Annotated in this window: 57 protein-coding genes, 1 tRNA gene and 1 pseudogene (2 of these 59 running past the window's edge); 32 read left to right on the top strand and 27 right to left on the bottom strand. The window is 66.9% G+C overall.

Going from position 1 to position 55,042, the window contains the following annotated elements; genetic code table 11:
• Window positions 1–709: the 3' portion of a hemolysin family protein gene (locus OU682_RS03965; RefSeq protein WP_268940773.1), read on the top strand. 563 nt of this gene lie to the left of the window's left edge; only the last 709 of its 1,272 coding nucleotides appear in the window; the start codon falls outside the window, past its left edge; the stop codon is at window positions 707–709.
• Window positions 710–713: 4 nt separating this feature from the next.
• On the opposite strand, the gene OU682_RS03960 is transcribed toward OU682_RS03965, so the two are convergent.
• From OU682_RS03960 to OU682_RS03950, 3 genes are all read right to left on the bottom strand, one after another.
• Window positions 714–2,000: a solute carrier family 23 protein gene (locus OU682_RS03960; protein WP_268940772.1), complete on the bottom strand. Its 1,287-nt coding sequence runs from the start codon at window positions 1,998–2,000 to the stop codon at window positions 714–716.
• 219 nt (window positions 2,001–2,219) lie between these two features.
• Window positions 2,220–2,966, bottom strand: a complete 747-nt coding sequence (locus OU682_RS03955) for a Bax inhibitor-1/YccA family protein (protein WP_268940771.1) — start codon at window positions 2,964–2,966, stop codon at window positions 2,220–2,222.
• Between the two features lie 117 nt (window positions 2,967–3,083).
• A complete protein-coding gene (locus tag OU682_RS03950) occupies window positions 3,084–4,085 on the bottom strand; it encodes an NADPH:quinone oxidoreductase family protein (RefSeq protein ID WP_268940770.1) in 1,002 nt (333 codons plus the stop codon).
• Window positions 4,086–4,220: 135 nt separating this feature from the next.
• Here OU682_RS03950 and OU682_RS03945 point away from each other — a divergent pair, with 135 nt between their 5' ends.
• The 5 genes from OU682_RS03945 (at window position 4,221) to OU682_RS03925 (ending at window position 11,478) form a co-directional block, all read left to right on the top strand.
• The gene (locus tag OU682_RS03945) at window positions 4,221–4,580 is read left to right on the top strand and encodes a helix-turn-helix domain-containing protein (protein WP_268940769.1); all 360 of its coding nucleotides are present in this window, start codon (window positions 4,221–4,223) and stop codon (window positions 4,578–4,580) included.
• A gap of 132 nt (window positions 4,581–4,712) precedes the next feature.
• Window positions 4,713–5,495 (top strand): inositol monophosphatase family protein, encoded by a 783-nt coding sequence (locus OU682_RS03940; RefSeq protein WP_268940768.1) that lies wholly within the window; start codon window positions 4,713–4,715, stop codon window positions 5,493–5,495.
• An 11-nt stretch (window positions 5,496–5,506) separates the two neighbouring features.
• Window positions 5,507–6,895 carry a magnesium transporter gene (mgtE, locus tag OU682_RS03935; RefSeq protein WP_268940767.1) on the top strand — a complete coding sequence of 463 codons (1,389 nt, stop codon included), beginning with the start codon at window positions 5,507–5,509 and terminating at the stop codon, window positions 6,893–6,895.
• On the top strand, window positions 6,892–7,437 hold the full coding sequence (locus tag OU682_RS03930) for a 5-formyltetrahydrofolate cyclo-ligase (RefSeq protein ID WP_371832199.1): 546 nt from the start codon (window positions 6,892–6,894) through the stop codon (window positions 7,435–7,437). Before mgtE ends, OU682_RS03930 begins: the two co-directional genes overlap by 4 nt.
• Window positions 7,438–7,890: 453 nt before the next feature.
• Complete coding sequence (locus OU682_RS03925; RefSeq protein WP_268940766.1) at window positions 7,891–11,478, top strand: vitamin B12-dependent ribonucleotide reductase; 3,588 nt, start codon at window positions 7,891–7,893, stop codon at window positions 11,476–11,478.
• A 310-nt stretch (window positions 11,479–11,788) separates the two neighbouring features.
• Here OU682_RS03925 and OU682_RS03920 read toward each other — a convergent pair.
• Window positions 11,789–11,863, bottom strand: a tRNA-Glu gene (locus OU682_RS03920).
• Between the two features lie 198 nt (window positions 11,864–12,061).
• Between OU682_RS03920 and gatC the strand changes: the two genes are divergently transcribed.
• Genes gatC through OU682_RS03900 form a run of 4 tightly spaced genes read left to right on the top strand, consistent with a single transcriptional unit; the run spans window position 12,062 to window position 15,015 of the window.
• Complete coding sequence (gene gatC, locus OU682_RS03915) at window positions 12,062–12,349, top strand: Asp-tRNA(Asn)/Glu-tRNA(Gln) amidotransferase subunit GatC (protein ID WP_268940765.1); 288 nt, start codon at window positions 12,062–12,064, stop codon at window positions 12,347–12,349.
• Window positions 12,346–13,827, top strand: coding sequence for an Asp-tRNA(Asn)/Glu-tRNA(Gln) amidotransferase subunit GatA (gene gatA / locus OU682_RS03910; RefSeq protein ID WP_268940764.1), 1,482 nt, complete (start codon window positions 12,346–12,348; stop codon window positions 13,825–13,827). The genes gatC and gatA overlap by 4 nt, the downstream gene beginning before the upstream one ends.
• A 31-nt stretch (window positions 13,828–13,858) precedes the next feature.
• Complete coding sequence (locus OU682_RS03905; RefSeq protein ID WP_268940763.1) at window positions 13,859–14,347, top strand: hypothetical protein; 489 nt, start codon at window positions 13,859–13,861, stop codon at window positions 14,345–14,347.
• Complete coding sequence (locus OU682_RS03900; protein ID WP_268940762.1) at window positions 14,344–15,015, top strand: N-acetylmuramoyl-L-alanine amidase; 672 nt, start codon at window positions 14,344–14,346, stop codon at window positions 15,013–15,015. Before OU682_RS03905 ends, OU682_RS03900 begins: the two co-directional genes overlap by 4 nt.
• Here OU682_RS03900 and OU682_RS03895 read toward each other — a convergent pair.
• Entirely contained in the window at window positions 14,988–15,407 is a 420-nt protein-coding gene (locus tag OU682_RS03895; protein WP_268940761.1) for an acyl-CoA thioesterase, read from the bottom strand. The genes OU682_RS03900 and OU682_RS03895 overlap by 28 nt on opposite strands.
• 197 nt (window positions 15,408–15,604) lie before the next feature.
• Between OU682_RS03895 and OU682_RS03890 the strand changes: the two genes are divergently transcribed.
• From OU682_RS03890 to OU682_RS03860, 7 genes are read left to right on the top strand one after another with little or no spacing between them, the layout of a single operon-like run.
• The gene (locus OU682_RS03890; protein WP_268940760.1) at window positions 15,605–17,881 is read left to right on the top strand and encodes a bifunctional salicylyl-CoA 5-hydroxylase/oxidoreductase; all 2,277 of its coding nucleotides are present in this window, start codon (window positions 15,605–15,607) and stop codon (window positions 17,879–17,881) included.
• Window positions 17,878–18,603, top strand: a complete 726-nt coding sequence (locus tag OU682_RS03885; protein ID WP_268940759.1) for an SDR family NAD(P)-dependent oxidoreductase — start codon at window positions 17,878–17,880, stop codon at window positions 18,601–18,603. Before OU682_RS03890 ends, OU682_RS03885 begins: the two co-directional genes overlap by 4 nt.
• Window positions 18,600–19,031, top strand: coding sequence for a RidA family protein (locus OU682_RS03880; RefSeq protein ID WP_268940758.1), 432 nt, complete (start codon window positions 18,600–18,602; stop codon window positions 19,029–19,031). The genes OU682_RS03885 and OU682_RS03880 overlap by 4 nt, the downstream gene beginning before the upstream one ends.
• Window positions 19,024–19,398 carry an acyl-CoA thioesterase gene (locus tag OU682_RS03875; protein ID WP_268940757.1) on the top strand — a complete coding sequence of 125 codons (375 nt, stop codon included), beginning with the start codon at window positions 19,024–19,026 and terminating at the stop codon, window positions 19,396–19,398. Before OU682_RS03880 ends, OU682_RS03875 begins: the two co-directional genes overlap by 8 nt.
• 28 nt (window positions 19,399–19,426) lie before the next feature.
• Window positions 19,427–19,849 carry a cupin domain-containing protein gene (locus tag OU682_RS03870; RefSeq protein ID WP_268940756.1) on the top strand — a complete coding sequence of 141 codons (423 nt, stop codon included), beginning with the start codon at window positions 19,427–19,429 and terminating at the stop codon, window positions 19,847–19,849.
• A 10-nt stretch (window positions 19,850–19,859) separates the two neighbouring features.
• Entirely contained in the window at window positions 19,860–20,699 is an 840-nt protein-coding gene (locus OU682_RS03865; RefSeq protein ID WP_268940755.1) for a fumarylacetoacetate hydrolase family protein, read from the top strand.
• Window positions 20,696–21,484: an SDR family NAD(P)-dependent oxidoreductase gene (locus OU682_RS03860; protein WP_268940754.1), complete on the top strand. Its 789-nt coding sequence runs from the start codon at window positions 20,696–20,698 to the stop codon at window positions 21,482–21,484. Before OU682_RS03865 ends, OU682_RS03860 begins: the two co-directional genes overlap by 4 nt.
• 31 nt (window positions 21,485–21,515) lie before the next feature.
• Here OU682_RS03860 and OU682_RS03855 read toward each other — a convergent pair whose 3' ends face one another.
• Window positions 21,516–22,004: a MarR family winged helix-turn-helix transcriptional regulator gene (locus OU682_RS03855; protein WP_329609770.1), complete on the bottom strand. Its 489-nt coding sequence runs from the start codon at window positions 22,002–22,004 to the stop codon at window positions 21,516–21,518.
• Between the two features lie 148 nt (window positions 22,005–22,152).
• Between OU682_RS03855 and OU682_RS03850 the strand changes: the two genes are divergently transcribed.
• Window positions 22,153–22,947 (top strand): ABC transporter substrate-binding protein, encoded by a 795-nt coding sequence (locus OU682_RS03850; protein WP_268940753.1) that lies wholly within the window; start codon window positions 22,153–22,155, stop codon window positions 22,945–22,947.
• A 51-nt stretch (window positions 22,948–22,998) separates the two neighbouring features.
• Window positions 22,999–23,673, top strand: coding sequence for an amino acid ABC transporter permease (locus OU682_RS03845; RefSeq protein WP_268940752.1), 675 nt, complete (start codon window positions 22,999–23,001; stop codon window positions 23,671–23,673).
• Here the strand turns inward: OU682_RS03845 and OU682_RS03840 are convergent.
• From OU682_RS03840 to OU682_RS03805, 8 genes are all read right to left on the bottom strand, one after another.
• On the bottom strand, window positions 23,670–24,356 hold the full coding sequence (locus OU682_RS03840) for a GntR family transcriptional regulator (protein ID WP_268940751.1): 687 nt from the start codon (window positions 24,354–24,356) through the stop codon (window positions 23,670–23,672). The two genes, OU682_RS03845 and OU682_RS03840, sit on opposite strands and share 4 nt — an antisense overlap.
• Entirely contained in the window at window positions 24,356–25,462 is a 1,107-nt protein-coding gene (locus OU682_RS03835; RefSeq protein WP_268940750.1) for an aminotransferase class V-fold PLP-dependent enzyme, read from the bottom strand. The genes OU682_RS03840 and OU682_RS03835 overlap by 1 nt, the downstream gene beginning before the upstream one ends.
• On the bottom strand, window positions 25,459–26,853 hold the full coding sequence (locus OU682_RS03830) for a M20 family metallopeptidase (protein WP_268940749.1): 1,395 nt from the start codon (window positions 26,851–26,853) through the stop codon (window positions 25,459–25,461). Before OU682_RS03830 ends, OU682_RS03835 begins: the two co-directional genes overlap by 4 nt.
• Entirely contained in the window at window positions 26,850–27,821 is a 972-nt protein-coding gene (locus tag OU682_RS03825; protein WP_268940748.1) for an ABC transporter ATP-binding protein, read from the bottom strand. The genes OU682_RS03830 and OU682_RS03825 overlap by 4 nt, the downstream gene beginning before the upstream one ends.
• Complete coding sequence (locus tag OU682_RS03820; RefSeq protein ID WP_268940747.1) at window positions 27,818–28,783, bottom strand: ABC transporter ATP-binding protein; 966 nt, start codon at window positions 28,781–28,783, stop codon at window positions 27,818–27,820. The genes OU682_RS03825 and OU682_RS03820 overlap by 4 nt, the downstream gene beginning before the upstream one ends.
• Entirely contained in the window at window positions 28,783–29,661 is an 879-nt protein-coding gene (locus OU682_RS03815; protein ID WP_268940746.1) for an ABC transporter permease, read from the bottom strand. The genes OU682_RS03820 and OU682_RS03815 overlap by 1 nt, the downstream gene beginning before the upstream one ends.
• 1 nt (window position 29,662) lies before the next feature.
• The gene (locus OU682_RS03810) at window positions 29,663–30,064 is read right to left on the bottom strand and encodes an ABC transporter permease (RefSeq protein ID WP_329609769.1); all 402 of its coding nucleotides are present in this window, start codon (window positions 30,062–30,064) and stop codon (window positions 29,663–29,665) included.
• 230 nt (window positions 30,065–30,294) lie between these two features.
• On the bottom strand, window positions 30,295–30,759 hold the full coding sequence (locus tag OU682_RS03805) for an Lrp/AsnC family transcriptional regulator (protein WP_268940744.1): 465 nt from the start codon (window positions 30,757–30,759) through the stop codon (window positions 30,295–30,297).
• Between the two features lie 128 nt (window positions 30,760–30,887).
• Here OU682_RS03805 and OU682_RS03800 point away from each other — a divergent pair, with 128 nt between their 5' ends.
• From OU682_RS03800 to OU682_RS03780, 5 genes are all read left to right on the top strand, one after another.
• The gene (locus OU682_RS03800; protein WP_268940743.1) at window positions 30,888–31,628 is read left to right on the top strand and encodes a tryptophan 2,3-dioxygenase family protein; all 741 of its coding nucleotides are present in this window, start codon (window positions 30,888–30,890) and stop codon (window positions 31,626–31,628) included.
• A 134-nt stretch (window positions 31,629–31,762) separates the two neighbouring features.
• The gene (locus OU682_RS03795; RefSeq protein ID WP_268940742.1) at window positions 31,763–32,551 is read left to right on the top strand and encodes a cyclase family protein; all 789 of its coding nucleotides are present in this window, start codon (window positions 31,763–31,765) and stop codon (window positions 32,549–32,551) included.
• Window positions 32,552–32,553: 2 nt separating this feature from the next.
• Window positions 32,554–32,994: a MarR family winged helix-turn-helix transcriptional regulator gene (locus OU682_RS03790; protein WP_268940894.1), complete on the top strand. Its 441-nt coding sequence runs from the start codon at window positions 32,554–32,556 to the stop codon at window positions 32,992–32,994.
• A gap of 23 nt (window positions 32,995–33,017) precedes the next feature.
• Window positions 33,018–35,165, top strand: a complete 2,148-nt coding sequence (locus OU682_RS03785) for a thiamine pyrophosphate-dependent enzyme (protein ID WP_268940741.1) — start codon at window positions 33,018–33,020, stop codon at window positions 35,163–35,165.
• An 11-nt stretch (window positions 35,166–35,176) separates the two neighbouring features.
• Window positions 35,177–36,721, top strand: coding sequence for an indolepyruvate oxidoreductase subunit beta family protein (locus OU682_RS03780; protein ID WP_268940740.1), 1,545 nt, complete (start codon window positions 35,177–35,179; stop codon window positions 36,719–36,721).
• Here OU682_RS03780 and OU682_RS03775 read toward each other — a convergent pair whose 3' ends face one another.
• Window positions 36,722–37,426, bottom strand: coding sequence for a GntR family transcriptional regulator (locus tag OU682_RS03775; RefSeq protein WP_268940739.1), 705 nt, complete (start codon window positions 37,424–37,426; stop codon window positions 36,722–36,724). It lies immediately after the preceding gene.
• 143 nt (window positions 37,427–37,569) lie between these two features.
• Between OU682_RS03775 and OU682_RS03770 the strand changes: the two genes are divergently transcribed.
• The gene (locus tag OU682_RS03770; protein WP_268940738.1) at window positions 37,570–38,769 is read left to right on the top strand and encodes a pyridoxal phosphate-dependent aminotransferase; all 1,200 of its coding nucleotides are present in this window, start codon (window positions 37,570–37,572) and stop codon (window positions 38,767–38,769) included.
• 28 nt (window positions 38,770–38,797) lie between these two features.
• On the opposite strand, the gene OU682_RS03765 is transcribed toward OU682_RS03770, so the two are convergent.
• Window positions 38,798–39,193: a DUF2147 domain-containing protein gene (locus OU682_RS03765; RefSeq protein ID WP_268940737.1), complete on the bottom strand. Its 396-nt coding sequence runs from the start codon at window positions 39,191–39,193 to the stop codon at window positions 38,798–38,800.
• 156 nt (window positions 39,194–39,349) lie between these two features.
• Between OU682_RS03765 and OU682_RS03760 the strand changes: the two genes are divergently transcribed.
• The 3 genes from OU682_RS03760 to OU682_RS03750 are packed head-to-tail and all read left to right on the top strand — an operon-like array spanning window position 39,350 to window position 42,010.
• Complete coding sequence (locus tag OU682_RS03760; protein WP_268940736.1) at window positions 39,350–40,546, top strand: acyl-CoA dehydrogenase family protein; 1,197 nt, start codon at window positions 39,350–39,352, stop codon at window positions 40,544–40,546.
• Window positions 40,543–41,517 carry a LysR family transcriptional regulator gene (locus tag OU682_RS03755; RefSeq protein WP_268940735.1) on the top strand — a complete coding sequence of 325 codons (975 nt, stop codon included), beginning with the start codon at window positions 40,543–40,545 and terminating at the stop codon, window positions 41,515–41,517. Before OU682_RS03760 ends, OU682_RS03755 begins: the two co-directional genes overlap by 4 nt.
• On the top strand, window positions 41,510–42,010 hold the full coding sequence (locus OU682_RS03750) for a flavin reductase family protein (protein WP_268940734.1): 501 nt from the start codon (window positions 41,510–41,512) through the stop codon (window positions 42,008–42,010). The genes OU682_RS03755 and OU682_RS03750 overlap by 8 nt, the downstream gene beginning before the upstream one ends.
• Before the next feature lie 15 nt (window positions 42,011–42,025).
• Here the strand turns inward: OU682_RS03750 and OU682_RS03745 are convergent, their stop codons facing one another.
• The 4 genes and pseudogenes from OU682_RS03745 to OU682_RS03730 form a co-directional block, all read right to left on the bottom strand.
• On the bottom strand, window positions 42,026–42,427 hold the full coding sequence (locus tag OU682_RS03745; protein ID WP_268940733.1) for a 5-oxoprolinase subunit C family protein: 402 nt from the start codon (window positions 42,425–42,427) through the stop codon (window positions 42,026–42,028).
• Entirely contained in the window at window positions 42,424–42,798 is a 375-nt protein-coding gene (locus OU682_RS03740) for a 5-oxoprolinase subunit C family protein (RefSeq protein WP_268940732.1), read from the bottom strand. Before OU682_RS03740 ends, OU682_RS03745 begins: the two co-directional genes overlap by 4 nt.
• Before the next feature lie 91 nt (window positions 42,799–42,889).
• Complete coding sequence (locus OU682_RS03735) at window positions 42,890–43,351, bottom strand: 5-oxoprolinase subunit B family protein (protein ID WP_268940731.1); 462 nt, start codon at window positions 43,349–43,351, stop codon at window positions 42,890–42,892.
• 120 nt (window positions 43,352–43,471) lie between these two features.
• A pseudogene (locus tag OU682_RS03730) lies at window positions 43,472–44,239 on the bottom strand (LamB/YcsF family protein).
• Between the two features lie 141 nt (window positions 44,240–44,380).
• Between OU682_RS03730 and OU682_RS03725 the strand changes: the two are divergent.
• Window positions 44,381–44,821 (top strand): DUF1810 domain-containing protein, encoded by a 441-nt coding sequence (locus OU682_RS03725; protein WP_268940730.1) that lies wholly within the window; start codon window positions 44,381–44,383, stop codon window positions 44,819–44,821.
• Window positions 44,822–44,889: 68 nt separating this feature from the next.
• The gene (locus OU682_RS03720) at window positions 44,890–45,795 is read left to right on the top strand and encodes a DMT family transporter (protein WP_268940729.1); all 906 of its coding nucleotides are present in this window, start codon (window positions 44,890–44,892) and stop codon (window positions 45,793–45,795) included.
• Between the two features lie 21 nt (window positions 45,796–45,816).
• Here OU682_RS03720 and OU682_RS03715 read toward each other — a convergent pair whose 3' ends face one another.
• Genes OU682_RS03715 through OU682_RS03685 form a run of 7 tightly spaced genes read right to left on the bottom strand, consistent with a single transcriptional unit; the run spans window position 45,817 to window position 53,784 of the window.
• On the bottom strand, window positions 45,817–46,764 hold the full coding sequence (locus OU682_RS03715) for an ABC transporter substrate-binding protein (RefSeq protein ID WP_268940728.1): 948 nt from the start codon (window positions 46,762–46,764) through the stop codon (window positions 45,817–45,819).
• A 25-nt stretch (window positions 46,765–46,789) separates the two neighbouring features.
• Window positions 46,790–47,779, bottom strand: a complete 990-nt coding sequence (locus tag OU682_RS03710) for an ABC transporter permease (protein ID WP_268940727.1) — start codon at window positions 47,777–47,779, stop codon at window positions 46,790–46,792.
• Window positions 47,776–49,281, bottom strand: coding sequence for a sugar ABC transporter ATP-binding protein (locus tag OU682_RS03705; protein WP_268940726.1), 1,506 nt, complete (start codon window positions 49,279–49,281; stop codon window positions 47,776–47,778). The genes OU682_RS03710 and OU682_RS03705 overlap by 4 nt, the downstream gene beginning before the upstream one ends.
• Window positions 49,266–50,408, bottom strand: a complete 1,143-nt coding sequence (locus tag OU682_RS03700; protein ID WP_268940725.1) for a Gfo/Idh/MocA family protein — start codon at window positions 50,406–50,408, stop codon at window positions 49,266–49,268. Before OU682_RS03700 ends, OU682_RS03705 begins: the two co-directional genes overlap by 16 nt.
• Entirely contained in the window at window positions 50,408–51,463 is a 1,056-nt protein-coding gene (locus OU682_RS03695; protein WP_268940724.1) for a sugar phosphate isomerase/epimerase family protein, read from the bottom strand. The genes OU682_RS03700 and OU682_RS03695 overlap by 1 nt, the downstream gene beginning before the upstream one ends.
• A gap of 12 nt (window positions 51,464–51,475) precedes the next feature.
• A complete protein-coding gene (gene xylA, locus OU682_RS03690) occupies window positions 51,476–52,780 on the bottom strand; it encodes a xylose isomerase (RefSeq protein ID WP_268940723.1) in 1,305 nt (434 codons plus the stop codon).
• Complete coding sequence (locus OU682_RS03685; protein WP_268940722.1) at window positions 52,777–53,784, bottom strand: LacI family DNA-binding transcriptional regulator; 1,008 nt, start codon at window positions 53,782–53,784, stop codon at window positions 52,777–52,779. Before OU682_RS03685 ends, xylA begins: the two co-directional genes overlap by 4 nt.
• A 160-nt stretch (window positions 53,785–53,944) precedes the next feature.
• On the opposite strand from OU682_RS03685, the gene OU682_RS03680 reads away from it, so the two are divergent.
• Window positions 53,945–54,781, top strand: coding sequence for a PaaX family transcriptional regulator (locus OU682_RS03680; protein WP_268940721.1), 837 nt, complete (start codon window positions 53,945–53,947; stop codon window positions 54,779–54,781).
• A 122-nt stretch (window positions 54,782–54,903) separates the two neighbouring features.
• Window positions 54,904–55,042: the start of a 3-oxoadipyl-CoA thiolase gene (pcaF, locus tag OU682_RS03675; protein WP_268940720.1), read on the top strand. The gene runs 1,067 nt beyond the window's last position; 139 of the gene's 1,206 nt are visible here — the first part of the coding sequence; the start codon lies at window positions 54,904–54,906; its stop codon lies off the right edge, out of view.

Below are 55,042 nucleotides of genomic sequence, written 5' to 3'. Positions count from 1 at the left end.
CCGCAGCGCCGGCGTGATCGAGCCTGCGGAAACCGAGATGATCGCCGGCGTCATGCGCATTGCCGACCGCTCCGCGCGCGGGCTGATGACCCCCCGGCACGAGGTCGAGACTGTCGATGTGGCCGACGCCGCCGCCGATGTGCTGCAACGGTTCCGCGACAGCCGGCGGTCGCGCCTGCTGGTCCGCGAGGGATCGGACGACGACATCATCGGCTTCATAACCCTGCGCGACCTCCTGTCCGAGGACGTGACCGACCTGCGCCCCCTGGTGCAGGAGGTGCCGGTCGTCCGCGAGGGCTTGCCCGCCCTGAACGTCATCGAGGAGTTGAAGACCAGCCCGGCGCATATGTTGCTGGTTTATGACGAATACGGCCATTTCGAGGGCGTGATCACGGCGATGGACCTGTTGGAGGCCATCGCGGGCGATTTCCCCGAACCGGGCGACGACGAACCCAAGGCCGTCCAGCGAGAGGATGGCAGCTGGCTTGTGGCGGGCTGGATGCCCGCCGACGAATTCGCCGAAATGATCGGCATCAGCCTGCCCGAGGGTCGCGATTACCAGTCCGTCGCGGGCCTTGTCTTGGACCGGGCGGGCGTGCTGCCCGATGTCGGCGCGCAGATCACGCTTGCGAACTGGCGGATCGAGGTCGTGGACCTTGACGGACGCCGGATCGACAAGCTGCTGGTCTCGCAGCTTGCCGATGCCTGAAGGGTCAGGCCGCGCGCCGGTCGCGGCCGATGCCCAGAAGCTGATAGATCACCAGGGCGGCCAGCGTTGACGTGCCGATCCCGCCCAGGGCGAAGCCCCCGATGTTCACGGTGAAATCGCCCGCCCCCAGGATCAGCGCGACGCCCACGGTGAACAGGTTGCGCGGGTCGGCGAAATCGACGCGGTTGTCCACCCAGATCCGCGCCATGGCCGATGCGATCAGGCCGAAGACCGACACCGCCAGCCCCGCCAGAACCGGCGCGGGAATGGTCTGCAGGATCGCCCCGAACTTGGGCGACAGGCCCAGGATGATCGCGATGGCGGCGGCGACCGGGAAGATCAGCGTGGAATAAACCTTGGTCATCGCCATCACGCCGATATTCTCGGCATAGGTCGTGACCCCGGTCCCGCCCCCTGCCCCGGCGATCATCGTGGCAAGCCCGTCGCCCAGGAAGCCGCGGCCGATATAGCGGTCCATGTTCTGCCCGGTGATCGATCCGAGCGCCTTGATATGGCCCAGGTTCTCGGCCACCAGCACGATGGCGACGGGGGCGATCATGCTGATCGCGGTCCAGTCGAACTGCGGCGCGGTGAAGTTCGGGATGCCGAACCACGGCGCCTGCGCGACCCGCCCGAAGTCGATGCCCGGCACGATGCCCAGGCCGTTGCCCAGCACCAGCACCAGCAGATAGCCGAAAGCCAGCGCGATCAGCACCGCGATCCGCCGCGTGGCGCGCGCGCCATAGGCCGACACCATCGCCATGCACAGCACCGTTGCCAGGGCAATCGCCAGATGCGTCATGCTGCCCTTCAGTTGGCCCACGGCGACAGGCGCCAGGTTCAACCCGATGGACACGCCGATGGCCCCGGTCACGGCGGGCGGCATCAGCCGTTCGACCCAGCCGGTTCCGATCGCCATCACCACCAGCCCGATCAGCGCATAGACCAGCCCCGCCGCGATGATCCCGCCCAGGGCCACGCCGATATTCGGGTTGGCCCCGCCGCCCGCGAACCCGGTCGCGGCCATCACCACCGCGATGAAGGCGAAGGATGACCCCAGATAGCTGGGCACCCGCCCGCCCGTGATGACAAAGAACAGCAGCGTGCCGATCCCGGAAAAGAACACCGCCACATTCGGATCGAACCCCATGATCAGCGGCGCCAGGATCGTGGAGCCCGACATGGCCAGCAGGTGCTGGAAGCTCATCGGGACGGCTGCGGCCCATGGCAGCCTTTCGTCAGGAAGGACCGTGGCGCCGGTGGCCGGGCGCCAGAGGGGAAAATAGCCCATCGTCTCTCTCGGGATAGTGATTCTGGCGGCAGGCTTAGCCGATCCGCGCGGGCAGACCAACGCCTCGCGATCTGCTCTCCCGGGACGGCCCGCCTGTCGCGCAGCCCGCCGGTCCACCACTGCGCCGCACCCGCCCGGGGCAAGGGAGAGGGGCGGTTCACGCAATGAAAAACCCCCGCCGGTGGGGCGGGGGTCAAGGGCGTCAGGCTGCAGGGCAGATCACTCGCGATTGCCCATGAACTGCAGCAGGAACATGAACAGGTTCAGGAAGTCCAGGTACAGCTGCAAGGCGCCCATGATGGCGGTCTTGCCGATGAAGTCCCGGTCCGAGCCGGCCAGTTGCAGATAGGTGTTCTTGATGTTCTGCGTGTCATAGGCGGTCAGGCCCGCGAAGATCAGGACGCCCAGCACCGAGATCGCGAACTGCATCCCCGACGACTGCAGGAAGATGTTCACGATCGAGGCCACGATCAGGCCGATCACGCCCATGATCAGGAAGCTGCCCCAGCCCGAGATGTCCTTCTTCGTGGTATAGCCCCACAGCGACAGGCCCGCGAAGGCGATGGCCGTCACCAGGAAGGTCTGCACGATCGAGGTGCCGGTATAGACCAGGAAGATCGAGCTGATCGACAGGCCCATCAGCGCCGCGAAGCCGTAGAACAGCATTGTCGCGGCCGAAACCGACAGCCGGTTGATCGCCGCGCCGAAGGCGAAGACAACCAGCAGCGGCGCGAACATGATCACCCATTTCAGCGGCGAGGCATAGATCGCCGTGCCAAGCTGCGTCAGTTGCCCCGACGCATCGACGGCGGCGGCGCTGATACCATAGGCGGCGACGGCGGTTACACCCATGCCGACCGCCATCAGCCCATAAACCTTGTTCATGTAGGCCCGCAGCCCTTCGTCGATCACCGCCTGGCGGGACCCGACGCTCTGCGTGGTGCGGTAAGTGTTGTAATCGGCCATCAATATCTCCCTCTCAGGCTTGCCGGATGGTGACCGGCTTACGCGCTTCATATTGGCACGATATCGCCGCGATTCAATGCCGGGCCTGCCCCTATCCCCCACAGTTTTACGCGGTTGTTACAGGGTGATGACGATCTTGCCGACCGTTCTGCGGCTGCGCAGCAGATCAAAGGCCTCGGCGATCCGGTCCAGCGGCATCACCTCGCCCGTCACGGGCCGAAGCTGGCCGTTCTCGAACATGCGGAACAGGCTGGCCATGCTGCCTGATACCGCTTGCGGGTCCAGCCTGGCATGGCCGCCCCAATAGAACCCGTGGATGGCGATGTTCTTGACCAGGGCGTGGTTCAGCGGCAGCACCGGGGGCCTGCCGCCGGCAAAGCCGATCACCAGGAAGCGCCCGCCGGGATTGAGGGCGCGGAACGCGGCTTCCCCCGCGCTGTCGCCCACGGCGTCATAGACGACATCGACGCCCCCCAGGTCGCGCAAGGCGGCCTTGAGGTCAGGCCCATCCGCGCTGTCGATGACATGGTCCGCGCCCACCGCGCGCACCGCGGCCAGCCGGTCCTGCCCGCGGGCAACGCCGATGACCCGCGCGCCCACGGCACGGCCGATCTCCACGGCGGTCAGGCCGACGCCGCCGGCGGCACCCAGGACGGCGAGTGTTTCGCCCGCGCGCAGGGCGGCGCGCCCCGCCAGGGCGAGGTGGCTGGTGCCATAGGCGATCTGGAAGCCCCCGGCCTGCTCAAAGCTCATCGACGCCGGCAGGGCCGTGCAGGCACTGGCGGGAACGGCGACCTGCCCGGCCATGGTCCCGGCGGCCAGGACGGCTACCCGGTCGCCCGGCCGCAGGCCGCTGTCCTCTGGCGCGCTGACCACCTCGCCCGCGCCTTCGAGGCCAGGGGCGAAGGGGGGGTCCTGGCGTTCCTGGTATTCTCCCTTTGCTTTCAGAAGGTCGGCAAAGTTCAGCGCTGCCGCCCGCATCCGAACAAGGACCTGCCCAGGATCTGCGACGGGCGCCGGGACATCGCGAAGAACGGGGTCGCGGCCAAGTTGTTCAACCAGCGCGATTCGGATCTGTTCCGAACCCTGGGCCAGTGCCGTTTTCGTCAAATCTCTCATCCCCTTACCTCCGGACGCTCGGGTCGCCCCAAGGACCTGTCTTTTTGGTCAGGAGCGGGGCCGTTAACCAGTTTAACACTCGAAAATTGAGAAAGGTTAAGATAGTGCTTCCTTAGATTGCATGAGGTGGTAACGATGAAACACGGTGTAGATGTTCATGTTGGCAAGCGTATCCGTCACCGTCGCTGGATGATCGGAATGACCCAACAGCAACTGGCCGACAAGGTTGGTATCAAGTTTCAGCAAATCCAGAAATACGAAACCGGTATGAACCGCGTCTCGGCGTCCCGGCTGTGGGACATCGCCCGCGCGGTCGATGTGCCGGTCAGCTTCTTCTTCGAAGGGCTGCACGAAGGCGACACCCCCGAGGAGGTCGCCGGCGACATCCTGGCCGACAAGGAGGCGCTGCAACTGGTGCGCGCCTACTATACGATGCCGGTCGCGCAGCGCCGCCAGATCTTCGAACTGGCCCGCGTGCTGTCGGACGCCGCCTGATCCGCTTCAGGCGCGGGACGTGTTCCTGTCCCGCGCCTGACACGGTTCGGCTGTCAATTCCTTGCCGCTGCCACTGGCAGGACGATACCGTTCGGGTTAGTCCTGCTGTTGGATCGGACCAAGGGGACAGCCATGCAGGACGCGCAGGACATCATCAATGCGGCGCACCAGATGGCCGATGCCGCACGCGCGGCCATCCTGCCCTTCTTCCGCACCGGCCTTGCCGTCGACAACAAGCGGCAATCCGGCTTCGACCCCGTGACCGAGGCTGACCGGGCGGCCGAACGCGCCATGCGCGAGGTGCTGGCCCGGCTGCGGCCCGATGACGGGATCCTGGGCGAGGAATATGGCGCGGCCGAGGGCTCCAGCGGCCTGACGTGGATCCTGGATCCCATCGACGGCACGCGCGCCTTCATGTGCGGCGCCGCCAGCTGGGGGGTGCTGATCGGGCTCTCGGACGGCCAGGGCATCCGCTATGGCCTGATCGACCAGCCCTTTACGCGCGAGCGGTTCGAGGGGGGCCTGGGCCAGGCGCGCCTGGTCACGGACGCGGGCAGCCGTCCCCTGGCCGTGCGGAACAGCGTGGATCTGTCGCAGGCGACGCTGCTGACAACCTATCCCGAGGTCGGCACCTCCGCCGAGGCCGCCGCCTTCCGCCGCGTGTCGCAGCAGGTGCGGCTGACGCGCTATGGCCTTGATTGCTATGCCTATGCGCTGCTGGCCTTGGGCCAGATCGACCTGGTGATCGAGGCCGGGTTGCAAAGCTATGACATCGCGGGTCCCCTGGCCGTGGTCCAGGCGGCGGGCGGCATCGTCACCGACTGGCAGGGCGGCCCGGCGCAGGGCGGCGGCCAGGTGATCGCGGCGGCATCGGCCGATCTGCACCGCGCGGCGCTTGACCTGCTGAACGCCTGAGGACGCGGACCATGACCGACCAGACCCCTGCCCCCGAGGATCAGGCCGACGGCGACAAGCTGCTGCCCCCGCGCGAGTTGCTGGACGGGATCGACGCGGCGATCGACACGGGCGACACGGCCCAGCTGAACACCCTGCTGGAGCCGATGCACGGCGCCGACATCGCCGACATCATCGAACGCCTGGATCCCGCCCGCCGCCGCGCCTTCCTCAGCCTTTATTCCGGCGAGATCGACGGCGAGATCCTGTCCGAGATCGACGAGGCGATCCGCGACGAGGTGATCGGCCAGCTTCCCGCCGAGGTCATCGCCGAGGCTGTCCGCGAGATGGACAGCGACGATGTCGTGGACCTGGTCGAGGACATGGCCGAGCCCGAGCGCGAGGAGATCCTGGCCGCGCTTGATGCGACCGACCGGGCCGCCGTCCAGCAGTCGCTGGCCTATCCCGAGTATTCCGCCGGCCGCCTGATGCAATCGGAGGTCGTGACTGCCCCCGAACACTGGACCGTGGGCGAGGCCGTCGCCTTCCTGCAGTCCGAGGACTGGCTGCCCGAGCAGTTCTATCACATCGTGCTGGTCGATCCGCGCCGCCATCCGCTGGGCTATGTCACGCTGGGGCGACTGCTCGCCTCGGCGCATGACGTGCTGCTGCGCGACATCACCGAGGACAGCTTCCGCACCATCAGCGCCTTCGCCGAGGAAGGCGACGTGGCCTATGTCTTCAACCAGTATCACCTGATCTCGGCTCCGGTGGTGGACCGCGACGACCGGCTGGTCGGCATCATCACCATCGACGACGCCATGGTCGTGCTGGACCAGGAACACGAGGAAGACATCCTGCTGCTGGCCGGCGTGGGCGAGGAATCCAGCCTGACCGACAGCGTGATGCAGACCGCCCGGCAGCGGGTGCCCTGGCTTGCCACCAACATCCTGACGGCGGTGGCGGCGGCATCGGTGATCGGGCTGTTCGAAAGCTCGATCGCGCAGTTGGTCGCGCTTGCGGTGCTGATGCCGATCGTGGCCTCCATGGGGGGCAATGCGGGCACGCAGACCTTGGCGGTCGCCGTGCGCGGTCTTGCGACCAAGGGGCTGACCAAGGACAACTACTTGCGAGTGATCCGGCGCGAGGCAGTCGTGGGCCTTCTCAACGGCGCGATCTTCGGACTGGCCATCGGGTCGGTCACCTATATGTGGTTCGGCAGCTTCGGCCTGGGCGCGGTGATCGGGCTTGCCATGATCATCAACCTGACCATTGCCGCGCTGGCGGGCATCCTTGTTCCGCTGACGCTGGAAAAACTGGGCGCGGATCCGGCCCTTGCCTCGCCCACATTCGTGACCACGGTGACCGATGTGGTGGGCTTCTTCGCCTTCCTGGGCCTTGCGACGGTGATGCTGCTATGAGCGACATGGACAAGGCCGCCCTTCGTGCCCGCGCGCTGGCCGCCCGCGCCCTTGGCGGCGACCAGGAGGCGCTGAGCCGCCACCTGATGGCGGCGCTGGCCCCGCACGGGACCGAGGTGCTGTCGGGCTATTGGCCCATGCGGGGCGAGCCTGATCCCCGCGCCGCGATGCTGGCCCATGCCGGACCCGTCTGCCTGCCGGTGGTGCCCGGCAAGGCCGTGCCGCTGGTCTTTCGCCAGTGGGACGGAGAGGCGCTGGTGCCCGGCCCCTTCGGCACATCCCACCCCCCCGATTCGCAGCCGATCCTGACCCCCACGGTGCTGATCGTGCCGCTGGCCGGCTTCGACCGGCGGGGCAATCGCATCGGCTATGGCGGCGGCTACTATGACCGCACCCTGCAATTGCTGCGCGAAACCGGCGATGTCACCGCCATCGGGCTGGCCTTTGGCGTCCAGGAACTGCTGGAGATCCCGGCCGATCCCTACGACCAGCCGCTGGATCTGATCGTCACCGACGGCGGGGCGATCCAGCCGCGTCCCTGATTGCCGGATCACTGTGACAAGTTTGCATCGGTTGTGCAAAACCGCGGGATGACCTTGGGGCAAGGCTGTGGATAACCTCGGGACGGGTTTTGCCAAACCCCTGCCCTGGCCGCGAATTTCGCCATTCTGCCGGTGTTGACCATCCCTCGCGCCCACCCGCTGTGCGCGAATCTCGGGGCCGCTTCGCAACACCCGAGTCAACTGCGTTCGCAACGTTATCCACAGATAAAAACCGTTGCATCGCGGGTCAGATAGGATCAATTTTGTGGTCTGCGGCGTTGAATATACCAGATGTGGTGGCACCACAACGACCATCACCCAAGATTGCCGCTTCTGAAATCTGACCCGCCGGGCCACGCGCCCGGGCCCCTTGCCTTGTGTAAGGGGGTGGCTTTCTGCCGCGTGGCGCAGGTCGCGGGACACGAGGGACGAGGATATGAAAGGGCAACGGGCATGAAGATCGAACAGCGTTTCACCACCCCTGCTGGGGGCGCCTATGGCGACATCGTCTTCACGACGACGACCAGCGAAATCCGCAATCCCGACGGCACCATCGTTTTCCGCAACGACCGGATCGAAGTCCCCGAGGGGTGGAGCCAGGTCGCCAGCGACGTGATCGCCCAGAAGTATTTCCGCAAGGCGGGCGTCCCAGTGGCGCGGAAGCGCGTCAGGGAAAAGGGCGTCCCCGAGTTTCTGTGGCGCAGCGTGGCCGACGATCAGGCGCTGGCGCAGTTGCCCGTCGACCAGCGCTATGGCGGCGAGACAAGCGCGCGGCAGGTCTTCGACCGGATGGCCGGGGCCTGGACATACTGGGGCTGGAAGGGCGGCTACTTCACCACCGAGGACGACGCCCGCGCCTATCACGACGAGATGCGCTTCATGCTGGCCCGGCAGATGGCCGCGCCGAACAGCCCGCAGTGGTTCAATACCGGGCTGCACTGGGCCTATGGCATCGACGGCCCGTCGCAAGGGCATTTCTATGTCGACTACAAGACCGGCAAGCTGGTCAAGTCCGCCAGCGCCTATGAACATCCCCAGCCGCATGCCTGCTTCATCCAGTCGGTCAGCGACGACCTGGTGAACGAAGGCGGGATCATGGACCTGTGGGTCCGTGAGGCCCGGCTGTTCAAGTACGGCTCGGGCACCGGCACCAACTTTTCCTCGCTTCGCGGCGAGGGGGAACGCCTGTCGGGCGGCGGTAAGTCGTCGGGGTTGATGGGGTTCCTGAAGATCGGCGACCGGGCGGCGGGCGCCATCAAGTCGGGCGGCACCACGCGCCGCGCGGCCAAGATGGTGATCTGCGACATGGATCATCCCGACATCGAGGCCTTCATCAACTGGAAGGTTATCGAGGAACAAAAGGTCGCCTCGCTTGTCGCCGGGTCGAAGGCGCACGAGGCGCGCCTGAACGACATCTTCGCCGCCATCCGCGACGGCGATGGCGAAACCGATCCTGCGACGAATGATGGGCTGCGGACGGCAATCCGCGCCGCCAAGCGCGCGATGATCCCGGAAACCTACATCAACCGCGTGCTGCAATACGCGCGTCAGGGCTTCGACAGCATCGAGTTCCCGACCTATGACACGGATTGGGATTCCGAGGCCTATGTCAGCGTCTCGGGCCAGAACTCGAACAACTCGGTCCGGGTAACGGATGCCTTCCTGCAGGCCGTGCGCGACGACGCCCCTTGGGAGTTGATCCGCCGCACCGACGGCACCGTCGCCAAGACGGTCAGCGCGCGCGAGCTGTGGGACCAGATCGGCCATGCCGCCTGGGCCTGCGCCGATCCGGGCATCCAGTTCCACGACACGGTGAACGCCTGGCACACCTGCCCCGAGGACGGGCCGATCCGCGGGTCCAACCCGTGCAGCGAATACATGTTCCTGGACGACACGGCCTGCAACCTGGCCTCGATGAACCTGCTCACGTTCTTCGCGGATGGCCGCTTCGATGCCGATGCCTATGTCCACGCCACGCGCCTGTGGACCGTCACGCTGGAGATCAGTGTGCTGATGGCGCAGTTCCCGTCGAAGGAAATCGCGCAGCGCAGCTATGACTTCCGCACGCTGGGCCTGGGCTATGCCAATATCGGCGGGCTCTTGATGAACATGGGCCTGGGTTACGACAGCGACGAAGGACGCGCCCTGTGCGGCGCGTTGACCGCAGTGATGACCGGCGTGGCCTATGCGACCAGCGCGCAGATGGCCGCCGAGCTGGGCGCCTTCCCCGGCTACGGGCGCAACGCCGACCACATGCTGCGGGTGATCCGCAACCACCGCGCGGCCGCGCACGGGACCGGCGCCTATCAGGCCGTGAACGTGGCGCCGGTGGAACTGGACGGCGACAACTGCCCCGACGCTCGCCTTGTCGCCATCGCACGGCAGGCCTGGGATCAGGCGCTGTCCCTGGGCCAGGATCACGGCTTCCGCAACGCGCAGGTCACGGTGATTGCGCCGACCGGCACCATTGGCCTGGTCATGGACTGCGACACCACCGGCATCGAGCCCGACTTCGCCCTGGTCAAGTTCAAGAAGCTGGCGGGCGGCGGTTACTTCAAGATCATCAATCAGTCGGTCCCTGCCGCCCTGGCAACCCTGGGCTATGCCCCCGACCAGATCGAGGAGATCGTGGCCCATGCCGTGGGCCATGCGACCCTTGGCAATGCGCCCTCCATCAACCACACCGCGCTTGCCGGCCACGGCTTCGGCCTGGCCGAGATCGAGAAGGTCGAGGCCGCGCTGGCCACCGCCTTCGACATCCGCTTCGTCTTCAACCAGTGGACCCTGGGCGAGGATTTCTGCAAGGGCACGCTGGGCATCCCCGCCGACAAGCTGGCAGACCCGACCTTCGACCTGCTGCGCCACCTGGGCTTTACCAAGGCGCAGATCGACGCCGCCAACGACCATGTCTGCGGCACCATGACGCTGGAGGGCGCGCCGCATCTGAAAGCCGAACACCTGCCCGTCTTCGACTGCGCCAACGCCTGTGGCAAGACCGGCAAGCGCTACCTGTCGGTGGACAGCCACATCCGCATGATGGCGGCGGCGCAGTCCTTCATCTCGGGCGCGATCTCGAAGACGATCAACATGCCCAACAACGCGACGATCGCCGACGCGCTTTCCGCCTATGAACTGTCCTGGTCTTTGGGCATCAAGGCCAATGCGCTTTACCGCGACGGATCGAAGCTGAGCCAGCCCCTCGCCGCCGCCCTGGTCGAGGATGACGAGGAGGCCGAGGAGATCCTCGCCACCGGCAGCGCCCAGGAAAAGGCCGCTGTCATCGCCGAGAAGATCGTCGAGCGGATCATCGTCAAGGAAGCCGTGCGCAGCCACCGCGAAAAACTGCCGCAGCGCCGCAAGGGCTATACCCAGAAGGCGGTCGTGGGCGGGCACAAGGTCTATCTGCGCACCGGCGAATACGACAACGGCAGCTTGGGCGAAATCTTCATCGACATGCACAAGGAAGGCGCGGGCTTCCGGGCGATGATGAACAATTTCGCCATCGCGGTGTCGGTCGGCCTGCAATACGGCGTGCCGCTCGAGGAATTCGTGGACGCCTTCACCTTCACCCGCTTCGAACCGGCGGGCATGGTGCAGGGCAACGACAGCATCAAGAACGCGACCTCCATCCTGGACTATGTGTTCCGCGAACTGGCCGTCAGCTATCTGGACCGCACCGACCTGGCCCATGTGAAGCCCGAGGGCGCCCGCTTCGACGACATGGGCGGCGGCGAGCGCGAGGGGCTGAACGTCACGCCGGTCAGCGAACAGGCGGAACTCAAGTCCCTGACCATGCTGAAGCAGATCAGCAGCGCGGGATACCTGCGCAAGCGCCTGCCCCAGGACCTGATGGTGCTGCAGGCGGGGGTCTCGGCCACCGCGATCATGGCGGCCGAGCCTGCCGCCATGGACCTGCGCGCCAAGGCCCGGATGCAGGGATACGAAGGCGATCCCTGCGGCGAATGCGGGAACTATACGCTGGTGCGCAACGGGACCTGCATGAAGTGCAACACCTGCGGCGGCACCAGCGGGTGTAGCTGATGGAAGCGGGGCGCAAGGCCGGACCCCTGCGCCCCGTCACGCAATCCGCTCATGGCCATGCTGTCTCGTCAGGCCGCAGCGCCTGACGCCGGCAGGACAATGCCGAAACGGCCGTATTCCCGCGGTGGCAAGATGGCCGCCCGTGAATACGGCCTTGAATCCCATGCGGAGCAACGAGCGCCGTTTTGCAGCGCATGTTGCAAATCGCCCCTGCGATTACATCATGCCCCGTGTCGCGCAGACAAACTGCATGACATGGTGCATTGACGCCGTCGAATCCGTCCGAAAGCACAGTCTGTTCTGGATGAAGTGGCAGCCCGTAGGGGAGTCGAACCCCTCTTTTCAGGTTGAAAACCTGACGTCCTAACCGATAGACGAACGGGCCACTTTTTCAGCGCTGCCAGTGTTTCCCGGCGGCGTGGAGCGGTGTTTAGGCAAAGCCGCCGGAGGGCGCAAGGGGAAAAATCCGCCCTTCGGCCAAATTTTTTCGGCGGGGACAGAAACGGGCCCGCCGGGCCCTTCCGCGCGGTTCTTGCAGGGGCGCGTCCGGGGTTGTAGACCGCGCGCAACGAAAGGAAACGTCATGTCGATCACCGAGGATCAGGCCCGCAAGGTCGCCCATCTGGCGCGCATCGCGGTCGATGACGCCGCTCTGCCCGCCCTGGCGCGCGAGCTGAACGGCATCCTGCATTTCATGGAACAGCTGAACGAAGTCGATGTCACGGGCGTCGAGCCGATGACGGGCGTCACCCCCATGCGGCTGAAGCGGCGCGAGGATGTCGTGACCACCGGCGAGATGGCCGAGAAAATCCTGTCCAACGCCCCTGACGCGCGCGAGGGCTTCTTTGCCGTGCCGAAGGTGGTGGAATGAGCGACCTGAACAGCCTGACCATCGCCGACGCACGCGACGCGCTGCGCAAGGGCGAGACGACCGCCGTCGAACTGACCGACGCCTGCCTGACCGCCATCGAAGGCGCGGGGGCGCTGAATGCCTTTGTCCACAAGACGCCCGAGATGGCGCGCGACATGGCCCAGGCCGCCGATGCGCGCATCAAGGCGGGCGAGGCCACGGCGATGACCGGCATCCCCGTCGGCATCAAGGACGTGTTCTGCGTGAAGGGCGTGCCCTCTCAGGCGGCAAGCCGGATCCTGGAAGGCTTCCGGCCGGAATACGAATCGACCGTGACGCAGAACCTGTGGAACGCGGGCGCGGTGATGCTGGGCAAGCTGAACCAGGACGAATTCGCCATGGGTTCGGCCAATGAAGCCAGTTGCTATGGCCCGGCGGTAAACCCCTGGAAGGTGGACGACCGGCAGCTGACGCCGGGCGGATCGTCCGGCGGATCGGCGGCGGCGGTGGCTGCGGACCTGTGCCTTGCGGCGACGGGGACGGACACCGGCGGCTCCATCCGCCAGCCCGCGGCCTTCACCGGCATCGTCGGGCTGAAGCCCACCTATGGCCGGGTCAGCCGATGGGGCGTGATCGCCTATGCGTCAAGCCTCGACCAGGCCGGGCCGATGACCAAGACGGTGCGCGACGCGGCGATCATGCTGGGGGCCATGGCCTCCGTCGATCCGCTGGATTCGACCAGTGCCGACCACCCGGTCCCGGATTACGAATCGCTTTTGACCGGCGACATTCGCGGCAAGCGCATCGGCATTCCCCGGGAATACCGCGTGGACGGCATGCCCGAGGAAATCGACGCGCTGTGGCACAAGGGCGCCGACATGCTGCGCGACGCGGGGGCCGAGATCGTCGATATCAGCCTGCCGCACACGAAATACGCCCTGCCCGCCTATTACGTAATCGCGCCGGCCGAGGCGTCCTCGAACCTGGCTCGCTATGACGGGGTGCGCTATGGCCGCCGCGCGAAGCTGGGTCAGGGCGACGGCATCGTCGAGATGTACGAAAAGACCCGCGCCGAGGGCTTCGGCCCCGAGGTGCAGCGCCGGGTGATGATCGGCACCTATGTGCTGTCGGCGGGCTTTTACGACGCCTACTACAACCGCGCCCGCAAGGTGCGCGCGCTGATCAAGCGCGACTTCGACAACGCCTTCGCCGATGGCATCGATGCGATTCTGGCGCCCACGACGCCGACGGCCGCCTTTCCCCTGAAGTCGGTGGACCAAAGCGATCCGGTGCAGATGTATCTGAACGACGTCTTCACGGTGACGCTGAACCTGGTCGGCCTGCCCGGCATCGCGGTTCCCGTCGGGCAGGACAAGAAGGGCCTGCCCCTGGGCCTGCAACTGTTCGGCAAGCCCTTCGAAGAGGGCGAGTTGCTGAATCAGGCGCTTGTCCTTGAACGCGCAGCAGGATTTCTGGCAAAGCCGGATCGCTGGTGGTAGGCTCGGCCCAGTGACAGGTCATGGAGGCACGATGCGCGGCTGTCTGATCCTTTCGGTGCTGGCGCTTGCCGGCTGTGGCGAACACCTGGGCTGGAACCCGAACTACAACTTCGCGCCGACCCGTTATGGCGAATATCGCGTGGCGCGGGAAATGGCGCTGGTGACGGCCGCCGAATCACCGAAGACCATCCCGGTCGCCCGGCCCTTCTATGCGCCGACCGGCGCGGATATCGCCGGGCGCAGCCCGGTGCCGATCCCGCCCACCATGGGCATCCGCACCGTGCGGGTGGTGGAAAAGGTCCAGACCGTCCCCGTCCAACCCGTCACGGTCCAGGCTGTGCCGGTCCAGGCGGTCCCGGTGCAAGCCGTGCCCGTTCAGGCCGTGCCTGTTCAAGCCGCTCCGGTCCAGGCAGCGCCCGTTCAGGCCGTCACCGTCCCCTCGGCCCCGGTCCGCGATCCGAACGGCCCGATCGTGATCGTGCCCGAAACGATGCGCCGGGGCGATCAGCCGCCACTGTGACCGGGGATTTCCCCAGTCCCAACCATGGCGACCGCCGGGGCCAGCGCCCCGAGCTGGTCGTGCTGCATTACACCGGCATGGCGGACACCGCCGAGGCGCGCGCGCGTTTGTGCGATCCAGCGGCCGAGGTCAGCGCCCATTGGCTGGTCCATGAGGACGGCCGCGCCGAGGCCCTGGTGCCCGAGGATCGGCGCGCCTGGCACGCGGGCGCCGGGTCCTGGCAGGACCGCGACGACGTGAACTCCCGCAGCATCGGGATCGAGATCGCCAATCCGGGCGACCGTCCCTTTCCTGCCCGCCAGATGGATGCCCTGGTCATGGTGCTGCGCGACATCATGGCGCGCTGGCGGATCGGGCCGGACGCCGTGATCGGCCATTCGGACATGGCGCCCGGCCGCAAGATCGACCCGGGCCCCCGCTTCGACTGGCAGCGCCTGGCCTGCGAAGGGCTGGCGCTGGCCGGCGGCATGGGCGCGGACGCACCGCTGGAGGCCAGCCTCACCCGGATCGGCTATCCCGCCACCGACCCCGCCACGCGCCTTGCCGCCTTCCGCCTGCGCTTCCGACCCTGGGCGGACGGTCCCGAAACCGAGGCCGACCGCCGGACAGCCGCCTTTGTCGCGGCATCGTCCTGGCCGCGTCATTCGGCGGCGACAGGCTCCAGGTAACGCTCCAGGCCCGCGCGGATGTCATCGGGCCAGGGCGTCGACTTGTGGTTTTCCAGCGAGGTCAGCACGATCTTCTGGCGGATCGTCCAGATGACATCCGGGCCGACCGTCACCACCGTTTCCAGCTCCAGCGACGACCGGCCGACATTGCGCACATGGACGTTGAAGGTCAGCACGTCGCCATAAACGGCGGGCTTGGTGAACAGGATGTTCATCGACAGCGTGGGCAGACCCAGCCTGCGCTCGAACATGATCTCCTTCCAGGTGATGCCGAAGGACGCGAACATCGCCTCGTTCACATCGACCAGCATCGACAGATAGGCGGGGTGATAGGCAATCCCGGTCAGGTCGCAATCGCCAAAGCGCAGCGGCTTGGAGATGGTAAAGGGCATGAATGGGTCCTTTGCAGGCACCTGCGGAAGGCGCAGGCAGGTTGGTTTATGCTTGAAGCATATCGCTGCGGCATTCTCTGTCAACACGAACCGGGGTGTTGCGAACTGGCGCAGAAGGGCCTTGACAGAATCCCGGCGTTTTAATTTTATATCTAAAACATCTGATGCCAGCCGCATCTGCACAAGGAAGCCTCGACATGAAAATCGCCGTTCTTGGGGCTGGCCCTGCGGGCCTTTACTTCGCGATCTCGATGAAGCTGCGCGACGCCGCCCACGAGATCACCGTCTATGAACGCAACCGCCCGGACGACACCTTCGGCTGGGGCGTGGTGCTGTCGGACGAGACGATGAACAACTTCGCCGGCAACGACCCCGTCAGCGAGACGATGATCCGCGACAGCTTCGCCTATTGGGACGACCTGAAGGTCGTGCGGGGCGAGGAAAGCATGACCTCGGGCGGGCACGGCTTTGCGGGCATCGGGCGGATGAAGCTGCTGCTGCTGCTGCAGAAGCGCGCCCGCGAGCTGGGGGTGGAGCTGCGCTTCCAGACGGAGCTGAACGAGGCGGCGATCGAGGCGCTGCGCGCGACGAACGATCTGGTCGTGGCTGCCGATGGCCTCAACTCGCGGACGCGCCAGACCTATGCGGACCGCTTCGGCGCGCAGATCGACATGCGGCGCAACCATTTCGTCTGGCTGGGCACCAGGCAGAAGTTCGACGACGCCTTCACCTTCATCTTCGAGAAGACCGAACACGGCTGGATCTGGGCGCACGCCTATCAGTTCGACGCCGACACGGCGACCTTCATCGTCGAATGCGGCCCCGAGACCTTTGACGCCTTCGGCTTCGCCGATCTCAGCCAGGCCGACAGCATGGCGCTGTGCGAACGGATCTTCGCGCGCCACCTGGGCGGACACACGCTGATGTCTAACGCCAACCACATCCGCGGATCGGCCTGGATCCGCTTTCCGCGCGTCACCTGCGAGAACTGGTATTTCGAGAATGTGGTGCTGTTGGGCGACGCCTCGGCCACGGCGCATTTCTCGATCGGGTCGGGGACCAAGCTGGGCATGGAAAGCGCCATTGCGCTTGCGGACGAGCTGAACGCGGGCAAGCCCGTGGAACAGGCCCTCGCCGATTACCAGTCCGAACGGCAGTTGCAGGTGCTGCGCGTGACCTCGGCCGCGAGGAACTCGACCGAGTGGTTCGAGGAGGTCGAGCGCTATCTGGACCTGGACCTGACGCAGTTCACCTATTCGCTGCTGACCCGCAGCCAGCGGATCGGGCATGAAAACCTGCGCCTGCGCGATCCCGAATGGCTGGGCCAGGCCGAGGCCTGGTTCCAGGCCAAGGCGGGCAGCCAGTCCAACCGCCGCCCGATGTTCGCGCCCTTCCAGCTGCGCGACATGCGGCTGGCCAATCGCGTCGTCGTCTCGCCCATGGCGCAGTACAAGGCGAAGGACGGCAACCCCACGGACTGGCACTTCGTCCACTACGCCGAACGCGCCAAGGGGGGTGCCGGGCTGGTCTTCACCGAGATGCTGTGCGTCAGCCCCGAAGGCCGGATCACGCCGGGCTGCCCCTGCATCGGCCCCGGGCAGGAGGCGGCGTGGAAGCGCCTGACCGATTTCGTCCATGCCGAAACCGATGCGAAAATCTGCGCCCAGATCGGCCATGCGGGGCGCAAGGGCTCGACCCGGCTGGCCTGGGAAGGGATCGACAAGCCGCTGGCGGACGACAACTGGCCGCTGATTTCGGCCTCCGCCCTGCCCTATCTGCCGGAAAGCCAGACGCCCAAGGCGATGGATCGCGCCGACATGGACGCCGTGAAGGCGCAGTTCGTCGAGGCCGTGAAAGCCGCCGACCGCGCGGGCTTCGACATGGCGGAAATGCACGCGGCGCACGGCTATCTGCTGGCCTCGTTCATCTCGCCCGTCACCAACAGGCGGACGGACGAATACGGCGGCAGCCTGGAAAATCGCCTGCGCTTCCCGCTGGAGGTCTTTGCCGCGATGCGCGCCGCCTGGCCGGACGCCAAGCCGATGACCGTGCGGATTTCGGCCCATGACTGGGTCGATGGCGGCGTGACGCCGGCCGAGGCCGTGCAGGTCGCCCGCGCCTTCCACCAGGCGGGGGCCGACGCGATCAACGTGTCCTCGGGCCAGACCGACAAGGCCGAGCAGCCGGTCTATGGCCGCATGTTCCAGGCGCCCTTCAGCGACCGAATCCGCAACGACCTGGGCGTGCCGACGCTGGTCGCCGGCAACATCTACGAGCCCGACCACGTCAATTCGATCCTGATGGCGGGGCGGGCGGATCTGGTGCTGCTGGCCCGGCCGCATCTGGCCGACCCCTACTGGACGCTGCACGCGGCGGTGGAACTGGGCGATACTGAGCAGGCCTGGCCCGCGCCCTATGAGGGCGGGCGGCGGCAGGCCAACACGCTGGCCGAACGCGCCAAGGCCATGGCATGACGCTGGCAGGCCGCAGGGCGCTGGTCACGGGCGGCGGCTCGGGCGTGGGCGCTGTGATCGCGCGCCGTCTGGCCGACGCGGGCGCGGATGTCACCGTCTGCGGCCGCCGTCCCATCGACGCAGCGCCCGGCATCACCGCCCAGGTCTGCGACATCACGGATGAGGGTGCCGTGCAGGCGCTGTTCGCCACCGGGCCCTTCGACATCGTGGTGGCCAATGCGGGGGCATCGGACAGCGCGCCCCTGACCCGCACCACGCTGGACCAGTTCCGCGCCATGATCGACGTGAACCTGACCGGCAGCTTCCTGACGATCCGGGAAGCGCTGCGCACCATTGGGGGCGATTGGGGCCGCGTGATCGCCATCGCCTCGACCGCGAGCCTGAAGGGCTACGCCTATGTCGCGCCCTATGCGGCGGCCAAGCACGGCGTCCTTGGGCTGGTCCGGTCGGCGGCCCTTGAGGTCGCCAGGAAGGGCATCACCGTCAACGCGATCTGCCCGGGCTTCCTGGACACCGAGATGACGCAGCGGTCCATCGACACCATCGTCGCCAAGACTGGCCGCTCTCGTGAGGAGGCCCGCGCCTCGCTGGCCGCGACCAATCCCATGCAGCGCCTGGTCCCCCCCGAGGACGTCGCCGAGGCGGTGCTTTGGCTCTGCGCCCCCGGATCGTCGATGGTCACGGGCCAGGCAATTTCCATTTCCGGCGGAGAAACGCAATGAACCTTCAGAACCAGATCACCCCCAGCTCTCCGCATTCGTTCCTGAACCCCGAAGGCTGGGTGCCGGCCAAAGGCTATGCGAACGGCATGATGGCCGAAGGAAAGGTGATCTTCACCGGCGGGCTGATCGGCTGGAACGCGCAGCAGCAGTTCGAGCACGAGGATCTCGTCGGCCAGTTCGAGCAGGTGCTGAAGAACATCGTCGCGGTGCTGGAAACGGCGGGCGCGCGGCCCGAACATCTGGTGCGCCTGACCTGGTACATCACCGACAAGGCCGAATACCTGGCCAACCTCAAGCAGATCGGGGCCGCCTATCGCCGCGTGATCGGCCGCCATTTCCCGGCCATGGCCGTGGTCCAGGTCGTGGCCCTGATGGAGGACGCCGCCAAGGTCGAGATCGAGGCGACGGCGGTGATCCCCCATGAGTGACTGGCCCACGCCCGACGACCGCCCGGTCATCCTGACCGTCGCCCGCCCCGGTGACGCAGCCTTCGGCACCACCGTCTTCGGCGGCTGGATCATGGCGCAGTTCGACCATGCCGCGGGCCGCGCCGGACGCGGCGTGGCGGGCGCCTGCCTGATCCGCGCCGTGCAGGAGATGGTGTTCCACGCACCGCTGACGGTCGGGTCGGACTTCGCCGTCCATGCCCGCGAGGTCGGCCGGGGCCGGACCTCGTTCACGCTGGAACTGGCGGGGATCGCGGATCCGGACGGCGCGCGCATCCCGGTCGCGACGGCACGCTTCATCATGGTGGCCATCGACGACGCGGGCAGCCCGCGCGCCCTGGCCGCCTGACACTCACATCCAAGGGAAGGAGAACATCATGGAAAAGGTCGTCCCCGTCGTCACCCGCGCGGGTGAGCTAGGCGAACAGACCGCGCAATCGGGCGATTGCGTGCGCAAGTCGGGCGTCAGCCCGCAGCATACCCCCGCCACGAAAATCTGGTTCGGGCGGGTCAGCAACGAACCCGGCCACCGCTCGCCCCCGCACCACCACGAGCATTGCGAGACCGGCGGCTATGTCCTGAAGGGGCACGGGCGCATCTACTTCGGCGACGACTATCAGGAATTCGTGGACCTGTATGAGGGCGATTTCGTCTTCGTGCCGCCCTTCATGAAGCATGTCGAGGTGAACATGAGCACCACGGAAGACCTGGTCTGGCTGACCTGCCGCACGCCCGACAACCTGGTCACGAATTTCGACGACGTGCCGGACGACCAGCTTCAGGGCTATCGCCGCGCATAAGGACCGATCCATGAAACTTCTCCGTCATGGCGCCCCCGGCGCCGAAAAGCCCGGCCTGCTGGATGACCAGGGCCATGTCCGCGACCTGTCGGACCATGTGGCCGACATCGCGGGCGACGTCCTGTCGCCCGAAGGGCTGGCGCGTCTTGCGGCGCTGAACCCCGCCGACCTGCCGCTGGTCCAGCCCGAGCGCCTTGGCCCGCCGGTGGCGGGCGTGGGCAAGTTCCTGTGCGTGGGCCTCAACTACGCCGACCACGCGCGCGAGACCGGCAAGGAGCCCCCGGCGGAACCCGTGCTGTTCGCCAAGGCCGTCAGCGCGATCTGCGGCCCGAACGACGACGTGGAAATCCCGCGCGGCTCCGACCGCACCGACTGGGAGGTCGAGTTGGGCATTGTCATCGGCACCCGCGCGAAATACGTGGCCGAAGCGCAGGCCCTGGACCATGTCGCGGGTTATCTGCTGGTCAACGACGTGTCCGAACGCCGCTTCCAGTCCGAGCGCGGCGGGCAATGGACCAAGGGCAAGAGCCACGACACCTTCGGCCCGATCGGTCCCTGGCTGGTCACGAAGGACGAGATCGACGACATCCAAGCCGTCGACCTGTGGCTGGACGTGGACGGAGAGCGCCGCCAGACCGGCAACACACGCACGATGATCTTCGGCGTGGCGCATCTGGTCAGCTACATTTCGCAGTTCATGACGCTGCATCCGGGCGACATCATCGCCACCGGAACGCCGCCCGGCGTGGGCTTGGGAATGAAGCCGCCGACCTTCCTGCGCGAAGGCCAGGTCGTCACCCTGGGCGCGGCAGGCCTGGGCGAACAGCGTCAGCGGATGGTGCAGGCATGAACGCGCAGGACAAGCTGCGGGCCATGTCCGATCTGACCGGCAAGACCGCCATCGTCACCGGCGGCGGGCGCGGCCAAGGCGCGGTCGAGGCCGAACTGCTGGCCGCCGCCGGCGCATCCGTCCTGATCTGCGACGTGCTGGAGGCCGAGGGCGAGGCCCTGGCCGCAAGGCTGGGCGACAAGGCCCGCTTCCTGCGGCTGGACGTGACCGATGCCGATGCCTGGGACGGGGCGGTCAGGGCCGCCACGGATTGGACGGGGCGGCTGGACGTGCTGGTCAACAACGCGGGCATCATCAACCGCAAGATCATCCGCGACATGACGCCCGACGAATGGCGCCGCGTCATCGACGTGAACCTGACCGGCGCGTTCCTGGGCATCCGGGCCGCCGCGCCCGCGATGAGCCAGGGCGGCAGCATCGTCAACATCTCGTCGAACAGCGCGTTCTCGGGCCATTACGACCCGGCCTATACGGCCAGCAAGTGGGCCCTGCGCGGGCTGACACGGACGGCGGCGATGGAATACGCGCAGGCGGGCATCCGCGTGAACGCCATCTGCCCCGGCCTGATCGTGACGGATCTGAACCGCAATTCGCCCCACCTGGGGCCGATGATCGGGATCACGCCCATGGCGCGGGCGGGCGAGGCCGACGAGGTCGCGCAACTGGTGCTGTTCCTGGCTTCGGACGCCTCGGCCTTCATCACCGGAGAGGACTTCGTGATCGACGGCGGCTTCACCGCAGGCGCCGCCTATCGCCGCGTCGCAAGCGAGACAGGCATCCTGTGAACGACAAGGCCCGCCGTCCGCGGCGGGTCCCCTACTGGCGGGTCTTGTGCCGGATATCCAGCATGATCGAGATGCCGCGCGCCGCGTCGGCCTCGGTCACCTCGGCGAAAAGCTCGTCAATCCAGTCGCGGTGGCGCACCGTCATCTCGCGCATCAGATGCGCGCCCTTTTCGGTGATGCGGACCCGGAAGGCGCGGCGGTCGGTTTCCATCGTCTCGCGTTCCGCCAGCCCGTCGGCGACAAGCCGGTCCACGATGCCTGTAACATTGCCGTTCGACACCATCAGCTGCTGGGACAGTTCCGTCATGCGCAACCCGTCCGGCGCGGCCAGCAGGGCAGCCATCACGTCGAAGCGCGGCAGCGTCATGTCATAGCCCTGGCGCAGCCTTTCGCGCAGGTCGTTTTCCACATAGCGGACCGCCTTCAGCATCTGCAGCCACAGCCTCAGGCGCTGCCGCGCCGTTGCCGTGTCGGCCTGCGCATAGGGGGCCGTGTCCATGCCGTCCGGTTCCACCTTCACACTCTCCGCTGCCCAGTTCCGCCACAGTTTGATCAAAAAATCATTTTGAACCCAAAATAATTCTTGAACACCTGCGGGAATATGTCAACCTGCCCGCAAGGCGGCAATGCTGTGCACGAAGACCGCCTCCGCAACAAGGGATGCCATCATGAAGATCACCCGCATTCTGGGCGCTGCCGCAGGCGTCGCCCTTGGTCTCGCCGCTGCCGCCTTCGCGCAGGAACCGCTGAAGGTCGGCTCCTATCCCGCCAACCCGCCCTGGGAAACCAAGACCGAGGCCGGCACCTTCGAGGGGTTCGAGGTCGATATCGTCAACGAGGTCGCCAAGCGCATGGGCACCACGGCCGAGATCAGCGGGATGGACTTCAAGGCGCTGTTCGTGGCGACCGCCTCGCGGCGCGCGGATGTCGTGATTTCCTCGCTGACGATCACGGACGAGCGGCTGGCCAGCCAGTCCTTCACGCAGCCCTATTTCCAGGGCGCGCTTGGCATCGGCGTGCGGGAGGACTCGGATCTGACCGGCCCCGACGGGCTGAAGGACAAGACGGTCGGCACGGTTGCGACATCCTTCGGGGAAAGCTGGCTGCGCGACAACGAGGCGACGCTCGGCTATGCCGGCGTGAAAAGCTATGACAGCACCGCGAACATGCTGACCGACCTGCAGAACGGCCGGATCGACGCGGCGGTGAACGACATCGTGGGAATGCGCTATGCCTTCACGCAGATGAAGGGCCTGAAGGTGGGCGGCGAGGTCGTCACGGGCGAGCGGTTCGCCATGATGATGCCGAAGGGTTCCGACAAGCTGGAACAGGTGAACCAGGCCATCTCGGACATGAAGACGGACGGGACCATGGCGGCGCTGTACGAAAAGTGGCTGGGCGTGGCTCCTGCCCCGGACAGCTTCACCGTGACGCCGATGCCGGTCCCGACCGCAGCCGAATGACCCCCGGCCCCGCCGCTTGGCGGGGTCCTTGCCCGACATGACGGCCTGCCGATGAACGCGCTGGATATCTTCTTCAATCTCGACGTGCTGCAACGCGCCTTCCCGATCCTGCTGCGCGGATTGGCGATGACGCTGCTTCTGGGCGCCGTGGCCATCGTCGCGGGGACCGTGCTTGGCATCGGGCTTGCCATGATGCGGCTGTTCGCGGCCCGGCCGCTGCGGCTGCTGGCGACTGGCTATATCGACGTGATGCGGGCCATGCCGGTGCTGGTCGTGCTGATCCTGATCTATTACGCCCTGCCCTTCGCGGGGATCACGCTGTCGTCCTTTGCCGCCGCCGCCATCGCCCTGTCGCTGGTCCTTGCCGCCTACACGGCCGAGGTGATGCGCGCCGGGATCCAGGCCGTCCCGAAGGGCCAGTTCGAGGCATCGAGCGCGCTTGGCCTGGGCTTCTGGCGGATGATGCAAAAGGTGATCCTGCCGCAGGCCATGCGCATCGTGATCCCGCCCCACGCGTCGAACTGCGTGTCGATCATCAAGGACACCTCGCTGGCCTCGGTGGTCACCATGTCGGACCTGCTGAAGCAGGCGACCGATGCGCAGGCGCTGTTCGCCAATCCCACGCCCCTGCTGGGCGCGGCGCTGATCTATGTCGCGATCCTGTGGCCCATGGTGCGGCTGACCGGCTGGCTGGAAGCGCGCTTCGCCCGGGCCTACGTCCGCTAGGCGTCCTTCAGGAAGGCCGCCATCCAGTCGCGCACGCTGCTGATGTCGTCCATCATCGCGCGCCGCGTCGCCGCGCCGTCGCGCGCCTCCAGGGCGGCTAGGATATGATCGTGATTGCGCGCATGGCTGAGCGTCACGTCCGCCTTCAGGATGTCGCGCATCTTTTCCGACAGGAAGCGGGTATAGGGCCCGGACCGCAGCCACAGGTTCTCGATCTGCTCCAGCAGGATCGGGCTGCGGGCGGCGCGATAGATGGTGAAGTGGAAATCCTTGTTGGCGGCCAGCATGTCCTCGACCCGGCCATCCAGCAGCGCAGACTGGTGGCGGTGCGAGATGTCGCGCAGCGCCGCCAGCTCGTCCGGCGTGATCGTGTCGGCGGCCAGTTCGGCGGCCCCGCCCTCGATCACCTTGCGGGCCTTGCACAGCTGGTCATGCCCCGCCGCGCTGAGCCCCGGCAACGTGGCCGAGTTCCACTTGCCCTCGATCAGCGCGCCTTCGTCCGTCAGGCGGCGCAGCGCCTCGCGCACCGGGGTGTTCGAGGTGCCGAAGCGCTGTGCCAGATCGGAAATGGCGAAGCTGTCGCCGGTTTCGAACACGCCCTCCATCAGGGCCGCGCGAAGCTGGCTGTAGACCTCGCCCGCCATGGTGCGCCGCGCCAGGATCGGCTTCAACTCGGGCGCCATCAGGCAGCGCCCCGGGTCCCGACGGCGGCCAGGGCATCCAGCAGCCGGTGGCAATCCTCGGCGGTGGTGACCGCGCCGGGCGACAGGCGCAAGGTCGTGCCGCGCTGATCGGCATGGATCCCCTGCCCGCGCAGGGCATCAACCAGACCGGGCTGCGGCAGGTCCACCATGACGCTGCCGCCGCGCGCCGCCGCGTCGGTGGGCGAGACGATGCGCAGCCCCAAGTCGCGCGCGCCTTCCAGAAGCAGTCCGGTCAGGTGGCGGTTGTGGTCCGCCAGCGCCTCGACGCCGGTGGACAGGACGAAGTCCAGGCCCGGCTTGCTTGCGATGGCAGGCAACACGTTCGGCGTGCCGTTGTCGAAGCGCCGGGCGTCGGGGGCGAAGGCAAAGCCGTCCAGATCCCAGGAAAAGGGATTGGCCTGGCTCCACCACCCGCGGAACTCGGGCGAACAGTCGGCCAGCAAATCCGGCATCACCTGCAACACACCCGCCCCCGACACGCCGCAGAGCCATTTCAACGAGGATCCGACCGTGAAATCCGCCCTTGCGGTATAGGGCCGGATGCCCACGCCCTGCGTCACGTCCACGCCGACCAGGCTGCCCATCCTGCGGCCATGGTCGATCAGCCGGTCCAGGTCGCAGCGGTGCGAGGCGGTCGATGTCACCCAGGTCAGCAGCGCCAGCCGCACGTCCGCTCCCCATGCCGCCTCCATGTCGTCATCGGTGACATAGGCGCGGCCTTCGGTCGGCGCGACGGTTCGAAGGGCAAAGCCCATGCGGCGGCCCAGTTCGGCCAGCAGGAAATGCAGGCTGGGAAAGCAGTCCTGCGCGACCAGCACCGTGCCGCCCTGAAGCCGCGCCTCGGGCAGCCCGCGCATCAGCGTGTAAAGCGCCGCCGTCACGCTTTCGGCCAAGGTCAGGGAACCTTTGGGCGCGCCGATCAGCCCTGTCCATGCGGCGATGAAATCGCCACGTCGGGCCATGGCATCCGGCCACTGCCCGTCGTCGCTGGCGCACCAGCGTGCGGTGAAATCGGCCAGCGCCCTGTCAACGGCGGCCTGCTTGCCGGGGAAAGTCCCGATTGAATGATACAGGAAGTAACTCATGACCGATGTCCCAGATCCCAGAAGATGCCCGCCATGATCGCCAGCCCCTCGCGGACGATGCTGACGGGCAGATGTTCGTCGGCGCCGTGCTGCCCGCATCCCGGATAGGAATGCGGCACCCAGATCGTCGGCAGGCCCAGCGTATCCGTGAAGATGGTGTTGGGCAACGAGCCGCCCAGGTTCGGCAAGATCACCGGCGGCTTGCCCATCGTGCGCTGCATCGACTCGGCAACGAAGCGCACCCATTCGTTGTCCAGTGCCGACCGGCTGGCCGGGAAGGCCGCGTCCGTCGCCGGCACGATCCTCACCCGCTGCAAGCCTGCCTGGTCCAGCTTGCGCCGCACGGCGGGCAGGACGGCATCGGTATCGACGCCGACCGGGTGGCGCAGTTGCAGCCGCGCCCGCGCCCAGGGCGGAATGGCGTAAAGGGGCTTGGCGATATTGCCGACCTCGATCTCCATCACCTCCAGCGTGGACCAGCCATAAACGCGCTCGGCCGGGGTCAGGCCGGGGGCGCCCCACCAGTCGTCCAGTTCGGGATCGCCGGGCGAGGTTTCGATGGTGCAGCGGGACAGCGCCTTTCGCACGTCGTCGGGGATGGTTCCGGGCGTCAGTTCCGGGACCAGGCATTCGCCGGTCGGCCCGATCAGGGCTGCGATGGCATGGGCCAGTTCGACGCCGGGGTTCGCCAGAAGCCCGCCCCAGTTGCCGGAATGGTGGTATCCCTCGCGGGCCACGACCTCCAGGTGGATGTTCATGCCGCCGCGCGCGCCCAGGAAGATCGTCGGCTGGTTCAGCCCGATGCGCGGCCCGTCGGATGCGATCAGCATGTCGGCGGCGAAGGCCTCGGCCTCGTCGGCGCAAAGCTCGGCCAGGGCGGGGGATCCGTATTCCTCGCCCATCTCCATCAGGTATTTCAGATTGAAGCCCAGCTTGCCATTGACAGCAAGGACCGCCTCGAGCGCGGCGAGGTTCACCGAATGCTGGCCCTTGTTGTCGGCGGTCCCGCGGCCATACCAACGGCCGTCGCGTTCGGTCAACTGGAACGGCGACAGGCCCGGCGACCATTTTTCCGGCACGCCGGTCACCACATCGCCGTGACCATACATGAGGACCGTTGGCAGACACGCATCCTCGATCCGAGTTGCCAGCAGGAAGGCGCCAGGCGCGGCGTCGCGGCGGAAGATCCGCGCCTCAAATCCCAGGCGGTCGAAGACCGGCACCAGTTCTTCGTCAATGTAGCGCTGCAGGTCGGGCTTGTGCGCCTCCTCGCGCGACACCGTGGGCATGGCCACGCGCCGCGCCAGATCCGCCTGGAAGCGACCCGAGTCCAGCGCGTCAAGTGCGGCGGCAATGACGCCGTCACGGCTTGGGGGAAGGTCAAGGCTCATGCGGCACCTCTCAGCGCTTCTTCGGTCAGCAGGCAGGCGGCGCCTCCGGCCGCAACGTCGACGGGCTGCGGGCGCACCTGCGCGCACAGGTCGAAGGCACGGGGGCAGCGCGGCTGGAAAGGACAGCCCGGCGGGATCGCCAGCGGGTTCGGGAAGGCGGTGCCCAGGCCGATGTCCGGCACCCCCTGCCCCGGCGCGACGGTCAAGGCGCTGTCCAGCAACGCGCGGGTATAGGGATGCTGCGGGGCATCGAAGACCTGCGCGGTCATGCCCAGTTCGACGACCCGGCCCAGATACATCACGGCCACCTGATCGACCAGGTGTTCGACCACCGACAGGTTGTGCGAGATGAACACATAGGTCAGGCCCAGATCCCGCTTCAGATCCATCAGCAGGTTCAGGATCTGGCTTTGCACCGATGCGTCAAGCGCCGAGGTCGGTTCGTCGCAGATGATCAGGTCGGGGTTCATCACCAGGGCGCGGGCGATGGCCACGCGCTGGCGCTGCCCGCCCGACAGTTCCTTCGGATAGCGCTCGGCAAAGCGCGCGGGCAGGCCCACCATGTCCATGATGCCGGCGGCGCGCTTGCGGCGTTCCGCGTCGGTGCCAATACCGTGGACGCGCAGCGGCATGGTCACGATGTCGGCAATCGTCTTGCGGGGGTTCAGCGAGGAAAACGGATCCTGGAACACGGGCTGGACACGGCGGGTGAATTCCATGCGGCCCAAGGCCCGGATGTCCTTGCCGTCCAGCAGCACAGTGCCCTCGGACGGGGCCAGCAGGTTCAGCAGGATCTTGGCCAGCGTGGACTTGCCGCAGCCGGACTCGCCGACGATGCCCAGAACCTCGCCCTTCCTCAGGCGCAGGTCGACGCCGTTCAGGGCGTGCAGCGTGGCCTTGGGCCTGAACATGCCCTGGCTGACCTGGAAGCGGCGGGTCAGGCCGCGGGTTTCCAGAAGATAGCTCATGCCCGTCCTCCGTGGATGCAGACCCAGCGGTGGCTGCCCGCCTGCTGCGTGGGAATGTCGCTTGCGCAGCGCGGTTGCGCCACCGGACAGCGGTCACGGAAGGCGCAGCCCTCCTGCGGGCCGATCAGGGATGGCACGACGCCGGCGATGGTACCCAAGTGCGCGCCGCGTTCGGTCCTGCCGGGCTGCGGGATGCAGTCGATCAGCGCGCGGGTATAGGGATGGGCGGGGCGGTCGAAGATCTCGGCGGCCGAGCCTTCCTCGACAATGGCGCCGGCATACATGACCACGACCCGTTCCGCGATCCGGGACACAAGGCCCAGGTCATGGGTGATCAGGATGATCGCCAGGCCCAGTTCCTTTTGCAGATCCTTCAACAGCCGCAGGATCTGCGCCTGGATGGTCACGTCCAGCGCGGTCGTGGGCTCGTCCGCGATCAGCAGTTCGGGGTCGGTGATCAGCGCCATGGCGATCATCACCCGCTGGCGCAGACCGCCAGACAGCTGGTGCGGATACTGCGACAGCCGCGAACGGGCCGATCCGATGCCGACCTTTTCCAGCATCTGCGCGGCGCGTTCGACCGCCTGCGCGCGCGTGCCGCCGACATGGTACAGATAGGCCTCGACCATCTGGTCGCCGATGGTGAAGGCGGGGTTCAGCGCCGTCATCGGCTCCTGGAAGATCATCGCCATGCGCCGCCCCCGCAGCCTGCCGGCGATGCGGCGGCGCGTCAGATCCTGGCCGTCGAAGGTGATCCCGCCCGCGCTGCGCCGCGCCACGCGGGGCAGCAGGTCCATCAGCGCCAGCGAGGTCATCGACTTGCCGCAGCCGGATTCGCCGACGATGCACAGCGTCTCGCCGGGCGCCACGTCGAAGGAAATCCCCCGCACGGCGTGCAGCACGCCCGAGCGGGTGTTCAGGTCCACGCGCAGATCGCGGACGGACAGCAGGGGCTTGTTCATCAGCTTCTCTCCGGGGTGATCATGTCGCGCAAGCCGTCGCCCGCCAGGTTGATGGCAAAGACCAGGGTTGCCAGGGCCGTGCCGGGAATGGCGATCAGCCAGAAGGAAAAGAACATGTAGCTTTTCGCTTCCGAGATCATCAGACCCCAGCTAGGCAGCGGCGGCTGGACGCCCAGGCCCAGGAAGGACAGGGCGGCCTCCATCAGGATCGCCGATGCGACCTCGATCGTGGCGATGACGATCAGTTGCGGCGCGATGTTGGGCAGCACCTCGCGCAGCAGGATCCAGAAGGTCGATGCCCCCGCCGTCCGGGCCGAGGCGATATAGTCCAGCGCCCGGATCTGCTGCGTGGTGGACCTGACGACCACGGCGAAGCGGTCCCATTTCAGCAGGCCAAGCACGGTGATGACGACCCAGATGGAGCCCCCGAACAGCGCCACCACCGCCAGCGCCACAAGGATCACCGGCATGGCAAGGCGAACCGTGACGATGAAGGCGACGAAGGTATCGACCTTGCCGCCAAAGTATCCCGCCAGCAGGCCCAGCGTGGTGCCGATCAGTCCCGAGATCAGCACCACCGAAAAGCCGATCAGCAGCGAAACCCGTGCGCCATAGATCAGCCGCGACAGGTAGTCCCGGCCAAGCTGGTCGGTGCCGAGGATGTTTTCCCAGGTGCCCTTCTCGTACCAGACCGGCGGCACGGCACGGCGCGAGATGTCCTGCACGTAGGGATCGTGGGGGGCCAGAAGCGGCGCGAAGACCGCGATCAGGATCATCGCCGCGACGATGGCTACGCCCACCACCAGCGAGGGGTGGTGCAGCATCCTGCGCAGGGTTCCGGATGTCAGCGACGGGGGATTGGTTGTGATGGCGGTCATGTCAGGCAGCCCTCAGCCGCGGGTCGAGCCACGCATTGATGATGTCCGAAAGCAGCGTCAGCACCACATAGGCCAGCGACAGCAGCAGCACGACCGCCTGCAGCACCGGGAAATCGCGATAGCTGATGCTCTGGTAGGCAAGGTATCCCAGGCCATCCAGCGCGAAGATGCTTTCCACCACGACCGAGCCGCCCATCAGCAGGCCCAGCTGCACCGCGACCAGGCCCACCACGGGGACCAGCGCGTTCCTCAGCGCGTGCTTGAAGACCACGCGGCGCGCGGGCAGGCCCTTGGCGCGGGCGGTGCGGACGTAATCGGTGTTCAGCGCGTCGATCATGCCGGCGCGGACCAGCCGCATGAAGGGCGGCGTGATATAGTATCCCAGCGTCACGGCGGGCAGCACGAAGTTCCTCCAGCTGTGGGGTTGGGGCGCGGCGCGGCTGTCCCGCACTTCTGATGTAAGTGATACTTTGATCAAATACATCTTTACACGAGAAGGCCACCCGACGCGGCGATTTGCAACGGTTTTCTGACGAACAAGGCAGTTTTTCGGGCGAGCCGCTGATCTGATGCGCAGCATGTAAGCGCACCCTGCGGCCTCGCCGCCGCCCCTGCATTCGAAATCAGGCCGGTCTAGGTGTTGAGCGTCCTTGCGGCGGCAGCCAGGGAATGGCGGTCCTTGACCGTTCGCGTCGAGACGATGGTTTCGGTGCGCACCACGCCCGGCATCCGCGCGATTTCCCGGCGCAGCAGGCGATCCATCATCGCGATGTCGCTGCACACGACATGCAGCAGATAATCCCCCGCGCCCGTGGTCGCGTGGCAGCGGCGGATGGCCGGATGCGCCATCACCACGGCCTCGAACCGGTCGGCGGCGTCCGGGGCCAGCGTCACCTGCACGAAGGCCTCGATCCCGAAGCCCAGGGGGGCGGCGTCCAGCTGGGCCGCATAGCCGCGGATCACGCCCGCCTCCTCCATCGCCTTGACGCGCTTCCAGACCGGCGTCTTGGACAGGCCATGGCGGTCGGCCAGTTCCGCGAATGACAGACGGGCATCCGCTTCCAGCGCGGCAAGCAGGTCAAGGTCGATCTGGTCCATTCGTTTTCCCAACCCTGCCCGCAGCCCGCATTCGTTTCCAGAACAAGGCCCCGCGTGGCGATTCCGGGAACAATGTTTTCGCCATTCTGGAACAGAATAGCAATCAGCGAACCTCAAGGACAGGACCGATGACGCGCGACGAATGGCACAAACTGATCGAGACGCCCAAGATGCTGGATTACGGCGTCTATCTGAATGTCGAGCCGTTGCTGCAATGCCAGAAGCCCTTGGCCGACCTGTGCAACGGCGACGAATTGCAGTTCCAGATCGTCCACCAGGTCGAGGAACTGTGGATGAAGCTGATCGCCTATACGCTGGTCGATGTGCGTGACTTCATCGACGCGGGCAACACCCATCGCGTCGTCACGCTGATGGGGCGCGTGCATCGCCTGATGCGGCTGATGACGCAGCAACTGGAATTGCTGGAAACCATGTCGCCCCGCGAATACCAGGAAGTGCGCAAGCAGCTTGGCAACGGATCGGGCCAGGAATCGCCGGGCTTCCAGGCCTTGCTGCGGATGCCGAACGACCTGTGGGACTCGTTCAAGGCGGTCTATCTGGACGGACGGGGCCTGACGGTCGCCGACATCTATGACGCCAAATACGATCATGGCGACAGCTATGTCGTGGCCGAGGCGCTGATCGAATATGACGAGCTGTTCCAGAAGTTCCGGGCCATGCATGTCTATCTGATCCACCGGTCGATCGGCATGGGGTCGCGGTCGCTGAAGGGCCGCCCGGTGCAGATCCTGGAATCGGGGGCCAGGCACCGCTTCTTTCCGGAACTGTGGGACATCCGCTGCGACATGACCGACGCCTGGGGCGCCAGCTATGGCGTGGTGCGCAAGCCGATCCACGTTGAGGCCTGACCAAAGCACGGGCACCTGCGCGGGTGCCCGCAACAAAAATCTTGATTTTTTGATCACGCCGTGAGACAGTTTGGCCAAGCAGATATATGCATCTGCATATAAAAACGATAACATCGCCAACGGGAGAGAACGGAATGAAGGACACCACCAGTCTTGCTGACCTGGGACAGGCACTTCTGACCGGAAGGATCCGCGTCGTCGATTGCACGGCCACGTTGGGACCCCGGACGCCGCTTCTGAAACTGCCGCCGGAGTTCGCCGACGACACACCGCCGATCGAGATCCACCCGATCAGCAAATACGGTGATCGCGGGCCGTTCTGGGCCTGGAACTGGCTGAAGGTGGGCGAGCATTCGGGCACGCATTTCGACGCGCCGCACCACTGGATCACCGGCAAGGATTATCCCGACGGCTCGACCGACACCATCGCGCCGCAGAACTTCGTGGCCCCCGCCAATGTCATCGACTGTTCCGCGCAGGCCGCCGAGGACGCCGACTTCCTGCTGACCGCCGAGGGCGTGAAGGCCTGGGAGGCCGAGCATGGCGAGATCGGGGAAGGCGAATGGGTGCTGATGCGCACCGACTGGTGCAAGCGCAATCACGACGAGGCGCTGTATCTGAACGCCGATGAGACCGGCCCGCATACGCCCGGGCCTTCGGCAGACTGCATCCAGTACCTGATGGAGAAGAAGGTCCTGGGCTGGGGCACCGAATGCGTGGGCACCGACGCAGGGATAGCCGGGGGCATGACCCCGCCCTATCCGGCCCACAACCTGCTGCACGCGAACAACCGCTATGGCCTCGCCTCGCTGGTGAACCTGTCGGAACTGCCCGCCAAGGGCGCGATCCTGATCGCCGCGCCGCTCAAGATCGAGAACGGCACCGGCAGCCCGATCCGCGCGTTGGCCCTGGTTCCGGCGTGACGATGGTGGCGCGCGATCTGGAGGGGTTCGCCCCCTACATGCTGAACCGGATCATGGCGCGCTACAATGCCGGGGTGGCCGAGATCCTGGCCCCCGAGGGCGTCAGCGTCCCGCAGATGCGGGCGCTGGCCGTCCTGGCCGCCTATGGGCCGCGCACCGTCAATGAACTGTCGGTGCTGACGGTCATCAAGCAATCGACGCTGTCGCGGACGCTGGACAGCATGGAGGCTGCCGGACTGATCCGGCGCGAGCCTTGCGAGAAGGACAGCCGCGTCCGCCTTGTTCACCTGACCGAGGCGGGCGCGGCCCTCCATGACCGTGCCTGGCCCGCGATGCGCGAGGCCGAGGAGCGGCTGTTCGCGGCCATCCCGCACGCCGAACGCGCCGCCTTTACCGCGACCCTTGGCCGGATCCTGCGGTCGATCCGCCATCACGATTTCTGAACCATCGCCACAGGAGAAAACCCATGGCAGAACGGTCATTCAAGAAGGAAGTCGAGCAGCTGCGCATGGGCGCGGGCGGCACCTTCCGGGGCGAGGGGATCCTTGCCGTCACCAAGGCGCTTCTGGAAAACGGCGTGGGCTATGTCGGCGGCTACCAGGGCTCGCCCATCAGCCACCTGATGGACGTCTTTTCCGACGCACAGGACCTGCTGGCCGAATACGGCGTCCATTTCGAGAATTCGGCCTCCGAGGCGACGGCGGCGGCGATGCTGGCCGCGTCGGTGAACTATCCGATCCGCGGCGCGGTGGCCTTCAAGTCCACGGTGGGCACCAACGTCGCCTCCGACGCGCTGGCGAATCTGGCATCCGGCGGTGTGACAGGCGGCGCGCTGGTGATCCTGGGCGAGGATTATGGCGAGGGTTCCTCGATCATGCAGGAACGCAGCCATGCCTTCGCCATGAAAAGCCAGATGTGGCTTCTGGACCCGCGCCCGAACCTGCCCTCGATCGTCGCGGCGGTGGGCCACGGCTTCCGCCTGTCCGAGGCGTCGAACACCCCCGTGATGATGCAGATGCGCATCAAGTCCTGCCACGTCCACGGCCACTTCACCGCATCCGACAACCAGCGGCCCCCGATGACCGTGTCCGAGGCGTTGCAGAACCCCAGGCGCGACCTGTCCCGGATCGTGCTGCCGCCCGCCGTGTTCCTGCACGAGAACGAGAAGGTGGACCGCCGCTGGCCGAATGCGGTCAACTACATCCTTCAGAACAACGTCAACGAACACTTCGGCAACCCGGCCTCGAAGATCGGGCTGATCGTGCAGGGCGGCACCTATAACGGCGTGATCCGCGCGCTGAACCGGCTTGGCCTGTCGGACATCTATGGCGACACCGACATCCATATCCTGTGCCTGAACGCGGTCTATCCGCTCTGCGACAGCCAGATCCTCGACTTTTGCGACGGCAAGGATGCCGTGCTGCTGGTCGAGGAAGGCCAGCCCAACTTCATCGAACAGGCCATCGGCCACATGCTCTACCAGAACGGGCGCAAGACCGTGCTGGCGGGCAAGGGCGTGTTGCCCATGGCGGGCGAATACACAGGCAAGCGCCTGGTCGAGGGCATCGCGGGTTTCCTGCGCGAACACGCACCCAGCCTGCTGCCGCCCGCGACGGCCAAGACCAACGAACCCGCGCAAAGCGACATCCCGGATCTCTCCACCGTGGTCCCGGCCCGTCCGCCCGGGTTCTGCACTGGCTGCCCGGAACGCCCGATCTTCGCCGCGACCAAGCTGGTGCAACAGGAACTGGGCGAACACCACATCGCCTCCGACATCGGCTGCCACCTGTTCTCGATCATGCCGCCCTTCGACATCGGATCGACGACGATGGGATACGGGCTTGGCCCGGCCTCGGCTTCGGCGCTGCAGAACCGCGACAAGTCCGGCAAGCGGTCGATCAGCTTCGTGGGCGACGGGGGGTTCTGGCACAACGGGCTGACCTCATCCATCGGCAACGCGTCCTTCAACAAGCATGACGGGCTGATCGTCATCGTCGACAACCACTATGCCGCGGCCACCGGAGGGCAGGACATCCTGTCGTCCCGCGCCGAGAACCGCAGCCGCAAGACCAACAACCCGATCGCCAAGGCGGTGGAAGGCATGGGCGTCAAGTGGGTGCGCCAGATCGACCGCACCTATGACGTGACGAAGATGCGCGACACCATGATCGAGGCGCTGACCAGCACCGAAGAAGGCCCCAAGGTCATCGTCGCGTCCTCCGAATGCATGCTGAACCGGCAGCGCCGCGAAAAGCCCGCCCTGGCCCGCGCCACCAAGGAAGGCAAGCGCACCGTCAGGCCCCGCTTCGGCGTGGACGAGGACATCTGCACCGGCGATCACGCCTGCATGCGGCTGTCGGGCTGCCCGTCCTTGTCGGTCAAGGACACGGGCGATCCGTTGCGCGACGATCCCGTCGCCGCCATCGACCAGAGCTGCGTCGGCTGCGGCAACTGCGGCGAGGTCGCGGATGCCGCCGTGCTCTGCCCGTCCTTCTACCAGGCCGAGATCGTGTCGAACCCGACGCCTGCCGAAAAACGCCGCGCTTCCCGGACGGCCCGCATCATCGGCTGGCTGCAATCGCGCCGCGACGCGCGCCGCCTGACCTTCGCCTGAAAGGGACGCCCATGACCATGCACACGCCGATCATCGCCCGCCGTTCGCCTGGGGCGCAGGGCGAGAAGATCATCACGCTGGCGGCATTGGCTGTCGGCGGTCAGGGCGGCGGCGTCCTGACCAACTGGATCATCGACGTGGCCGAGATGAACGGCTATCACGCCCAGTCCACATCGGTCGCGGGCGTCGCGCAGCGCACCGGCGCCACGGTTTATTACGTCGAGATGTGCAAGGACACCGGTCGCACCCCGGTCTTTGCGCTGTCGCCATCGGAAGGCGACGTGGACATCATGATCGCCGCCGAACTGATGGAGGCAGGCCGTGCCGTCATGCGCGGCTTCGTGACGCCGGGGCGGACGACGCTGATCGCATCCACCCACCGGATCGCGGCGGTGTCGGAGAAGGTCGTGCCGGGCGACGGGCGCGCGGACGCGGACCAGGTGATCGCCGCCATGGGCCTTGCCGCCGACCAGGTGGTGGCCTTCGACATGGAGACGATGGCCACAAGGGCGGGTTCGGTCATCTCGGCCAGCCTGTTCGGGGCGCTTGCGGGTTCGGGCGCCCTGCCCTTCCCGCGCGACAGCTACGAGGCCGTGATCCGCAAGTCCGGCAAGGGGGTCGAGGCATCCTTGCGCGCCTTCGGCCTGGCCTATGACTGCGCCAGGGGCGATGCCCCGCCCCCCGCGACCGAGGGCGTGAAGCGCCGCATCCGCACGCTGAACATCCCCGCAAGGCTGCAAGGCGACTGGCAGGCGCTGGAAGCCCGGCTGCACCGCCTGCCGCCTGATACGCAGGAGATCGCGGGCCTGGGCCTGAAGAAGGTCGTCGATTACCAGGACATCGCCTATGGGGCGCAATACCTGGACATGGTCGAACGCGCCGCCCGGCTGGACGTCGCGCCTTTCGCCATGACGCAGGCGGCGGCGAAATACGCGGCCAATGCGCTGTGTTACGACGACATCATGCGTGTGGCTGATCTGAAGACCCGCGCCAGCCGTCACCAGCGCGTGCGCGACGAGGTGCGGGTGAAGGACGACCAGGTGCTGCACCTGACCGAATACTTCCACCCCCGCTTCGAGGAATTCGCAACCACCCTGCCCGCCCGGCTTGGCGCCTGGCTGCAACGGAACCGCCGGGCCGAGGCGTTCTACACCCGCCGCCTGGACAAGGGCCGCCGCATCCGCACCGACAGCCTGGCGGGCTTCGGGCTGCTGTGGGCGGTGTCGGCCCTGCGCCCCTGGCGGCGCAGCCTGCTGCGCCATCGCAGTGAAATGGCCCATGTCGCGGCCTGGTTCGACACAGCCATGGACATCGCCGCCCAGGACCGGGCGCTTGCGACCGAGGTTCTGGCGAACCGGCGGCTGATCAAGGGCTATTCCGACACCCATGCGCGCGGGCTGTCCAAGTTCGACCGCGTCATGTCGGCCCTGCCGATGCTGCGCGGGCGCCCGGACGGGGCCGACTGGATGCGCCGGCTGCGCACTGCCGCGCTGGCCGACGAAAAGGGCAAGGCGCTGGACGGCGCGCTGAGGACGGTGGAAAGCTTCGCCGCCTGATCAGGCGGCGCGGTCCGCCAGGAAGCGGTGCAGCAGGCCCTGCGTCGCGGTAATGTCGTCCTCCATCGCCGCGCGGAAACCTGCCACGTCCCCGCGGTCCAGCGCCGCCAGCATCGCTTCGTGATGCCGGGTGAACTGGCCCTTGTAGTCGGTCTGCAGCAGCGACCCCATCCGGTCCGACAGGAAGCGCACATAGGGACCCGAGCGCAGCCACAGGTTCTCGATATGGCTCATCAGGATCGGGCTACCCGCCGCGGCGTAGATCTGGAAATGAAACCGCCGGTTCGCCGCGGCCATCGCCACGATGTCGCCGCTGGCCCCCGTCGCGCGATGCTCCTCGACCAAGGACGCCAGCACCGCCCGGTCGGACGGGGTGATCCGCGGCGCCGCAAGCTCGGCCGCCGCCCCCTCGATGATCACGCGGGCGCGGCTGATGTCGTCCAGCTCCTCGGGCGACAGATCCGGCACGAAGGCCGTGCCCGAGGGCGCGATGCGCAGGGCATTCTCGGCGGCCAGCCGGCGCAGCGCCTCGCGCACGGGCATGTGCGAGGTCTGGAAGCGTTCCGACAACGAGGCGATGGTGAAGCTTTCCCGCGCCTGGAACGCGCCCGACATCAGCGCCTCGCGCAGTTGCTCATAAACCTGGTCCTGCACGGTCTTTCGCGTGGACACCGGCTTCAGCGGCTTGTCGGCATGGGATTTCACGTCGCGCCTCCGTGCGGGTATCCTGCGTGACGGATAGCGGGCGGAGGGTGCTTGATCAAACCCTAAACACCGCATGTTTCCCCTTGCATTTTTGATCAAACGATCAGATTGTGCGGAAAACATCATTCCCTTCCGGTATCCTCATGAAGCATCTTGCCAAGCGCATCACCGAAACCTCGAAGAAATCCTTCGGCATGTATGGCCGCGCCGCCGCCATGACCGGCCGCGATCTGATCCACATGGAACTGGGCCGCCCGCATGCCGACACGCCCGACCACATCAAGCAGGCGACCATCGACGCCATCCGCGCGGGCAAGGTCCATTATTCCGACCTGGCCGGCGTGCCCCACCTGCGCGAGGCGCTGCGCGAGAAGCTGGCGCGGCAGAACGGGCTGGAGGTCCCGGCGGACCGGATCATCGTGACGAACGGCCTGACGCATGGCTCCTATGCCGCGATCATGGCCTTTATCGATCCGGGGGACGAGGCGATCCTGCTGGAACCCTATTACCCCCAGCATGTCGGCAAGATCGAACTCGCGGGCGGCACGGTCGTGCTGGCGCCGCTGGATGCCGCCAACGGTTTCCGCATCGACCCCGCGCTGATCGAGCCGAAGATCACCGCGAAGACCAAGATGATCGTGCTGATCAACCCCTGCAACCCGACCGGCCGCGTCTATTCGCGCGACGAGTTGCAGGGGCTGGCCGACCTGGCGATCAGGCACGACCTGCTGGTCCTGGCCGACGAGGTCTACGAGGACATCCTGTTCGACGGCGCCCGCCACACCAGCATTGCCAGCCTGCCCGGCATGGCGGACCGCACCGTCAGCCTGTTCGCCTTCACCAAAAGCTATGCCATGGACGGCTGGCGCATTGGCTACATGGTGGCGCCCGACTGGGCCGTGGGCGCGCTGCTGAAGATCACCGCGAACGACGTGACCCATGTGAACACCTTTGTCCAGGAAGGCGCCCTGGCCGCCGTGACCGGCGACCCCGCCGTGCTGGAGGGCCTGATCGCCGAGGACAAGGCCAGGCGCGACATCGTCGTGTCGCGGCTGAACCAGATGTCCGGGATCACCTGCGCCTGGCCCGAGGGCACCATCTATGCCTTCCCCAACATCACGGCGACGGGCATGGCCTCGCAGGACCTGGCAGAGCTTCTGCTGGAGGAAACCGGCGTCGTGGTCGAGGCCGGCAGCTTCTATGGCGCGGCGGGCGAAGGGCACCTGCGCATCTGCTTCGGGTCGCTGTCCATCGAGCAGATCGGCGAAGCGATGGACCGGCTGCAGCGCTTCTTTGGCGGGCTCTCGCAGCCCGAAACCGTGGCGCAGGTCGGCGTGGCCTGAACGGGCGCAGGAATGGACGACGGGTGCCTTACCGCACCCGCTGCCAGGTGCCCGCGTTGCGGCAGATCATCAGGACGCAGCCGCCCACGTCCAGCGAATCACCGCGCAGCCGCAGGCGCGCGGTATAACTGCGTCCGGTTTCGGGATTGATGATCCGGCCTTCGCCATAGGTTCTGCCGTCCGTCGGCACGACATTGTCCAGGATCAGCGCGCCCAGGTCATTGGCCTTCACGGCGCGGCCTTGCGCGTCAAAGGTTTGCACGACCGTTCCGCAAAGCCCGCCCGCGCAGGGCTGGATCTGCACATGGCCAAAGCCGCCATCGCGCCCCGGCTGCGTCTGCCAGACCCCCGCCAGGGGATCGGCAGCCTGGACCGGCTGACCAAGCAGTGCAAAAGCGACAAGGGCAAGCAAGGCTGTCTTCATCCCCTGACCATAGCGCGCCCGACCCCGCTGGCAAGGCCCCAGCCCACCCTGTTCCTGCCGATCAATGGAATGAATACGCCTCATTCCCGCAATGCATTTGATTGATGCGCCCTGCCCGGTGTTTCCTTGCCCAATGCCGCAACAGGACCCGCGCCGATGAACCAGCCCCTTTCCCCCAGCACGTTTCCGGCCGCAACGCTGCCCGATTTTTCGCGCCTGACCGAGACGGTGGAGTTCCGACACCTGCTGGACAGCATCGCCGCCCGCGTGACCGAGATCGAGGAAGGCCGCCACGTTCCGCGCGACATCGTGGCGCTGATGAAGGCCGCGCGGATCTTCCGGTCCTCGACCCCGCGCATGTTCGGCGGGGACGCGATGGCGCCGCATCACTTCCTGAAGATGGTGGACAGGATCGGCACGGTGGACGGGTCGGCGGCATGGGTCGCCGCCTTCGGGTCCGCGAACACCTATACCGCCGCCCTGCCCTTGGATGCGCAGGCAATCATGTATGCCACCGGACCCGATCAGGTCTTCGCGGGCGGGCTGCACCCTGTCCAGCAGGCGGTCCGCACGGATGGCGGCTGGCGTGTCTCGGGGCGCTGGAAGTTCGCATCCGGCTGCATGGGCGCGGACTGGATCGGCGTCGGCATCGCGGGCACCCCGCAGGGCGCGGAAACCGATGCGCCGCCAACCGTGATGATGGCCGTGGCGCCCGCAGCCGAGGTCGGGATCGTCGAGTGCTGGGACGTGTCCGGCATGGTCGGCACCGGCAGCCACGACACCACTGTCACTGACAAGTTCTATCCCGACATGTGGGTCTGCGAACGCGGCGCCCCGGGCATCATCGACGAGCCGCTGTATCGCTATCCCTCCATGGCCTATCAGGCGCAGGTCCACGCCGCCTGCAACTTGGGCCTGGCCCGCGCCGCGATCGAGGCCGCGAAATCCGTATCCGGCGCGGCCAGGATCGCGGTCGGCCACGCGCGGCTTTGCGACCGCGCCTATTACCTGTCGGGCATCGCGGAATCCGAGGCCAGGCTGCGCGGCGCCCGCGCCTTCTTCTACGAGGCCGCCGAAGCCGCCTGGGACAGCCTGATGCGCGGAGATCCGGTCTTACTGGACGAAAATAACATGCTGCGGCTGTCCGCGTCCAACGCCGCCAAGGTGGGGGCGGAGGTCGTGCAAAAATGCTATACCATCGCCGGCATGGGGGTGATCGCGAAGACGAACCCGATGCAGCGGTACCTGCGCGACGCCATGGTCGTGACCCAGCACGCCGCCGTGACCGACATGATTTATGAAAATGCGGGCCGCGTGCTGCTGGGCCTGGACGCGCCGCGCGGCTATCCATGAACGCGCCCGCCGTTCCATTCGCGGCGGGAATGGCGCAGGCTGCCCCGATGAACCGCCTGCATTCCGCCCGCTTCGACCTGAACCTGGTCAAGGTCTTCCTAGCGATCTGGGACACCCGCAGCCTGACCCAGGCCGGCCAGCGCCTGGCCTTGACCCAGCCCGCCGTCAGCCATTCCCTGCGCCGCCTGCGCGAGCAGTTCGGCGATCCGCTGTTCCGCCGGGTCGGCAACCGGATGGAGCCGACGGATGTCGCCGCCCGCCTGCGCGAACCCTTCGAATCCTCTCTGTCGCTTCTGGAACAGACCATCCATGGCGCGCAAAGCTTTGTCCCCGCCCTGACGACACGGCATTTCCGCATCGCCATGACCGACACGGGCGAGCTGTTCGCGATGCCGCGCATCCTTGCGGCGCTTGAACAGGCCGCGCCCCTGGCCAGCCTGTCATCCGTCCGCCTTGATCCGGACGCTACCGAAGGCGCGCTGCGTGCGGGCCAGATCGACCTGGCGCTTGGCTATCTGCCGCAGTTGGAAGGGGCGCGCTGCAAGGGGCGGCTGGTCCTGCGCGACCACATGGTCTGCCTGATGCGCGAGGGCCATCCCGCCAGCCGGGGCGACTGGACGACGGATATCTTCCGGTCGCTGTCCTTTGTCGATGTCAGCCGCGCCGCGACCGGATACCAGATGGCGCGCGGGCTGATCGAGGACAGCGGGATGGGCCTGGCCACCCGCGCGCGGCTGGAGCATTTCACCATCGTCCCCGAAGTGGTGGCGCAGACCGATTATGTCGCGATCTTTCCGCATTCGATCTTTACCCGCCTGCAAGGCCGGGGCGGGTTCGTGGCGCGGGAACTGCCGTTCGAGCTGCCGTCCTATGACATCAAGCTTTGGATGCATGACAGCTTCGCCACCGACCCGGCCTTGGGCTGGTTCGCGGGGCTGATCACGGACGTCCTCCAGGCGGGGAATGGCTGAGATGGCTATCAGCACCGACCTGTTCCGCCAGTCCATGGCCCTGTTTCCAAGCGCCGTGACGCTGATCACCACCGGCCGGGGGAACGCCCGCCGCGGCATCACCGCGACCGCCGTCTGTTCGGTCAGCGACAGCCCGCCCAGCCTGCTGGTCTGCGTCAACCGCAAGACTGCGACCTGCACCGCAATCAGCCACACCGGCGGCTTCAGCGTGCAACTGCTGGACGACACCTCGGACGAGATCGCGATGGCCTTCGCGGGCGGGCGCAGGCTGGAAGGCGCGGCGAAATTCGGTGTGGGCCGGTGGGCCGACACCACCTTCGGCCAGCCGCGCCTGCTGACGGCGCTGGCCTGCCTGTCCTGCCGCGTGCTGACCGAAAGCGACAGCGGCAGCCACCGCATCTTCGTGGGCGAGATCGAGGAAGCCCACCTCGCCCCCGGCGACGCGCTGGTCTATGCGCGGTCCCGCTTTCGCAGGCTGCAGGCAGCGGGATAGGTTGCCAGGCAGGGGTCACCCTGCCCTTGAAAGCGACGCGCGATATGCCGCCGCGCCAAGGGCGGCCGTGCGTGCAAGGCCGACCGCCTGCCCGGGGCTGACCTTCTGGAAAGCCACGGCATCGCGGGGGCGAAGCTGGACAAGGCCGTCCAGGTCGCAATCCAGAACCGTCGCGATCTTGGGATAGCCCCCGGTCGTCTGGTGATCGGCCAGAAGAACCGTCGCGACCCCGTCGCCGGCCACCTGGATCGAGCCGCGCACGATCGGCTCGGACGGCATGTCAAGCGCCGCGTCAGGCGCAACCGGAGGTCCCGCCAGCCGGACCCCCATCCGGTCCCAGGCATCCGTCATCCGCCATGGGCCGGCCTTGAAGGCGGCAAGCGTTTCAGGGGAGAAGAATCGCTCCTGTGGACTCATGGTGACGCGGACCCTCGGCCGGGGGCGGGCGAGGACCGGACAGGGAATTTCGCCCGGCTCGCAGGCCCCGCGTCCGCCACCTCCAGTTGCCGGCCCGCCACCAGGCGGCCGCCGCCGAAACCGGACAAGGCATGGGTCGAGGCGCTGCAAAGCCAGGTCGGCACCTGCAGGCGCCCGGCCAGCGCGAGATAGCACCAGCTTCCCCATAACCCCGGACGAATCGCCAGCCTTTCGCCGGCTGCAAGGGTCACCGTCGCCCAGGATCCGCGCCTGCAGTCGCCATGATCGACAAGAAAGCCGCCGCCTGCGACCGCAAAGCCCAGCCTGCCCGACAGGCATTCCAGCACAAGGCCCCCCAGGGAAATTTCCATGGCCGGGCCGCGGGATCGTTGCCATGCGCAAGGTTCGCCGCGGCGAAGGAAAGCCGGTCCATGGGGCCGGAACGGGGCACGCCATAGCGCATCAAGCCCGGCCAGGCCGGTCGGTCAGGATGCGCGTGGGCGACCGGCCGATGATCCACCAGCCGGTTGGCATGGCCAGCGTCGAGACAAGGCATTGCCCTGCGGCGACAAGCACGCTGCCGGCAGGGACGCCGCGCACCGGCGCGGGCTTGCGCGGCATCCTGATGGCATCGGGGACACCCGCCAGATAGGCATAGCCCGGCGCGAAGCCATACATGACCACCTCGTATTGTCCCGAAAGATGGGCGGCCACGACCTCCTGGGGGCCGAGGCCCGTTGCCTGCGCGACCCTTGCAAGATCGGGCGCCAGATCGCCGTCATAGCAGACAAGCACCTCTCGCAGGGTCGATGCGGCGTTTGCCCCCGGGCCTTGGTCCAGCAGTTGCCGCGCCGCCCGTTCGGCAGCCGCATGGTCGCAGGCCAGGGGGTCGAAGCGGATCAGGATGGCGGCATAGGCCGGCACGCCTCCAGGAAGCCAGGGAAAGGGAATTCGGCCAACCCCCTGTCCAGACGGGCGACGCGGGCATGGATCGCGCGGTGGGGTGAAGGTGGGAAACTGACGCAAGGAACGGCCCCGGGGCGCTTACGTCGCGCCAGCCAGGAAGGGCGAGACGGAAATGCCGGCAGCTTCCGGCCGGGCGCGGATGCGTCCAGCCATCGCCGCCGCGCCGGGTGTGTCGCCGTGGACGCAGACCGACTGCGCCGCAAGTTCGATCGGCGGCGCCTCCGCCACCGGCATCCGGCCGGTTTGAAGAAAGTCCAGCAGCCGGTCCGCCGCGAGTTCAGCGTCGTGCAGGACGGCACCTGACCGCGACCGCGGCATCAGCCTGCCATTCGGCAGATAGGCGCGGTGCGCGAATATCTCGGAAAAGACCTCGACCCGGGCGGCGCAGGCTGCAAGCTCCAGCTCGGTGCCCGAGATCGCCAGGATCGCCAGGTTGCCCGGCAGGGCGGCGACGGCGGCGGCGATGGCATCCGCGACCTGCCGGTCGTCGGCCGCCAGGTTGGCAAGCGCCCCGTGCGGCTTGACATACCGGACCGTGGCCCCGGCGATCGCGGCGACGCCTTGCAGCGCGCCGACCTGTGCCGCGACCAGGCGCCCGATCTCGGCCGGTTGCATCGGGATCACACGGCGGCCGAAGCCCTCGCGGTCGGCATAGCCCGGATGGGCGCCGACGATGACGCCGCGCGCCGCAGCCCGGCGCAGGGTTTGAAACATGGTTTAGGGGTCGCTGGCATGGCCCCCGCAGGCAATATTGGCGGAACTGACGATCTCCAGCATGGCCGCATCGTCGCCCATCGACCCGGGACCGAACCCCTCGCCCAGGTCGGAATTCAGGTCGATCCGCATTTTGCCGTCCTGTAAACCCATCTCCAAGCCTGTATAATCCAGGAGGCGGCCGCCACAGGGATAATCGCCCCGGCGTGGGTCGCTGCGAACCAGGCGGGCCAGGGCGCGTTGATCCTGGCCTTGCCAGCAAAGGAAACCGCCATGGCCCGCCTTGACAAGGAAACCGACACGCTTGACCGCTTCGTGGCGGCGCAGGATGGCACCCATGAGGTCGCGCTTTCGGAGCTGAGGCGAGGCCGCAAGCAAAGCCACTGGATGTGGTTCATCTTCCCGCAGCTGCGCGGGCTCGGGATGTCGCCGATGTCGCATTACTATGGCATCGAGGATATGGACGAGGCGCGCCGCTATCTTGCGCATCCGGTTCTGGGCCCGCGGCTGATCGCCTGCGCCGAGGCGATCCTGGCCCATGGCAATCTTCCGGCCGAAACGATCCTCGGCCCGGTGGATGCCGTCAAGCTGTGCTCCTCGGCCACACTTTTCGCCGCTGTCGAGGGGGCGCCGCCGGTGTTCGAGCGGATCCTGGACACCTTTTTCGACGGCCATCCCTGCCGCTTCACGGCAGGCAAGGTCCTGAAGAAGTAAGGGCAGGCGGCCCCTTCCGTTTCGCCCTCTGCCGGCCTATGGTCCAGCGGTTTGATCGGGGGCAAGCAATGACGGCCAATATCGGATCTGCCGCCTTGGGGGGGCGGTCGGACTTTGTTCAGGGGCTGATCTGGATGGCCCTGTCCATGACGGCCTTCATCGGCATGTCGGTCGGATCGCGGGAAATGGCCGAAACCCTGTCGATCCGGCAGGTGCTGTTCTTCCGCGCGCTTGTCGGGCTGTTCGTGATCCTGGCTGTCGGCCGTGCCCTGTTCCCGGAAGTGCGCCGGGCCGCCAAGCTGCGCCTGCACCTTGCGCGCAACGTGATCCACTTCACCGCCCAGTATTTCTGGACCATCGGCGTCGTGCTGCTGCCCCTGGCGTCGGTCTTCGCGCTGGAGTTCACGATGCCCATCTGGGTGACGCTGTTCGCCTGGCTGTTGCTGCGCGAGCGGCTGACCGGCCCGCGCCTGCTGGCGACGGTGGGTGGATTTGTCGGCGTGATGGTGATCGTCAGGCCCGGCATCGGCATGGTCGATCCGGCGGCGGCGCTGGTCCTGGTCGCGGCCGCTGGCTACGGGCTGTCGCTGATCCTGGTGAAAAGGCTGACGCAGCACTGTTCGCCCGGCGCCATCGTCGTGTGGATGATCCTGATCCAGTTGCCGCTGGGCCTGCTGGCCGCGCTGACCGACTGGCAGCCCGTGTCGGTCACGGATATTCCCTGGATGCTGGTCGCGGGCGTGGGGGCGCTTGCAGCGCATTACTGCCAGGCCCAGGCGCTGAGGCGGCTGGATGCCTCGATCCTGATCCCCATCGACTTCCTGCGCGTGCCGATGGCTGCCGTCGTCGGTTATTACCTCTACGCGGAAGCGGTCGACCTTTGGGTCTTCCTGGGCGGCGGCATCATCCTGTTGTCGAACTTCCAGGCCGTGATGGCCGAACGGCGCAAGGCTGCGGCGGTCGCGGCCCCCTGACGGGGCCGCGTCCTTGCACCCTCAGAACGGGCTGTCGGGATAGTAGTAGCTTTCGGCGTTTTCCGGCGTGACCAGGACCGAGCCGATGATGAAATCGCCCGAGACCGGCGCCTGCGACACAAGGCCCACGGCGGTGATCTCGATGGCGGTGGCGATCATCGCGGGGGGATAGGTGACGTTGGCCGGGATCATCGCGTCGCCGTCCATGGTGCGCTTGACCATTTCCTTCATGCCCGCGCCGCCCAGGACGAACTTGATGTCGTCGCGGCCCGCGGCCTCGATGGCGCCAAGGGCACCCATGGCCATGTCGTCGTCGGACGCCCAGACCGCGTCAATCTGCGGGTACTTGGACAGGAAGTCCTGCATCACCGTGAAGGACTTGTCGCGGTTCCAGTCGCCATGTTCCATGCCCAGGACTTCGATGTTCTTGCCCTCGATTGCAGCCTGGAAGCCTTCGACCCGTTCGTTGTCGATGGTGGTCGGGATGCCGCGCAGCACGACGATCTTGCCGCCTTCAGGCAGGGCGCTTGCCATGAACTCGCCCGAAACACGCCCAAAGCCGGGGTTGTCGCCGGCGACATACAGATCCTCGATCCCTTCTTGCGCAAGGCCGCGGTCAACCACCGTGATCCAGGCGCCCGACGCCTTGACGTTCTGGACCGGGCCGGTCAGCGGCTCGGATTCGAAGGGCAGCACGACAAGCGCGTCGATGTTGCGGGTGGCGACCATGTCCTCGATGTCGTTGACCTGCTTGGCCGGATCGGATGCCGTCGCCAGCACGAAGTCCAGTTGCGGGTAAGCCTTCTCCAGCCGGTCCACGGTGGCCTGGGCAAAATAGTTCATGCCGCCCGCCCAGCCATGGGTCGCCGCCGGGATCGAGATGCCGATCACCTTGGTTTCCCCGTCCTGCGCAAGCGCGGGCGCGGCCAGAGCCACCGCCATGGCCAGCCCCGATACGAAATGCTTCATGTCTTCCCTCCCATTTGGACCCGCGTCAGCCGCGGGCTTTGCCTTCGCGCTGCAACACCACAGCGAGAACGATGATGGCCCCCTGAATCGCGCCGTTCAGGTATGGCGATACGAAATCCGTCAGGTTCAGCAGGTTGCCGATCAGCGTCAGGATCAGCACGCCGATCACCGTGCCCCAGACCCGGCCAAAGCCGCCCTTCAGCACGGTGCCGCCGATGATCACGGCGGCGATCGCCTCAAGCTCCCACAGCATCCCCGTGGCAGATGATGCGGATCCGAGGCGCGGCACGTACATGATGGTGGCGATGCCGACCAGCAGGCCAAGCGCGGCATAGGTCAGAAGCCGCACCCGGTCCACGCGGACCGATGAATAGCGAGCGACCTGGTCGTTCGATCCGATCGCCGCGCAGTAGCGGCCAAAGGCGGTTGATCGCATCACGATCTCGCCCAGGATGACCACGACGGCAAAGACGATGATCGGCCAGGTGATGCCGAAGACGCCGCCGTAATAGACCGGCTGGTAGAGGCTGCGCAGGTTGAAATCCAGGGACAGCGTGCCCCCGTCGGCCAGCCAGGTGACCAGGCTGCGATAGATGCCCATCGATCCCAGGGTGACGATAAAGGCCTCGATCCCCAGCCGGGTGATCAGGATGCCGTTCAGAAGCCCCGCTGCCAGCCCCGCCAGCAGGGCGACCGCCATGCCCACAAGGATCACCGGGACACCGACCCCCATCGTGGGCACCAGGCTGTTCATCACCAGGATCATCAGCCCGGCGATGAAGGCCGCCATCGATCCGACCGACAGATCCAGCCCCCCCGCCGTGATCACGAAGGTCATGCCCACGGCGATGATGCCGATGAAGGCCGACCGGGCCAGCACGTTCGTCACGTTGTCCCAGCCCAGGAAGTTCGGGTTCATCATGGCCCCCGCGACGACCAGCAGGATCAGGGCCAGGATCGGGCCGATCACGGTCATGCGGATGCGGCGGGGCGCGGAGGCGGTGACGTCGCTCATGCGGTTTCCTTCTCGGGGGACGGGGCCACGCCCATGGCAAGGCGGACGATGGCATCCTCGGTCGCGTCCGCGCCCAGTTCGCCGGTGACGCGGCCATGGCGCATGACCAGGATGCGGTCGGCCAGCCCGATCACCTCCTGCATTTCCGAGGAAATGACGACAATGGCGCGCCCTTCGGCGGCCAGCTTGCGGATGAAGACATACATCTGCTGCTTGGTGCCGATGTCGATGCCGCGCGTGGGTTCGTCGATGATGATGATCCGGGGATCGGCCAGCAGGGTCTTGGCGAACAACAGCTTTTGCTGGTTTCCCCCCGACAGGTTGCCGACAAGCGCCCCGCGATGGCCGCGGATGTCGAAATCCGCGATGGCCTGGTCCAGGGCGCGCTCCTCGGCGCCGGTGTCGATCAGGCCCCGGTCGAATTTCGCCAGCGCCTGCAGGGTCAGGTTCTCGCGCAGGCCCTTCCCCAACAGCAGGCCACGGGTCTTGCGATCCTCGGTCAGGTAGCACAGCCCAAGCGCCTGCGCCTGCCAGGGATGGTCGATCCTGACGCTTTCCCCGAAGATGCTGACATCGCCCGTGGCGGGGCGCAGGCCGCAGAGCCCCTCGAAAGTCTCGGTTCGGCCCGATCCGATCAGGCCGGCGACGCCCAGGACTTCGCCTTGGCGCAGGGTGAAGCCGACATCGCGGGAAAAGCCCGGAACGGTCAGGCTCCGGACCTCCAGCGCGACCTCGCCGGGCGTGGAAACCTTGGCGGGGAACAGATCCGACATTTCGCGCCCCACCATGGCATTGGCCATGGCGTGCTGGTCCATCAGGGACGCCTCTCCGGTCCAGACAACGCGGCCGTCGCGCATGATGGTCAGGTCGTCGGCGATCTCCTCGACCTCGTCCAGCTTGTGCGAGGTGAACAGCACCGCCGTTCCCGCCTCGCGCAGCGCGCGCACCTGGCGCAACAGGATCGCGGTCTCGGTTCGGGTCAGCACGGCGGTCGGTTCGTCCATGACCAGCACCCGGGTTTCGCGCAGCAGGGCCTTGGCGATCTCGACCATCTGCTTGTCGCTGTTCGACAGCGTGGACACCACCCGGTCGGGCGAGACGCGGCATTCCAGCCGGTCCAGCAGGTCCCGCGTCCGGGCGCGCATGGCGGGCTTGTCCAGCAGAAAGCCGCGCTTCAGTTCGCGGCCCAGGAAGATGTTCTGTTCGACGGTCAGCTGTTCCGCCAAGTTGAACTCCTGGTGGATCATCGAGATCCCCTGCGCCTCGGCCTGGCCCATGCTGGCGAAGGTCACGGGCTGGCCGTCCAGCAGCACCTCGCCCTGGGATGGGGGCTGGTATCCCGCCATGATCTTCATGGTGGTGGACTTGCCCGCGCCGTTTTCGCCGATCAGCGCATGGACGCGGCCAGGGCGCAGCGCGATGTCCACGCCGTGCAAGACCTCGATCGGGCCAAAGCTGCGGCTGACATTGCGCAGCGCCAGCACGCTCACAGCGTCACCCATGCGGCATTGCCCTGCGACGACCGGATGCAGGCGTCGATGAAGCGCATACCGGCCAGCCCTTCCTCCAGCCCCGGCAGCAGGTCCAGATCCGGCGCCCGGTCGCCCCGTTGCGCCGCCCGGATCGCCTGCGCGGCACCGGCATAGATATTGGCGAAGCCTTCCAGATAGCCCTCGGGGTGGCCGCCCGGCGTGCGGCTGACGGCGTTGGCGGCATCCGAGGCCCCCGCGCCCCGCCGCGTCAGCAGGCGCTTGGGTTCACCAAAGGGCGTGAACCACAGATAGTTCGGATCCTCCTGCAGCCATTCCAGCCCGCCCTTTTCGCCATAGACGCGCAGGCGCAAACCGTTTTCGTTGCCCGGCGCGACCTGCGAACACCACAGCATCCCGCGCGCGCCCTCGTGGAAGCGCAGCAGGACATGGGCGTTGTCATCGACCCGCCGCCCCGGCACGAAGCTTTGCAGGTCGGCCGACAGGCTTTCCACGGTCATTCCGGTGACGAAGCAGGCAAGGTTATGGGCATGGGTGCCGATATCGCCGATGGACCCGCCCGCCCCGCTGCGTTCGGGATCGGTGCGCCATTCGGCCTGCTTGTTGCTGCCCGTGGTTTCCGCGGCCTCGGTCAGCCAGTCCTGCGCATATTCGACCTGCACCACGCGGATGGCCCCCAGGTCGCCCGCCGCGATCATGGCGCGCGCCTGCCGGATCATCGGATAGCCGGTGTAGTTGTGCGTCAGGATGAACAGCGCGTCCGAGTGGCGGATGGCGGCTTCCAGCTCTGCCGCCTGCGCCATGGTCGCGGTCAGCGGCTTGTCGCAGATCACATGGATGCCGCGCCGCAGGAAGGTCGCCGCCGCCGGGCCGTGGACGTGGTTCGGGGTGACGATGGCGACCGCCTCGATCCCGTCGGGACGCGCGGCCTCGGCCTCGGCCATCTCCTCGAAGCTGCCATAGCAGCGGTCGGGATTCAGCCCCAGGGCCGCGCCGCTGTCGCGCGATTTCTCAGGCGTCGAGGACAGCGCCCCGGCGACCAGATCGAATTCCCCGTCGATGCGCGCGGCGATGCGGTGGACCGCACCGATGAAGGCATCCTTGCCGCCCCCGACCATGCCAAGCCTGATGCGGGTCATCACGAAATCCCCAGCATCCGGCGGTTCGCGGCGTCATCCGTGCCGCCGCCCGCGAAGTCGTCGAAGGCCGCCTCGGTCACGCGGATGATGTGGCTGCGGACGAACTCGGCCCCTTCGCGCGCGCCATCCTCGGGGTGCTTCAGGCAGCATTCCCATTCGACCACGGCCCAGCCGTCGAAATCATTGGCCGCCATCTTCGAGAAGATCGCCCCGAAATCGACCTGCCCGTCGCCCAAGGATCGGAAGCGCCCGGCCCGGTCCACCCAAGGCTGGAAGCCGCCATAGACGCCCTTGCGCCCGGTCGGGTTGAATTCCGCATCCTTGACATGGAACATGCGGATGCGGTCCTTGTAGATGTCGATGTTGTCCAGGTAATCTAGGCATTGCAGGACATAGTGCGACGGATCATACAGCATGTTCGCCCGCGCATGGCCGTTCACGCGGTCCAGGAACATCTCGAAGCTGTCGCCGTCGTGCAGATCCTCGCCGGGGTGGATTTCATAGCAGACATCGACGCCGCAATCCTCGGCATGATCCAGGATCGGGCGCCAGCGGCGGGCGAGCTCGTCGAAGGCGGTTTCCACCAGACCCGCCGGCCGCTGCGGCCAAGGATAGACAAAGGGCCAGGCCAGCGCGCCGGAAAAGCTGGCCATGGCGGTCAGGCCCAGGTTGCGGCTGGCCGCCAGCGCCATCTTCACCTGGTCCACGGCCCATTCCTGCCGGGCCTTGGGATTGCCGCGCCTTTCCGGCACGGTGAAGCCGTCGAAAGCCTCGTCATAGGCGGGGTGGACGGCGACAAGCTGGCCCTGCAGATGGGTCGAAAGCTCGGTGATCTGCACGCCGTTCGCGGCGGCGACGCCCGCGATCTCGTCGCAGTAATCCTTGCTGTCCGCCGCCTTGGCCAGGTCGAACAGCCGCCCGTCCCAGCTTGGCACCTGCACGCCCAGATAGCCGCAATCGGCCGCCCATCTGGTGATGCCGTCCCACGAGTTGAAGGGCGCCTGATCGCCCGCGAATTGCGCCAGGAACAGCGCCGGCCCCTTGATGGTCTTCATGGCCGTCCCTCCTCAGACATATCGGTTGACCAGATTTTCCAGAATTTCCTGCCGGCCCGAGACCGGCTGCGGATCAAGGCCCGCCGCCACCGCCCGGTCGGCGATCCCGTCCAGCGTCGCGCCCGGCGCCAGCATGGCCTGCGCGTCCGGGCGCTGCCATCCGGCATAACGGTCGCGCCGGGCGGCCTCCAGCCGGTCCTCCTCCAGCATCCGGGCTGCCGCCCTGAGGCCCCGTGCGCAGACATCCATCGCGCCGGCATGGGCCATCACCAGATCCTCGGCGTCCAGCGACTGGCGGCGGATCTTGGCGTCGAAATTGGTGCCGCCGGTGGTGAAGCCGCCGCCCTTGAGGATCTCGTAATAGGCCAGCGTCACCTCGGCCACGTTGTTCGGGAACTGGTCAGTGTCCCAGCCCGACTGCTGGTCGTTGCGGTTCATGTCGATCGAACCGAAGATGCCAAGCGCGTTGGCAAGCGCGATCTCATGCTCGAAGCTGTGGCCCGCCAGGATCGCGTGGCCCTGTTCGATATTGACCTTGACCTCACCCTCAAGCCCGTAACGCTTCAGGAAGCCGTAAACCGTCGCCACGTCGAAATCGTACTGGTGCTTGGTCGGCTCCTGCGGCTTGGGTTCGATCAGGATGGTGCCCGCGAAGCCGATCTTGTGCTTGTAATCGACCACCATGGACAGGAAGCGGCCCATCTGGTCCAGTTCGCGTCCCAGATCCGTGTTCAGCAGCGTCTCGTATCCCTCTCGCCCGCCCCAGAGGACATAGTTCGCGCCGCCAAGCCGGTGGGTCACGTCCAGGCAGTCGCGCACGGTGGCGGCGGCATATGCGAAGACATCGGGATCGGGGTTCGTGGCCGCCCCCGCCATGTAGCGGCGGTTGGTGAACAGGTTGGCGGTGCCCCATAAAAGGCGCGGCCCGCCGTCTTCCATCTTCGCTGCCATCAGGTCGGCGATGCGGTTCAGCCGGTCGCGGCTTTCGGACAGGCTGTCGCCTTCGGGTCGCACGTCGTGGTCGTGGAAACAGAAGAACGGCGCGCCCAGGATGCGGAAGAAGTCAAAGGCCGCCTCGACGCGCTGTTCGGCCAGTTCCATCGTGTCGGCGGGAAACCACGGCCGGTCGAAGGTCCGCCCGCCGAAGGGATCGCCCCCTTCCCAGCCGAAGCTGTGCCAATAGGCCACCGCAAAGCGCAGGTGATCCTTCAGCCGCCTGCCCATCACAACCTCGTCCGGGTCGTAATGGCGGAAGGCGGGACCTTCGGCGTCGGGATCAAAGGCCAGCGGCGGGATCGAGGCGAAATAGCCGGTCATGCAGGGACTCCAGGCAGGTTTTCCTTGAAGAAGATCGCGGGCGTGATCACGGCCGCCGGAGGCTCTTCGCCGTCGGCGATGGCGCGCATGGCGTCCAGGGCGCGGGCGGCTTCCTCGGCCGGTTTCTGGTCGATGACCACGTCGATCAGGTCGCGCTCCAGCGCGGCGCGCGAATGCGGCGTCAGTTCGTGCAGGACGACAAAGGGCCGTCCTTCGCCCCCGGCCTCCATCAGGGCGATCAGCCCGCGATTGCCCGCCCCAATGGAATAGATGCCGGTGATCCCCGCATCGGCGCGAAGGGCCGCGTCCAGCCTGTCGCGCATCCGGTCCGGCTGGTCGTGAACCTCGACCGGGGGCAGCAGCACCAGCCGCGAGCCGGGCGCCGCCAGAACCTCGGCCGCGCCGTCCAGCCGTTCGCGATGATCGCGCAGGGACAGCGATCCCAGGACCGGCAGGATCCGTCCCGCCCCGCGCCCGTGGGCCAGCCGCAGCAGGCGCCCCGCCGTGCGTCCCGCGACGGTATTGTCGATGCCGACATAGCCGCGCCGCGACCCGTCGATGTCCGATACAAGCGTGATGGCGGGAATGCCCCGGTCGGTCAGTTCGGCCATGACCTGCGCCAGCCCTTCGGATTCCGTGCCGACAAGGGCCGCGCAGTCCCACTCTCCCCCTTCCCGGATGGCATCATCGGGGCGGCTGGGATCGCAAAGCGTGACCGAAACCCGATCCGCCGCCCGCGCCTCGGCCTGCGCCAGGAGGGCCTGCCCGAGACTCGAGAAGAAGCCGTGGTCGCCCTGCGGCAAGAACACCGCAAAGCGATAGCTGCGCCGGCGCGACAGGTTCGCCGCACGGATGTCGCGCCGGTAGCCAAGTTCCTGGATGGCGCGCTGGACGCGCTGGATCGACTTCGCGGCCACCCCACCGCGTTCGTTCAGAACCCGGTCGGCCGTCGAATAGCTGACACCAGCAGCCCGCGCCACGTCATGCAGCGTAGGGTTTGACATTGCCGGATTTTCCTCCCGCCGCCAGAATTCGGCGGAAAAAGAAACACGTCAATCATTTTCTTTGGGCGGGCGCCGGTGGAGTTCCCGGCGCCTGGCATGCTAGCGTGACCCGCTGTCCCCTGCGGGCAGCGGACATGCCCTGAATGCCCCCGGATTCGCGATGACCCAGACCGACCTGATCCAGCGCCTGACCGTTGATCTTCCGATCACGGCCGGATCCTTCATCGTCACCGTTTATGGCGACGTGGTGGTGCCGCGCGGCGAGGTGTTGTGGATCGGCAGCCTGATCGCGATCTGCGCCCGCATCGGCATCAGCGAGAACCTGGTGCGCACCGCCGTTTCCCGGCTGGTGGCAGCGGGCCGGCTGGAAGGCGAGCGGGTCGGGCGGCGCAGCTTCTATCGCCTGGCCCCCGCCGCCCGCGCCGAATTCGCCGAGGCGGCGCGGCTGCTTTATGCGCGCAACCAGCCTTCGGGCGACTGGCTGGTGCTGCTGGATCCCCACCTGCCCGAGGATCTGGCCCGCCGTCACCGCATGGCCCGGATCGGAGGCGATCTGTGGCTGTGCCCGGCGCGGAACGATCTGCCGCCAACCGGTGGCCTGGTGCTGCGCGCGACAACCGTGGCGGGCACCGACCAGTTGCCGCAACTCGCGCGCTTCTGGGACTTGGACACGCTGGCCGCGCGTTATCGCGACGTGCTGGATCGCTTCACGCCGCTGGCCGGGGTCGTCCCGGCGATCACGCCCGAGGATGCGCTGATCGCCCGCCTGCTTCTGGTGCATCTGTATCGCGGCGTGCTTCTGCGCGACCCCGGCCTGCCAGCGGCCGCCCTGCCCCCTGACTGGCCGGGAACCGAGGCGCAGGCCTTGTTCCGAAACCTTTATCCCGCGCTGACGCCCCTGGCCGAGGCGCATGTCGCCAAGGTCATGGAGGGCGACGACGGCCCCCTGGCCGAAACCACGCCCCGCAGCCAGGCCCGGCTGCAGGCGCTTGCTTGAAACATTACAGCATCGCCCACATTTATCTTTGCGATGTAATATGACGGGTGTTATAAGCTGACCAATCGGTCGATGAATTGGGAGAATCATCGCCGCCTTCTGCAAATTCCGGGGGTTCCTGCATGTCCGAAGCCTTCATCTGCGACGCGATCCGCACGCCGGTCGGCCGCTACGGCGGCGCCCTTGCGTCGATCCGCGCCGACGATCTGGCGGCCCTGCCGCTCCAGGCGCTGATGTCGCGCAATCCCGGCGTGGACTGGT

Origin of the sequence: Paracoccus benzoatiresistens, from assembly GCF_026913015.1 — a bacterium.
Classification (GTDB): Bacteria; Pseudomonadota; Alphaproteobacteria; order Rhodobacterales; family Rhodobacteraceae; genus Paracoccus; species Paracoccus benzoatiresistens.
Note: the sequence above shows the minus strand (reverse complement) of the source record. Positions and strands in the feature narration are given on the sequence as shown.

Coding starts and splice junctions, on each gene's coding strand:
- OU682_RS03960 (WP_268940772.1), bottom strand. CDS start 2,000: ATGGGCTATTTTCCCCTCTGGCGCCCGGCCACCGGCGCCACGGTCCTT.
- OU682_RS03955 (WP_268940771.1), bottom strand. CDS start 2,966: ATGGCCGATTACAACACTTACCGCACCACGCAGAGCGTCGGGTCCCGC.
- OU682_RS03950 (WP_268940770.1), bottom strand. CDS start 4,085: ATGAGAGATTTGACGAAAACGGCACTGGCCCAGGGTTCGGAACAGATC.
- OU682_RS03945 (WP_268940769.1), top strand. CDS start 4,221: ATGAAACACGGTGTAGATGTTCATGTTGGCAAGCGTATCCGTCACCGT.
- OU682_RS03940 (WP_268940768.1), top strand. CDS start 4,713: ATGCAGGACGCGCAGGACATCATCAATGCGGCGCACCAGATGGCCGAT.
- mgtE (WP_268940767.1), top strand. CDS start 5,507: ATGACCGACCAGACCCCTGCCCCCGAGGATCAGGCCGACGGCGACAAG.
- OU682_RS03930 (WP_371832199.1), top strand. CDS start 6,892: ATGAGCGACATGGACAAGGCCGCCCTTCGTGCCCGCGCGCTGGCCGCC.
- OU682_RS03925 (WP_268940766.1), top strand. CDS start 7,891: ATGAAGATCGAACAGCGTTTCACCACCCCTGCTGGGGGCGCCTATGGC.
- gatC (WP_268940765.1), top strand. CDS start 12,062: ATGTCGATCACCGAGGATCAGGCCCGCAAGGTCGCCCATCTGGCGCGC.
- gatA (WP_268940764.1), top strand. CDS start 12,346: ATGAGCGACCTGAACAGCCTGACCATCGCCGACGCACGCGACGCGCTG.
- OU682_RS03905 (WP_268940763.1), top strand. CDS start 13,859: ATGCGCGGCTGTCTGATCCTTTCGGTGCTGGCGCTTGCCGGCTGTGGC.
- OU682_RS03895 (WP_268940761.1), bottom strand. CDS start 15,407: ATGCCCTTTACCATCTCCAAGCCGCTGCGCTTTGGCGATTGCGACCTG.
- OU682_RS03890 (WP_268940760.1), top strand. CDS start 15,605: ATGAAAATCGCCGTTCTTGGGGCTGGCCCTGCGGGCCTTTACTTCGCG.
- OU682_RS03885 (WP_268940759.1), top strand. CDS start 17,878: ATGACGCTGGCAGGCCGCAGGGCGCTGGTCACGGGCGGCGGCTCGGGC.
- OU682_RS03880 (WP_268940758.1), top strand. CDS start 18,600: ATGAACCTTCAGAACCAGATCACCCCCAGCTCTCCGCATTCGTTCCTG.
- OU682_RS03875 (WP_268940757.1), top strand. CDS start 19,024: ATGAGTGACTGGCCCACGCCCGACGACCGCCCGGTCATCCTGACCGTC.
- OU682_RS03870 (WP_268940756.1), top strand. CDS start 19,427: ATGGAAAAGGTCGTCCCCGTCGTCACCCGCGCGGGTGAGCTAGGCGAA.
- OU682_RS03865 (WP_268940755.1), top strand. CDS start 19,860: ATGAAACTTCTCCGTCATGGCGCCCCCGGCGCCGAAAAGCCCGGCCTG.
- OU682_RS03860 (WP_268940754.1), top strand. CDS start 20,696: ATGAACGCGCAGGACAAGCTGCGGGCCATGTCCGATCTGACCGGCAAG.
- OU682_RS03850 (WP_268940753.1), top strand. CDS start 22,153: ATGAAGATCACCCGCATTCTGGGCGCTGCCGCAGGCGTCGCCCTTGGT.
- OU682_RS03845 (WP_268940752.1), top strand. CDS start 22,999: ATGAACGCGCTGGATATCTTCTTCAATCTCGACGTGCTGCAACGCGCC.
- OU682_RS03840 (WP_268940751.1), bottom strand. CDS start 24,356: ATGGCGCCCGAGTTGAAGCCGATCCTGGCGCGGCGCACCATGGCGGGC.
- OU682_RS03835 (WP_268940750.1), bottom strand. CDS start 25,462: ATGAGTTACTTCCTGTATCATTCAATCGGGACTTTCCCCGGCAAGCAG.
- OU682_RS03830 (WP_268940749.1), bottom strand. CDS start 26,853: ATGAGCCTTGACCTTCCCCCAAGCCGTGACGGCGTCATTGCCGCCGCA.
- OU682_RS03825 (WP_268940748.1), bottom strand. CDS start 27,821: ATGAGCTATCTTCTGGAAACCCGCGGCCTGACCCGCCGCTTCCAGGTC.
- OU682_RS03820 (WP_268940747.1), bottom strand. CDS start 28,783: ATGAACAAGCCCCTGCTGTCCGTCCGCGATCTGCGCGTGGACCTGAAC.
- OU682_RS03815 (WP_268940746.1), bottom strand. CDS start 29,661: ATGACCGCCATCACAACCAATCCCCCGTCGCTGACATCCGGAACCCTG.
- OU682_RS03805 (WP_268940744.1), bottom strand. CDS start 30,759: ATGGACCAGATCGACCTTGACCTGCTTGCCGCGCTGGAAGCGGATGCC.
- OU682_RS03800 (WP_268940743.1), top strand. CDS start 30,888: ATGACGCGCGACGAATGGCACAAACTGATCGAGACGCCCAAGATGCTG.
- OU682_RS03795 (WP_268940742.1), top strand. CDS start 31,763: ATGAAGGACACCACCAGTCTTGCTGACCTGGGACAGGCACTTCTGACC.
- OU682_RS03790 (WP_268940894.1), top strand. CDS start 32,554: ATGGTGGCGCGCGATCTGGAGGGGTTCGCCCCCTACATGCTGAACCGG.
- OU682_RS03785 (WP_268940741.1), top strand. CDS start 33,018: ATGGCAGAACGGTCATTCAAGAAGGAAGTCGAGCAGCTGCGCATGGGC.
- OU682_RS03780 (WP_268940740.1), top strand. CDS start 35,177: ATGACCATGCACACGCCGATCATCGCCCGCCGTTCGCCTGGGGCGCAG.
- OU682_RS03770 (WP_268940738.1), top strand. CDS start 37,570: ATGAAGCATCTTGCCAAGCGCATCACCGAAACCTCGAAGAAATCCTTC.
- OU682_RS03765 (WP_268940737.1), bottom strand. CDS start 39,193: ATGAAGACAGCCTTGCTTGCCCTTGTCGCTTTTGCACTGCTTGGTCAG.
- OU682_RS03760 (WP_268940736.1), top strand. CDS start 39,350: ATGAACCAGCCCCTTTCCCCCAGCACGTTTCCGGCCGCAACGCTGCCC.
- OU682_RS03755 (WP_268940735.1), top strand. CDS start 40,543: ATGAACGCGCCCGCCGTTCCATTCGCGGCGGGAATGGCGCAGGCTGCC.
- OU682_RS03750 (WP_268940734.1), top strand. CDS start 41,510: ATGGCTGAGATGGCTATCAGCACCGACCTGTTCCGCCAGTCCATGGCC.
- OU682_RS03745 (WP_268940733.1), bottom strand. CDS start 42,427: ATGAGTCCACAGGAGCGATTCTTCTCCCCTGAAACGCTTGCCGCCTTC.
- OU682_RS03740 (WP_268940732.1), bottom strand. CDS start 42,798: ATGGAAATTTCCCTGGGGGGCCTTGTGCTGGAATGCCTGTCGGGCAGG.
- OU682_RS03725 (WP_268940730.1), top strand. CDS start 44,381: ATGGCCCGCCTTGACAAGGAAACCGACACGCTTGACCGCTTCGTGGCG.
- OU682_RS03720 (WP_268940729.1), top strand. CDS start 44,890: ATGACGGCCAATATCGGATCTGCCGCCTTGGGGGGGCGGTCGGACTTT.
- OU682_RS03715 (WP_268940728.1), bottom strand. CDS start 46,764: ATGAAGCATTTCGTATCGGGGCTGGCCATGGCGGTGGCTCTGGCCGCG.
- OU682_RS03710 (WP_268940727.1), bottom strand. CDS start 47,779: ATGAGCGACGTCACCGCCTCCGCGCCCCGCCGCATCCGCATGACCGTG.
- OU682_RS03705 (WP_268940726.1), bottom strand. CDS start 49,281: ATGGGTGACGCTGTGAGCGTGCTGGCGCTGCGCAATGTCAGCCGCAGC.
- OU682_RS03700 (WP_268940725.1), bottom strand. CDS start 50,408: ATGACCCGCATCAGGCTTGGCATGGTCGGGGGCGGCAAGGATGCCTTC.
- OU682_RS03695 (WP_268940724.1), bottom strand. CDS start 51,463: ATGAAGACCATCAAGGGGCCGGCGCTGTTCCTGGCGCAATTCGCGGGC.
- xylA (WP_268940723.1), bottom strand. CDS start 52,780: ATGACCGGCTATTTCGCCTCGATCCCGCCGCTGGCCTTTGATCCCGAC.
- OU682_RS03685 (WP_268940722.1), bottom strand. CDS start 53,784: ATGTCAAACCCTACGCTGCATGACGTGGCGCGGGCTGCTGGTGTCAGC.
- OU682_RS03680 (WP_268940721.1), top strand. CDS start 53,945: ATGACCCAGACCGACCTGATCCAGCGCCTGACCGTTGATCTTCCGATC.